Below are 57,671 nucleotides of genomic sequence, written 5' to 3'. Positions count from 1 at the left end.
TGGATTATTTGGGACAACCTCAAAAGCTTTTGCTGCATCAGATTTTTATACTTATACAGTCGTTTTGACAGATACAGCTTTTGCTTTCTTCCCTGCTTTGATTTCTTGGTCGGCTTTCCGTGTATTTGGTGGGAATCCGGTTATTGGTATTGTACTTGGCTTGATGCTGGTAAATACAGCTCTTCCAAATGCTTGGGCTGTTGCTTCTGGTGATGCCAAGCCAATCATGTTCTTTGGTTTTATTCCGGTCGTTGGTTATCAAAATTCAGTTTTGCCAGCCTTCTTCATTGGTCTACTTGGTGCGAAGCTTGAAAAATGGTTGCATAAGAAAATTCCAGATGTGCTTGATTTGCTTGTTGTGCCATTCTTGACTTTCCTTGTGATGTCAGTTCTGGGTCTCTTTATCATTGGTCCAATTTTCCATTCACTTGAAAATGTCATTCTTGCTGCAACAAAAGCTATTCTTGCTTTACCGTTTGGCTTAGCAGGTCTGATTCTTGGGGGTATTCACCAACTGATTGTGGTAACAGGTGTGCACCATATCTTCAACTTACTAGAAGCACAACTGATCGCAAATGAAGGAAAAGATGCCTTTAATGCGATTATCACAGCGGCGATGACTGCCCAAGCGGGTGCAACGCTGGCAGTTGGTGTAAAAACAAAATCTAAAAAATTAAAAGCTCTTGCGTTTCCAGCAGCTCTCTCTGCAGGTCTTGGAATCACTGAACCAGCTATTTTCGGTGTGAACTTACGTTATGGTAAACCATTCGTGCTTGGTCTTGCAGCTGGTGCTATTGGTGGTTGGTTAGCTTCTATTCTTGGACTTGCTGGTACTGGATTTGGGATTACCATTATTCCAGGTACGCTTCTCTATCTGAATGGACAAGTTCTTCAATATATCTTTATGGTACTTGTAACAACTGGTCTTGGATTTGGCTTGACTTATGCATTTGGTTATAAAGATGCTGAAGAAGAAGTTACTGAAGCTAAAGAAGTAGTCGAAGCAAATGAAGCTGCTGCGCCAGTTCTTACTGATGAAACAATCCTTTCTCCAATCGTTGGTTCAATCGTTGATTTGAAAGATGTTAATGATCCAGTGTTCTCAAGTGGTGCTATGGGACAAGGAATCGCAGTAAAACCTAGTGAAGGGGTTGTATATGCTCCTGCTGATGCAGAAGTAACGATTGCATTTGCAACTGGTCACGCTTATGGTTTGAAAACGGGAAATGGTGCTGAAATCTTGATTCACGTTGGTATTGATACTGTTTCAATGAATGGTGAAGGATTTAATCAACAGGTTGCTCAAGGGGATAAGGTCAAAGCAGGTGATGTTCTAGGAACCTTTGATGCTACTAAAATTGCAGCTGCTGGTCTCGATGATACAACCATGGTGATTGTCACAAATACAGCTGATTATGTTTCTGTCACTCCTGTTGCAGAGGGTGCGGTAACTAAGGGAGAGGCTGTCATTGAGTTGAAAGCTTAATGTAAGATAAGGCGAGCAAATGAACGTTTGTTCGCTTTTCTTTGAAAAAGAGAAGAATAACTGAAATTTGTACTCAGAAGTGACATGAATATATGCTATAATGAAGAGAGAATAAAACAAAATATAAAGAGGTTTTGAAATGACAAAATTGTATGGAAGCTTAGAGGCTGGTGGTACAAAATTTGTTTGTGCAGTTGGTGGCGACAATTTTGAAGTGGTTGAGAAAACGCAATTTCCAACGACTACACCGATTGAAACATTGGATAAAACAATTGCATTTTTCTCACGCTTTGAGAATTTGACGGGATTGGCAATTGGTTCTTTTGGACCGATTGATATTGATCCAAATTCAAAAACGTATGGTTTTATTACAACTACACCCAAGCCACACTGGGCAAATGTTGATATTGTCGGTGCTTTGCGGCGTGCATTGAATGTACCGATTTTCTTTACGACAGATGTTAATAGCTCTGCGTACGGTGAAATAGTAGCACGAAACAATGCTGGTGGTCGTATTGAAAATTTGGTTTATTATACGATTGGAACAGGTATTGGTGCTGGTGCTATTCAACGTGGTGAATTTGTTGGTGGAACGGGTCATCCTGAGATGGGGCATTATTATGTTGCGAAACACCCGATGGATGTAGAGAAAGAATTTAATGGTGTTTGTCCATTCCATAATGGTTGTTTGGAGGGATTGGCTGCCGGACCTAGCTTAGAGGCTCGTACTGGCATTCGAGGAGAAAATATAGAACTAAACAGCTCTGTCTGGGATATTCAAGCTTATTATATTGCACAAGCAGCGATTCAAGCAACAGTGACTTTCCGTCCGGATGTTGTTGTCTTTGGTGGAGGGGTCATGGCGCAACAACATATGCTGGATCGCGTTCGTGAAAAATTCACTGTTCTTTTGAATGGTTATCTGCCAGTACCTGATGTGCGTGACTATATTGTGACACCAGCTGTTGCTGGAAATGGCTCAGCAACACTTGGAAATTTTGTCTTAGCTAAAAAAGTCAGTGAAAAAGTCAAAGGATAATTAAGTGAATTGAGAGCAAGTAAAAGGATATTGAATGAACTTGCTCTTTTTTAATGAGGAGGAAAATGATTAAACCAATTGTAAAAGATCGATTATTTTTACAACAGAAAGCGCAATTAGCGACCAAAGAAGATATCGAAATTGGGCAGGATTTATTAGATACTTTAAAAGCAAATCAAGATAGGTGCGTCGGAATGGCGGCCAATATGATTGGGGCGCAAAAACGAGCGATTATTTTTATGTATGGTATGGTGCCTATTATCATGTTCAATCCTATTTTGAAAAAGAAAGTATCACCTTACCAAGTAGAAGAATCGTGTTTGTCACTTGTGGAAAGTTGCCTGGCGACGCGTTATAAGGAGATTACGGTTGAATATTTGGATCAGAATTGGCAAAAGCAAACTCTGATTTTGAAAGATTTTCCAGCACAAATTTGTCAGCATGAATTGGATCACTTGGAAGGTATTTTGATATAGAAAAACGTGTAATATATGCTATGTCGGAGAAAATCGACTAATAGTGGAGAAATGCTAGAATTTTGTAAGTTTTGTCGAATGAATCTTGATGAACAATGTTTATAGTTTAAAAAAGTGTCGAGAATGGTTTATTTGTGATGCAAAAAGTGGATTTTCTGGAAATGAAGTCTGGGGAATAGGCTTAGCTAAATGAGTGATTATCTGCGATAATGGCTTTAATAAAATAATAGTGGAATCAAAAATTTAAATTTTAAGGAGGATTTATCATGTCAAAAAGTCTTATAGATACGGTTCAATTCCGTCATGGTGCTCAGCTCTCTAGTCGTTTGGTTATGCCACCAATGCTAACCTTTAGTGGTTTGAAAGGTGGTTTTGTTTCTGATGATACCTTGCGTTATTATCATGCTCGTTCGCAGGCTGCAGGATTATTGATTGCTGAATACCATTATGTGAGTGAGTCAGGTGGACCTTGCTCTAGACCAGGTTATCCTGAACAATTAGGGATTTACTCCGATGAGCATCTAGAGGGAGCTAAAAAGATTGCGGCAGCCTTGCAGAAAAATGGCAACAAAGCTATTTTACAGATTCATCATGGTGGGCGCGAGGCTTCTGGTTGCGCTGTTAAAGGTGAGGAGGTTTTGGCACCCAGTGCTCTTGATTTTTCATTTTTGTCTTATCCAGTTCGTGAAATGACGAATGCTGAGATTGAAGGAATTATTAAAGATTTTGGACGTGCCACTAAGCGAGCTATTGAAGCTGGTTTTTCAGGAGTGGAAATTCATGGCGCAAATCATTATCTCTTGCAGCAATTTTTTTCAAGTTTCTCAAATGTACGTGAGGATAAATGGGGCGGTTCTTTAGAAAAACGCATGGCTTTTCCTCTTGCGGTCGTAAAAGAAGTGAAACGAGTAGTAGAAGAATATGCACCAAAAGATTTTATCGTAGGCTATCGGATCAGTCCTGAAGAAATTCACGGAGATGAGGTCGGTTATAGTTACAGAGAATCCCAAGCCTTGATTCGAGAAGTCATCAAATATGAGTTGGATTACATTCATCTGTCGCTCTGGGAAGGATATGCGTCAAAACCTGTTGGCTCTGATCGGACTTATGCTGAGCATTTTAAATCAATTCTAGATAATCAAACTAAGCTAATTATTGTTGGTGGTGTCTTTAGCGAGGAAGAAGCGCAGGATGCGATTGCACAGACTCCGACTGATTTGATTGCAGTTGGTCGCGGAACATTGATTGATCCATTGTTTGGGCAAAAGATAAAAGAAGGTCGTGGCAATGAAATTGTACACCAAATTAGTCCAGAACAACTAGAGCAAACCGCCTGGACATCTGGTTTGCGTGAAGCCTTTACTCGTGAGGATTCTTTAGGTTTACCAGAGTTGCCAGGGCATGATAGTATCACAGAGCTTCATACTGGAAAATATGACAGAGCTGAAAAGTAAACGTCTTATATAAAAAATAAGGATAGCTGGCTTAATTTTTGGTCAGCTATTTTATTTTAATAAAAATAGTTCTCATAGAAACTTATTGCTTGACATTCATTTGAATTGTAGTAAAATAGTTCCCATGAAAACTAATTGGTTCTCTGGAGAACTAATTGAAAGGACGTCAAAATGGAAAAACCATTATTGGAATTCAAGCGATTTGGACGAAAGACGCATCTGATGATTCAAAAAATTGCTAAAGAGCGAGGGATTGAATTTATGGCGGGTCCACAAGGGCAAGTATTGCATTTTGTGAATCACCGAGAAGATTGTGGCAAGATGACCTTTATTAAAGATATTGAGCAGGAGTTGGGAATTACCAAGTCAGTTGCTAGTAACTTAATGAAGCGAATGGTTAAAAATGGCCTGATTTATTTGGAAGTGAGTGAAGCAGATAAACGCGCTAAGATTATTCGTTTGACATCAGAATCAAAAGAGCGCATGAATAAAATTCGGGATTTCTTTGATGAGATGGATCGCTGTTTATTGACTGGCATTTCAGAAGAAGATTTGGTGACTTTTTTTCAGGTAATGGGAAAATTTTACCAGAATATTGAAAAATTAGAAAAAGGAGAAGCGAATGGTTAAATTGTTTAAACGTTTAACTGTTAAAGAAGTAGGGATGATTATCATCAGTATCTTATTTACTTGTTTGGCAGTTTACTTGGACTTAGAGGTTCCAACCTATATTTCAAAAATTACGGAACTCCTACAGATGAGAGGAACAGTTATTTCTGATTTGTGGAATCCGGGCTTGAAAATGATTGGATTGTCATTTGCTAGTTTTCTCAGTGCTGTGGTAGTTGGTTTTATTGCGGCTAGATTGGCAGCTAGCTTTACAACGAGCTTGCGCTCAGATATTTTCAATCGTGTACTGGATTATTCAGATGCTGAGATTAAGAGATTTTCTATTCCAAGTCTTTTAACGCGGACAACCAATGATCTTACGCAAATTCAGCTTATGATTACTATGGGCTTGCAAGTCGTGACTCGTGGGCCGATTATGGCGATTTGGGCGATTACAAAAATCATTGGAAAATCAGAATACTGGCTATGGGCAGTTATTGTCGCAGTTATTGTGAATATGATCATGACGACAGTTTTGATGACGTTGGCTTTTCCAAAGCAATCTGTTATTCAACGATTGACTGATAAGTTAAATAGTATTACGCGTGAAAGTCTAACAGGGCTTCGTGTTGTTCGGGCTTACAATGCTGAAAACTATCAAGATGATAAATTTGCAGGGGCAAATGATGAAGTGACTCGGTTGAATCTCTTTGTTAATCGGCTTATGGCGATTTTAACCCCGATTATGATGGGGATTTCGAGTGGTTTGACCTTGGCAATATACTGGATTGGTGCTTACTTGATTCAAGATGCAGCTTTATCAGAACGCTTGCCAATCTTTAGCGATATGGTTGTCTTTATGTCCTATGCTATGCAGGTCGTAATGGGCTTCATGCTCATGGCTGCTCTGTTTATCGTTCTTCCTCGTACCTTGGTGTCTGCGGGGCGGATTAATGAGGTACTTGATTTGCATTCAACGATTGAATCTCCAATGCAAGCAAAAACAGCTAAAGATATCAAAGGTGAAGTGGTATTTGACAATGTTTCTTTCCGCTATACTAAAAACTCTGAGGCAGTCATTGAACATGTTAGCTTTACAGCTAAAGCGGGCGAAACGGTGGCTTTCATCGGATCAACTGGTTCTGGGAAATCAACCCTAATTAGTTTAATTCCTCGTTTCTATGATGTGACAGAAGGAAGAATTTTAGTAGATGGCGTGAATGTAAAAGATTATCAGTTGGAAGATTTGCATAATAAAATTGGCTACATTCCACAAAAAGCTGTTCTCTTTTCTGGTGATATAAAGAGTAATTTAGACTTTGGACAAAGCAATGAAAGTCCATTGGATGATGAAAAAATGTGGTCTGCGTTGGACTTGGCACAAGCGAAATCATTTGTTGAAGAAAAAGAAGGTGGTCTGCACTCAGAGGTCGCACAAAGCGGAACCAATTTCTCTGGTGGTCAAAAGCAGCGGCTGGCGATTGCACGTGCACTTGCTAGGAAACCTGAAATTCTGATTTTTGACGATTCATTTTCAGCACTGGACTATAAGACAGACCGTATTTTGCGAGAAGAATTGGCGGAAAAAGTGAAAGCTACAACCAGATTGATTGTAGCTCAGCGGATTTCAACGATCATGGATGCTGATCAGATCTTGGTGTTGGATAAAGGGAAGGTTGTTGGACAAGGGACTCACAAAGAGCTACTAGAGACCAACGAAGTTTATCAAGAAATTGCTTACTCACAATTATCAAAGGAGGAATTGGAAAATGGAAAATAAAAAATCATCTTTATTTAGCCAAGTGGAACCCTATATCAAAGGATTCCAGTTTCCCTTGCTCGTTGCGTTTGTGGGAGTAATACTATCTAGTGTTATCACGGTTTATGGTCCGGTCAAATTAAAAGAAATTACCAATCTCATCACAGAAGGAATGAGAAGTCGGATTGATCTGAAGGCTATCTCTAACATTGCTCTTTTCTTAGCAGTTTTATATGTGGTGGGTGCTGTATTAAATTATATGCAATCCTTTATTATTTCGTCCGTCGTTCAGCATTTTTCAAAACGTTTACGGACAGCCATTGCGGAGAAAATTAATAAATTACCCTTGCGGTATTTTGATAGTCATTCGCAAGGGGACACTCTTTCACGAGTCACTAATGACGTGGATACTGTTGGACAATCGCTGAACCAAAGTTTAGGAACAGTGATTTCATCAAGTTTGCTTCTCATTGCTGTTCTCTTTATGATGTTTTATAACAACGTGGTTCTATCCTTTGTAACGATTGGATCGGTTTTGATTGGTTTTGTCTTTGTTGCGTTGATTATGGGCAAATCACAACGGTTTTTCCGTGCACAACAAGAGAATCTTGCTAGTGTCAATGGATATGTGGAAGAGATGTATTCTGGTCACAATGTCATTGTCAGCTACAATGCTACCGAGGAATCAAAAAAAGCCTTTCAAATGCTTAATACAAAGCTTTATAATAGTATGTGGAAGTCCCAATTTATTTCTGGGATTATGATGCCGTTAATGATATTTACAGGGAACTTCGGTTATGTTATGGTCGTATTGGTTGGAGCGAGCATGGCATTGAATGGTGATGTCACGATGGGGACGATTGTTGCCTTTATGGTATATGTACGGACTTTTTCTCAACCATTGTCCCAAATTGCACAAGGGATTACTACTCTTCAACAAGCTAGTGCTGCTATGGGGCGTGTATTTGAGTTTTTAGCAGAGCCGGAAATGGAAAACGATGAGCACAAGTCTCAACAGCTCGCAACTTTAAAGGGGGATGTTACCTTTGATAATGTATTCTTTGGCTACAATCCGGATAGAACAATTATTCATGATTTTTCTGCCAAGGCAAAAGCCGGCCAAAAGATTGCTATTGTTGGTCCGACTGGTGCTGGGAAAACGACGATTGTCAATCTGTTGATGAAATTTTATGAAATTGAGAAAGGGCGGATTACCATTGATGGTGTTGATACCAAGCATATGAAACGTTCTGAAGTGCATGATGCTTTCTCAATGGTCCTTCAAGACACTTGGTTATTTGAGGGAACGATTAAAGAAAATTTGATTTACAATCAGAAGAATATTTCTGATGAAGCGGTTGTGGCAGCGACTAAAGCTGTCGGGGTTCATCACTTTATCAAGACTTTGCCAAAAGGATACGATACAGTGTTGGATGACACAGTCAGTCTTTCTGTTGGGCAAAAGCAATTGCTGACCATCGCGCGTGCACTTCTTAAGGATGCTCCCTTACTTATCTTGGATGAAACGACTTCATCTGTTGATACGCGGACAGAAGAATTGATCCAAAAAGCGATGGATAAGTTGATGGAGGGAAGGACTTCTTTCGTCATTGCTCACCGCTTGTCGACTATTCGTAATGCTGATTTGATTTTGGTCATGCGTGATGGTAATATCATTGAACAAGGAAATCACAATCAATTGATGGAAGAAAATGGCTTCTATGCTGATCTTTACAATAGTCAATTCGATGAAGAGGCAGAGTATGCGTAAAGGAAACGACAAACGATAAATTGCAATAGAGACTCTTTCTAGTCAAACTTTGACTGGAAAGAGTTTTTGATGTGGAGGAAAATAATGGAACAAGAAATTGAAATCAGAAACAGTAAAGAAGCTCTTTCTCGAGTTAAGAAAAATGGAACAGAAGTCCAATATTTTTTATACCCAGAATTTGAAGTACATACAAACAAGATCCCACCAGGGAGTATTCAAGATTGGCATCGCCACCAACAGGTTGAAGAAGTGATTGTCGTTACTAGTGGAAAAATATCTATAGAGACAATAGAAAATGCGACATTAGAAAGAGCAGAAGTGAAACAAGGCGATGTCCTACGTGTTAAAAATAGCATTCATCGACTGGTGAATAGAAATCGCACATCAGCCTCTTTTATAGTGTTTCGATTTGTTCCTCAAGGAGTTAGCCAAGCTGATATCATAAAGAATGATAAATGCGATTGTGAAGAATTCGTTAAAAAAATATTGGGAGATTGAGTAGAATGCTCTCTCCGTAGATAGTTGTGATAGGAATTTTAACCGTTAAATTTCCTGTTTCAAGGATCATAACTTTGTCAGTCAGGTAAAAAATAGCAAAAGAAGCTGAGTACATTTTGTACCAGCTTTTTCTGCTATTATCAACTCGCTAGTCTTCAAAACCATTTTTGTCAGACAGTTCTTTAAAGAAATAACCTGATTTTTTAATGGTTCGCTTGCCTTGTTTGTCTAGGTCAACAGCAATGAGGCCATAGCGATTTTTATAGGCGTTATTCCAAGACCAGTTATCCATACAAGTCCACATATGGTATCCTAAGCAATTGGCTCCTTCGTGGATAGCTTGATGAAGGTAGCGAAGATGATTTTTGACAAATTCGATACGATACTCATCTTCAATTTGACCATTTGCGTTGATGTAACGTTCTTCACCTTCAACCCCCATACCATTTTCTGAGATATAGCAAGGAAGATTTCCATAGTTATCACGAACATTCATCATAATGTCGTAGATTCCTTTTTCATAGATTTCCCAACCGCGATAAGGGTTCATTTTTTTTCCTGGCATATCATAGTAGTCAAAGAAATCATCTGGCATAGGATTCTGCAGATCTTTATCAGCAGAGTTTTCTTTGGCTTGAACTCGACGTGGCTGGTAATAATTGACACCAAGCAAGTCAATGGTATTTTCTTTAATGGTCTTTAAATCCTCATTTGTGTGTTCTGGCACCATATTTAGTTCCTTAATAAGAGCAATCAAATCAGCAGGGTATTCGCCTTTGATGGCAGGATCTAAGAAAGAGCGATTAAAGAAAGCATCTGCAATTTGAGCAGCTTTGACGTCTTCAGGATTATTCTCATCACGCGGATAGCTTGGGGTTAAGTTGAGGATAATCCCAATTTTACCATCTTGCTTTTCATGATAGGCTCTGACAGCTAAGCTGCTGGCTAGCATTTCGTGAAAAGCTACTTGAACAGCATGTTTCATGTTGACTTCATTTGGATAATGGAAATTGTAGAGGTAACCACCTTCGACGGGAACAATGGGTTCATTGTGAGTGAACCAATATTTGACGCGGTCACCAAATAGGTCAAAGCAAGTTCTTGCAAAGTTTACATAAGCATCAACCGTTTCCCGATTAAGCCAACCGCCTTTTGCTTGTAGTGCCATTGGCATGTCAAAATGGTATAAGTTAATAAATGGTTCAATTCCATTTGTAATCAGTTCATCAATGAATGAATTGTAAAAATCTACGGCTTGTGGGTTAACAGCACCAACGCCTTCTGGGATTAGACGACTCCATTGGATAGAAGTGCGGAAAGAATTGTGTCCAGTTGCTTTCATTAGTTGCACATCTTCTTTGTAATACTGATAATTATAGGAAGCTTTATCAGGTCCAATATGGTTGAAAAATTTTTCAGGTTCTTTGTTGTACCAATAGTCCCAGATATTCTCTCCTTTTCCATCACCGTCAAATCGACCTTCTGTTTGCGGCCCACTGGAAGCAGTTCCCCAGAAAAAGCCTTTTGGAAATGTTAAAAATGTCATATATTTTCTCCTTTTAAAAAATCTTTACAACACAATTCTATACCTTTTGTAGAAAAAGTCAATCTTTTTGTTAAAAAGTATAGACATTTTTTGAAGAATATAGTATAGTTAAAGTATCAAAAAAGAAAAAGAGGGATAATTGATGAACAAGTTTCTAGATCAAATCGGTGATAAGTTATTGCCATTGGCAAACAAGCTCGCGGCCAATCGTTATTTGACTGTTTTGCGGGATGCCTTTATGCTCTCCTTTCCATTAACGATGTTTGGCTCAATTGTAGTCGTATTTAACAATTTGCCGTTTTTCAATGATGCAACGAAAGCTACTTTGTCTAATCTATTTGGCAGTGGACAAAATGCAACGATGTCAATTATGACAGTTTTTGTAACGTTTGGTATTGGCTATTATTTGTCTAAGAGTTATGAAGTTGAAGGGATTTTTGGTGGAGCTATTTCCTTTTCTAGTTTCCTTCTTTTGACACCGTTTTACACGATGACGGATAAAGGAGCAAAGGTTTCAGGGGTTCTTAGTTTAGATCGTTTAGGAGCTAAAGGGATGTTTCTCGGGATGCTTGTTGCATTCTTAGCAGCAGAAATCTATTGCTGGGCGACGAAAAAAGGTTGGCAGATTAAAATGCCAGATAGCGTTCCGCCTGCAGTAGCCAAATCATTTGCGGCTTTAGTTCCTGCCATGTTAACTCTAGTGGTGTTCCTGTTTGTCAATGCTGGTTTGACAGGATTTTTCAATGCAAATCTTCATGATATTATTTACAAGGTTATTCAAATACCATTGGTTGGATTGGGGCGCAGTATCTGGGCAACTTTGCTTGCAATCTTCTTTGTGCAATTTTTATGGTTCTTTGGGCTTCATGGACAAACTCTTGTCAATTCTGTCATGGATCCTATTTGGAATACCTTGATGTTGGACAATTTGGAAGCTTATCAAGCCGGCAAGCATTTACCGCATATCATTTCAAAATCGTTTATGGAAACATTTACTGTAGGACTTGGTGGTTCAGGTATGACTTTAGCAGTTGTCATCATTATGGCTTTTGTTCTGAAAAAGAAAATGTATAAGGACGTAGGTCGCTTGGCATTAGGTGCTGGAATTTTTAATGTTAACGAACCAGTTATCTTTGGTTTGCCAATCGTGTTGAATGCGACTATTTTGATTCCGTGGGTCTTGGCACCAATTATTGTTACTGCATTTAACTATATTGTGATGGCCTTGGGGATTGTTCCGGCTCCAACAGGAGTGGCAGTTCCTTGGACAGTGCCCATATTCTTTAGCGGAATACTAGCAACCAATTCTATTTTAGGAGGTATTCTTCAATTGGTGGATATGGTCATTGTAGGTCTTATCTGGTATCCATTCCTTCGTATGCTGGACAAACAACCTGATTCTGTATTATAATGAGATGAAAGAGAGATTTGCGGGAGCTATCTTATGCCTAAATACGAAGAAATAACAAATATACTTCGAGATCGAATCGCAAATGGAGTCTACCCAGTAGACTCCATGTTGCCTACTCAGTTTGAATTATCAAAAGAGTTCGGTGTTAGCCGAATGACTATAAAAAAAGCTATTGAGATTCTAACTATTGAGGGATTGATTTTTTCCAAACAAGGAAATGGAACGAGAGTGTTAAATTCCTCTTTTTGGGATAAAGAAGATTCAAAATTTCGCTTGAATAATTACAATGGCTTGAGTCAAGATTTCAAAAATGATGATCGAACATTAACTAGTAAAATTGTTCAATTTACAGTTGAATTTCCAGAAGCCGAGATTGCAGAGCGCCTGCAAGTGGAGGTGACGGCGCCGGTTTATAAAATCATACGTTTGCGTCTGCTTGATGAGAGACCCTATGTGTTGGAACATACCTATATGCCGTGTGAGTTGGTGCCAGGGTTGGATGAGACTATTTTGCTTCAGTCTATTTATGCTTATTTATGGGACGAATTAAACTTAAAATTTGCCGGAAGTTATCGCCATATTACAGCTGAAAAACCAGATGAATACGATCAGACCTACTTGTCTTGTCAAGAGACGGATCCAATTTTGCAAGTAGAGCAAGTTGTTTATTTGGAAACTGGACGTCCAATTGAGTATTCAAGAAGTCGCAATCGATTTGACACGAGAGGGTATTCTCTTTTAGATGTTAAAAATATTTAAGTTATCTATAATTAAAAGGAGGCAATGATGTCGGAACCATTATTTTTACAATCTGTTATGCATGAAAAAATCTGGGGTGGAACGAAGCTACGAGATGAATTTGGCTATGAAATTCCCAGTGACAAAGTGGGCGAATACTGGGCGATTTCGGCTCATCCACACGGTGTTTCTACCATAAAGAATGGTCGTTTTGCTGGTATGGGCTTGGATAAAGTCTATGCTGAACACCGTGAGCTGTTTGGAAATAGTAACGAACCTGTCTTTCCACTTTTAACGAAAATCTTAGATGCCAATGATTGGTTGAGTGTTCAAGTTCATCCGGATGATCACTATGCTATGGAGCACGAAGGAGAATTAGGAAAAACCGAGTGCTGGTATGTGATTGCTGCAGATGAAGGAGGAGAAATCATCTATGGGCACAATGCTCAGTCGCGAGAAGAACTGCGCCAGCAGATTGAAAAGAAAGAATGGGATACGCTCTTGACAAAAGTGCCAGTCAAGGCTGGGGATTTTTTCTATGTGCCAAGTGGAACGATGCATGCGATTGGATCTGGTATTCTGATTCTAGAAACTCAACAATCTAGTGATACAACCTATCGCGTTTATGATTTTGATCGAAAAGATGCCCAAGGTAATTTGCGGGAATTGCATTTGGAAAAATCCATTGATGTACTCAATATCGGTGCGCCGGCCAATAGTCGACCAGTTACTGTGAAAGCAGATGATTTGGCCTCAACGCTGCTAGTGGCCAGTGATTTTTTTGCTGTTTATAAGTGGGAAGTATCAGGAAAAGTTACTCTTGAGAAAACGGCTCCTTATTTATTAGTGAGTGTGCTGGCAGGACAAGGGATGATGACAGTAGATGAGAAAACTTATCCAATTGCAAAAGGAACTCATTTTATCCTACCAAGCGACGTGGAGGCTTGGACTTTTGAGGGACAAGATCTTGAAATGATTGTCAGTCATCCGTAAAAAATGATATAAAAAATCAGAGGTTGGGGGAAATTCCTTGACCTCTTTTATATGAGGTAAAGCATTATGGCGTAGTTATTGTAAATGCGGGGAATTAAAATATATTTGAAGCATTGAAAGAGACATTTAGCAGTTTTTTCTATGTTTGGTCAGTTATTTGTGATAAAATAAATAGCAATAATTGTTAATAAAAGGATAGATAATATGGGGATGATAAAAAGTGAATCAGGAGTTGCACAAACTTATGCAACGAATCTAAGAAAGGCAGGTCAAGAACTAAGCGGAATTGCAGGCGTAGAACAAGATGACCAAACAACGCTTGAAGGGAATGCACGAGCACATACTGTTCTGGGGCAATCGAAGACTTTATTAAATAAAATTGTTTCAGCTGTTGATACAGCATCCCATCATCTTCATTCGGTAGTCAGTGAGTTTGAAGCTATTGATGAAGCTGGTGCAAAATCTTTTAAGGGGAAATAATATGAGTAGATGGGATGAGTTGCACCAGCAAGAGCGGCAATTGTCGTATCAGTTAGAAGAAGTGTCTCATCGTCGTTTTCGAGCAGAAAGAATTTTAGACGACATTGAGATTTATATGAGCAATAATCAGTCTTTGGAAATGGAACTTTATGAAGCTGCCTACCAAAGTAAATATGCCAATCAATTGGAGGAAACTAGCCACCAATTAAATGTTTATAAAAACAATTTTTTCAATGACTTCGATGATTGCATCACTACTCTCAAAGCTGAAGAACGTCGGCTGGAAGATAAGATGGATGTTATTTATTACGAAAAACTAAAGGAAAGTTGTAAAGAAGAGGAGAAGAAGTAGGATGAGTATCAAGATGGACTTGGGGAAATCACAAGCACAGGCAGATAGTGTGAAGAAGATGTGCCAAGCTCAAATGGCAGGCTATCAAGCCCTGCAACAATCCATTCAAGTTTTCGCAAATGATACAGAAAGTTTGAAAGGCAAAGCATATGATTCCGCAAGAGCCTACTTTTCAACGATTCTCTTACCATTGGCTCAAGGTAGTGAGCTCTATGCAGAAAGCCTGCAAAAAGCCATTGCCAAACTTCCCGAGGAGTATCAGGCTAGGGTAGATACCAAAAGCTGGGATGAAGAGGACTTACTTCGCTTGATTCGTCAGGAAGAGGAGCAGATTCATCAATTGGAGGCAATTTATGAGAGTATTTCTAGACTAGAGATTTCCAGGACAGAAAAGCAGAATCTCCGCCGGACGAATACAGATCTGATTCGTGGTCATCAAGCGAATAAACGAGTTTATGAAGTGATTTTAGAAGGTTTGCGGGTTTATGATACTTATTCTGCCACTTTATTTGAAGAGTTGGAAGAGATTGATTTACAACTCCAAAGGGGGCTAGCACAGGCAGAACGGAGCTGGGATAGTAAAAGCAAGACATTCACTCTGCCGAGTGATTTAAGTTGGAGCAAGCGCCTTTCAGCTTATGCGGCACTAAAGGATTTGACCTTAAGCAAACAAGATAAGGTCTTTCTGGAACATCTGATGACAGAATATGGTTTTGACAGCACCACAGCAAGGCAGATATTGAAGTTGAAACAGGGACTTGAACGGAAGTTTTCAAGTATTTTTGACGACTACACTCAGGAAGAAAGAGATTATCTTCTATTTAGAATTATTGGCTCCGTTTCATATAATGGAGTGAAGTGGGATGAGACAGCGGGCTATTTGAGCAGGTATTTTTACAAGGAAGTTGTGTCTAATCCAGTAACGGGTGAGAAGCAGAAGGTGCCGAAATCATTGCTGGACATCTTTCAGGAGTTAGGACTCAGTAAGGCAGAAGCTAAGCAGTTACAGTATAATCTGAGCTTACAGCATGAAATGGCTGGAGGAACACTATCTACGACAGGAGATATGGTAAAACAAGATCCTGATTATTATGAAACGGCTAAGAATTCTTACAAATTAGTTTATGGCACAACAGAAGGATTTGACAAGTTTTGGGATGAAAGGCTAAAAGCTTATTCCAATGATGGAAGGGGGAATGCAGACTTCACCCACCAATCTATCACCATGGCCACCCATCTGAATCCGACTAGTGTGCAGCTGTCTGATATTTATGGCGGCAGGAAACATGTTAAGAATTTAGCGGGCTGGGAAGGAGACACCACCTATAATGCCAACGAAAGGAAACCTAGCATTGGTGAGGATGATTACAAGGCAGACCTGGACTCTGTCAATATCATTGGTCGGATGAAAAAGGGGCAATCTTACCAAAGTGCCATGTCTTCTTACTACAGTGATGTACAAAAAGGTCATTCTGTTCGGGAGAAAGAGTTTCTGAAAAATAAGGATTGGGAAAAGGTGAAAAAGACCATCTACGACAGTTTAGTTCCAAATGGGATTAATAAAAATGCCGATTCTGTCGTTAAGGATTATATTGCGAAAAACTATCCAGATGTATCTAAGTTTTTAAGCCGTCTAGAGTCGGTGGCAGGAGGTCAATGATGAAAAAGATAATCGGGATTTTAGTTTTCCTTCTTCTTATTTTTTCGGCAGGTATTTATTACTATATGAATCAGCCCAAAAATATTTTTGATGAGATCTATCAAGAAACGGAGAGAACGTACCGAATGAATAATATTTTAGGGAAAATTGATGGCTTTAACATTAGAGCGGTTTGGCCGGCGGATAGTGACAGTTATAAGTACACTCCATTTGGTACCTATGAAATCGAAGAGGAAGGTAGCGACTATTCTAATATTAGAGTTGGATTTAATTTTAAACGAAATAGAAAAACAGTATCAATATCCTTTAGAAAAAAATTGGATTCAAAAATTAGCTTGTCACTATGGAATATGTATAGTGCTAAAGATAAATATTTAGCTAAAACTGTAGAAATTGTTATAAAAGAGAATGGTTCAAATAACTATATTGAAGACGAAACCCAAGTCAGGTCTTATCTGAACAAACACGGCATCACTGCGAAAGATTTAGATGCTTACTATGAAAAAATCGTGAATCAAAAGGTCTTAAAAGACTGGTGCTCTATTTATAAAAGCAAGTATTCGCCAAAGGATTACGGTCAAGTAACTGTGAAAACGCAGTGGGAGAAGTGGTAGTATTGCTTGGTTATTACAGCAAAATTGATGTAGACTTCACCCACCAATCTGTCACCATGGGCACCCATCTGAATCCGATTAGTGTGCAGCTGTCTGACATTTATGGTGGCAGGGAACATGTCAAGGATTTAGCAGGCTGGGAAGGAGATACCACCTATAATGCCAACGAAAGAAAACCGAGCATTGGTGAGGATGATTACAAGGCAGATCTGGACTCTGTCAATATCATTGGTCGGATGAAAAAAGGGCAATCTTATCAAAGTGCTATGTCTTCCTACTACAAGGATGTGCAAAAAGACCATTCTGTTCGGGAGAAAGAATTTCTGAAAAATAAGGATTGGAAGAGAGTGAAGAAGACCATCTACGACAGTTTAGTTCCAAATGGGATTAATAAAAATGCCGAACCTGCCATTAAGGGTTATATTGCCGAGATTTACCCAGATGTATCTAAGTTTTTAAGCCGTCTAGAGTCGGTGGCAGGAGGTCAATGATGAAAAAGACAATCAGTATTTTAGCTTGTCTTCTACTTAGTTTATCGGCAGGCATTTATTACTATATGAATCAGCCCAAAAATATTTTTGATGAGATCTATCAAGAAACGGAGAAAACGTATCGATTGAATAATATTTTTAACAAATTGACTGATGTAGAAGTACATAGCTATCAAGAATATAGCGATGATTCAAAATTTTATCCAAGTATTTTGTATAAGGATATTGCTAAAACAGGGAATTATACAAAAATAGCGATAGATTTTAGTTTTTTAAACAAAAATAATAATATTCTTATATACTTTGAAAAAGAAATTGGCCCAAATGTCCGAGTTAGAATATGGAATAAATATACTCGTCAGGATAGGACTTTAACAAAATCTGTTAAAATCGCTTTAGAAAAGGGTGATTCCGACAAATATATTGAAGACGAAACCCAAGTCAGAGCTTATCTGAAGAAATACGGTATTACTGCGAAGGATTTAGACGCTCACTATGAAAAAATCGTGAATCAAAAAGTCTTAAAAGACTGGTGCTCTATTTATAAAAGTAAGTATTCGCCAAAGGATTACGGTCAAGTAACTGTGAAAATGCAGTGGGAGAAGTGGTAAAGTGGTTTGGCTGATAAAAACATATGTAAAAAATCTATGGAATTTCTGAGGGTTTGAAACTAAAATCCTAGATTTCAATGATGAAAAAGAGACTTCTTGACAGTAATCTTTGACAATATTTCCCATTCCTCCAGAAAGTGAAGATATGATAGATATTGAATATTTGTTATGCAAAAATCAATATCACCAGAGTGGGGGACACTCTATTAATTACTTATTTGAAGGAGTGAAGTTTAGAAATCGGTAGCTATACTATTTTACATTTAAAAGGAGAAAAAATGCTTGGTTTATTTATTGTTTTACCTCTAATATTATTGTTGATAGCAATCCCAATCATTGTTACTACTAAAACGATAAATGGTCTTACATCAGCAAAAAAACTAAACACAGATTTAGTAAAAAAATCAAATACAGATACTAATGACATATTAATCCTTACCTTCGGACCATTGTTGACAATTTTTGTTGGGAATCAAATATTTAAGATTAGTGACAATCCTTGGACTGAAGTAAATGTGAATGACGCTCTACACGCTCCAATTTGGCCAGATGCTATTCCGACTTTTGTTACATTAATTCTGCTGAGTCTTGTTGGGTACTTTGTTTTAAATTTTATTCCTTTCAAAAAACTACCGCCTCTAGTCCTGGCCAGTTGTATAGGACTGCTTTATCTTGGAATCGCCCTTTCTTTTATCTGGTCTATTCAAATGTTTACAATTATCACTAATGTTACTTCTAACTCACTGGGTTTACCAGCCTATGTTCTCATGTGTCTTATGCCTTGGAATTATGCTCTTATTTGTCTGCGCGTTATCGCTCAGACGATTCATTCATGGAATCAGCAGCAACATCAGGTTACTTATCAGAAGCCTTGGCGAACAAAATTAGCTGGCTTCTTATCAAAAAGCTATCATCTTCCAGTTATGGCTCTGCTGTTACTCCTACCTATCTTAGGGGTTGCCCTTATGATTCTGACTTTATTTGGTCAAGAGCCCGCTGCTTTAATTAAAATGTGGATTAATACTAGTGATTGGACGCTGTCACAAAAAATATCACCGCCTAGTGTAACTTATGATGAACATTATCTGTGTACTGTAGGTGCTTCAGGACATCGAAAAATCGTGAAACCACTTCGTATGGGTGTTCGGCACGGACATCGGATTATGGTTAACCGCCAGCTCCTCGTTGCTAATGCTTTTGAGCAAGTTCTAGAAGAAAAAATGCCTAAAACCCACCGTCTCATCAGAGATTTTTATGACCGTTACGGCTATCCTATTTCGCGGCACATTAAGAAAGCTTGGCAGGCAGATTTGATTTATTTTCTTATGAAACCACTGGAATGGTTTTTCTTACTAGTGCTCTATCTTGTTGATAGACATCCAGAGAATCGTATTGCCTTGCAATACTTCATTAAACCAAATCAAGAAGTAAAATAGTATGAGTCGAAAAAGTTCGCCAAGTAAAAAACAGAAGTTTCACGGAGTGTGCTTGCTTTTTCAAATCTAAAACCTTATAACATAGTTCTCCATTAATTTACTTATTTTTATACGTAATTGCAAAGCGATCCCAACGGTATAATCCTTATATTTTTGCAGGAATTGTCAGTTATATTAAAAATTGATGTCATTTTCAGAAAACGTTGATAGTGTTTCAGAAAAACGTTATAATGGCTGATATTGAAAAATTTAGGAGAAAAAAATGTTTTCCAAGTTGAAGAATATTTTTATCGGGCGCCCTTTGAAATCAAGCAATGAGGGAGAAGAAGAAAACCTATTAACAAAGTTGCAAGCTCTAGCTATGTTATCAAGTGATGCTTTATCTTCGATTGCTTATGGTCCTGAACAAGTTGTTTTAGTGTTGGTATCTGTATCTGCTGGTGCGATTTGGTGGTCGCTACCAATTGGCATTGTGGTGCTGATTTTATTGGCTAGTTTGACTATTTCATATCGTCAGGTGATTCATGCCTATCCACAAGGTGGTGGGGCTTATATGGTTACAACGGAAAATCTTTCACCAAAAGCTGGTCTGATTTCAGGTGGTAGTTTGCTGGTTGATTATATGTTGACAGTAGCGGTATCCGTTTCGTCTGGGGCAGATGCGATTACGTCAGCAATTCCTGCTTTGCATCCTTATAATTTGCATATTTCTATTATTTTAGTGCTGGTTTTAATGTTGATGAATCTACGTGGTTTGCGGGAATCTGCAGTTTCTCTTATGATTCCAGTGTATTTGTTTATCGCAAGTACTGTTTTCTTGATTGGCTTTGGCTTATTGCAATTATTGCTGGGAAATTTATCCTATCATGCAACGGCTCCTATCGGAAAATCCATCTCAGGTGTTAGCTTAGTGCTTCTGTTACGTGCTTTTACGAGCGGTTCAGCCTCTTTGACAGGTGTGGAAGCTATTTCAAATTCTGTCCCATTTTTCAAAACACCAAAAGCTGAAAATGCGGCAAAAACTTTGGCAATTATGGCAGCGATTCTTGGATTTATGTTTGCTGGCATTACCTTTTTAAATTATTGGATTGGAATTGTTCCGATAAAGGGCGTTACGACGCTTGCTCAAATGGCGCAGGCTATTTTAGGAAATTCACCTCTTGGACAGCTTCTTTTTTATGTTTTCCAATTGTCAACAGCTCTCATTCTTGCTGTGGCGGCTAATACAGGCTTTTCGGCCTTTCCTATGCTATCTTACAATATGGCAAAAAATAAATATATGCCACATATGTATATGGAGAAGGGCGCTCGCCTTGGCTACTCAAATGGGATTTTGACCTTGGCTATTGGTGCAATTTTTCTGTTGTTGATTTTCAACGGGAATACTGAGCGGCTCATTCCACTTTATACGATTGGTGTATTTGTACCTTTTGCGCTTTCTCAAACAGGAATGGTCCTACATTGGCGCAAACAGCATGGAAAACATTTCTTAAAATATTCTGTAACAAATATTCTGGGTGCAGCGATTTGTTACACAATTGTGGCGATTTTGTTGCTTTTCCGTTTGCGAGATATCTGGCCATTCTTCCCAATTATTATTATTTTGCTTTGGATTTTCTTAACAATCAAAAATCATTATAATAAAGTCGCTAAGCAACTGCGCTTGAATAAAGAAGTCGAACGAGTGAACTATGCAGGCAATCTGGTTTTAGTCCTTGTTGGGAATGTTACGCGTGTTAGTGCCGGTGCGATGAATTATGCCTGTAGTATTGGTGATGAAGTGATCGCTATGCACGTATCTACTAAAGAAACACAAGAAAAAGATGAAGAAGTAGCAAGTGAATTTAAACACTATTTTTCAGATATCCAATTTGTCAATGTAGAAACAAGTTACCGTAATATCATCAGACCAACAGTACAGTATGTGACAAAAGTCGCTCGTAATGCACAGAAGAAAGGTTATACTGTGACGGTATTAGTGCCACAGTTCATTCCAAATCATAGCTGGCAAAATATGCTACATAATCAAATGAGTCTGAAATTGAAATATTTTCTCAGATGGCATGAAAATGTTGTTGTAGCTAGCTATTCTTATCACTTAAAAGAATAAGAATATAAAACGGCGGTGTCAAATGGAACTGCCGTTTTTATCTTTTAATTTTCTTGAAAGATGTAGCAAAAAATGCTATAATGAAAAGAGCGTTTTAAATAAAAATTATGACAAGTAAGGAAGAAAATGGCGAATATTTTAAGAACAATTATCGAAAACGATAAAGGTGAGTTAAGAAGACTAGAAAAAATGGCAAAGAGAGTCATAGCTTATGAAGACGAAATGGCTGCTTTGTCAGATGAAGCTTTGAAAGCAAAGACAGATGAATTCAAGCAACGGTATCAAAATGGCGAGTCATTAGATGATTTGCTTTACGAGGCCTTTGCCGTTGTCCGTGAAGGGGCAAAGCGCGTGTTGGGCCTCTTCCCATACCCCGTACAGATTATGGGAGGAATTGTCTTACACCATGGAGATGTACCAGAAATGCGTACTGGAGAAGGAAAAACTTTGACAGCGACCATGCCGGTTTATCTGAATGCATTATCTGGTGAAGGTGTCCATGTTGTTACGGTCAATGAATACTTGACAGAACGTGATGCAACTGAAATGGGTGAATTGTACTCTTGGTTGGGACTTTCTGTTGGTATTAACCTTGCCGCAAAGTCATCAGCAGAAAAGAAAGAAGCCTATGCTTGCGATATTACCTATTCAACGAATGCAGAGATTGGGTTTGATTATTTGCGCGACAATATGGTAGTGCGTGCTGAAAATATGGTGCAACGCCCACTTAACTATGCTTTGGTTGATGAAGTGGACTCTATTTTGATTGATGAAGCTCGTACACCTTTAATTGTGTCTGGACCAACTTCGTCTGATACAAATCAGCTTTATCATATGGCGGATAGCTTTGTAAAATCATTAAACAAAGATGATTATATTATTGATGTTCAGTCTAAAACTATTGGACTTTCTGATTCGGGGATTGATAAGGCAGAAAGTTATTTCAAACTAGAAAACCTGTATGACATTGAAAATGTAGCACTGACTCACTTTGTTGACAATGCTCTTCGTGCAAATTATATTATGCTGTTGGACATTGACTATGTGGTTAGTGAAGAACAGGAAATTTTGATTGTTGACCAATTTACAGGTCGGACAATGGAAGGTCGCCGCTATTCTGATGGACTCCACCAAGCAATTGAAGCTAAAGAAGGTGTACCAATTCAAGATGAAACGAAGACCTCAGCTTCTATCACTTACCAAAATCTGTTCCGTATGTATAAGAAATTGTCGGGGATGACGGGAACGGCCAAGACAGAAGAAGAAGAATTCCGCGAAACTTATAACATTCGAGTGATTCCGATTCCTACCAACCGTCCGGTGGCTCGTATTGATCACCCAGACCTTCTTTATCCAAGTATTGAATCAAAATTTAAAGCAGTTGTCCAAGATGTGAAAGCTCGTCATGAAAAAGGGCAACCTGTACTTGTGGGGACAGTTGCTGTTGAAACGAGTGATTATATTTCTAAAAAATTAGTCGAAGCTGGAGTTCCTCATGAAGTATTGAATGCGAAAAATCACTATAAAGAAGCGCAAATCATTATGAATGCTGGTCAGCGAGGTGCTGTAACGATTGCAACCAATATGGCTGGTCGTGGTACGGATATTAAACTTGGTGAAGGCGTTCGCGAGTTAGGTGGGCTTTGTGTCATTGGTACAGAACGTCATGAAAGTCGCCGTATCGATAATCAGCTTCGTGGTCGTTCCGGACGTCAGGGAGATCCAGGGGAGTCGCAATTTTATCTGTCACTTGAAGATGAGCTCATGCGTCGTTTTGGTTCAGAGCGGATTAAAGCAGTTATGGAACGCTTCAAAATGAGTGAAGAAGAGTCGGTTATCAAATCCAAAATGTTTACTCGTCAAGTGGAAGGAGCCCAAAAGCGTGTTGAAGGGAACAATTACGATACACGTAAACAAGTCCTTCAATATGATGATGTCATGCGTGAGCAACGTGAGATTATCTATGCACAACGTTATGATGTCATTACGGCTGATCGTGATTTAGCACCGGAAATTCACGCTATGATGAAGCGGACTATTAATCGCTTTGTAGATGGCAATAGTCGTGCCGAACAGCAAGAAAAAATCGAAGCTATTGTGAATTTTGCTAAATATAATCTGGTGCCCGAAGATTCTATCAACATATCAGACTTAATCGATTTATCAGATGATGAAATAAAGGAAAACTTGTATCAACGAGCACTGGAAGTATATGACAATCAGGTCGCAAAATTGCGAGATGAAGAATCAATCAGAGAATTCCAAAAAGTTTTGATTCTGCGTGTAGTGGACAATAAATGGACTGACCATATTGATGCTTTAGATCAATTACGTAATGCTGTTGGACTCCGAGGTTATGCACAAAACAATCCGGTTGTTGAATATCAAGCAGAAAGTTTCCGCATGTTTAATGATATGATTGGTTCGATTGAGTTTGATGTTACACGGTTGATGATGAAAGCTCAAATTCATGAGCAAGAGCGTCCACGGACAGAACACCATATCAGTACAACGGCAACACGTAATATTGCAGCACAAAAATCTGGCTTACCTAGTGATATCGATTTGACAAAAGTGAAGCGCAATGACTTATGTCCATGTGGTTCTGGTAAGAAGTTTAAAAATTGTCATGGGCGCCATAGATAAGTAGTGTATAGGGGGAGATTATGACATTTAAAGCAACTAGTCAGCCAATTGATGTAGCAAAAGTTCGCAATATATCAAAATTAGAAGGAGATGCTTTAGCCAAGAAAGAAGCACGAGATCGGGAACTAGACGCAATTATTCGCGGAGAAGATGATCGAATTCTGTTGGTTATTGGCCCATGTTCTTCTGATAATGAAGCAGCTGTTCTAGAATATGCAAAACGTTTATCTACCCTTCAAGAAGAGGTAAAAGACCGTATTTTTATGGTGATGCGTGTGTATACGGCAAAACCTCGTACCAATGGTGACGGCTATAAAGGCTTGATTCATCAACCAAATGCGAAAGCAGCCCCAAGTTTAATCAATGGCATTAAAGCAGTGCGCAATTTGCATTATCGTGTTATTACAGAAACGGGAATGACGACAGCTGATGAAATGCTGTATCCGGAAAATCTTCCGTTAGTAGATGATTTGATTTCTTATATGGCTGTTGGGGCACGTTCTGTGGAAGATCAGCAACACCGTTTTGTAGCTAGTGGAGCTGACGTTGCGACTGGTTTAAAAAACCCCACTTCTGGAAATCTTAATGTTATGTTTAATGGGATTTATGCAGCCCAAAACAAACAAAGTTTCTTGTTTGCTGGTAAGGAAGTAGAGACTTCAGGCAATCCCTTAGCGCATGCTATTCTGCGCGGTGGTCTTGATGAATACGGAAAGAACATTCCAAATTATTACTATGATAATTTACTAGATACGATTGCTCAATATGAAAAAATGGGCTTAGAAAATCCTTTTATCATCATTGATACCAACCATGATAATTCTGGAAAACAGTATTTAGAACAGGTGCGGATTGTCCGTCAAACTTTAATCAATCGTGATTGGAATGAGAAAATCAAAAAAGTTGTACGCGGCTTTATGATTGAGTCTTACTTAGAAGATGGCCGTCAAAATGAGCCTGAAGTGTTTGGAAAATCCATTACAGACCCTTGTTTGGGTTGGGATAATACAGTCAGATTAGTCAAGGAAATTTATACTACCCTATCTAAAAATGAAAAATAAAAAGGATGGAGTTGAGACTAGTCTCAACTCTTTTTAAAAAGATGATTAAAGGACATGGTATTGATATAGAGGAAATTTCTTCTATTCAAAAAGTTTATGAAAAAAATGCTCGCTTTGCCAAGAAAGTTTTGACAGCCGCAGAATTTGACCGATTTGAAAAGCTGACTGGTAAGCGAAAAATGGAATATTTGGCGGGGCGTTGGTCTGCTAAAGAGGCGTTTTCTAAAGCATGGGGAACTGGCATTGGTTGTGTCACTTTTCAGGATTTAGAAATTTTAAATAATGAAAAAGGAGCGCCTATTTTCACCAAATCCCCTTTTTCTGGCAAGGTCTGGGTATCGATCAGCCATGCAGGTAATATTGTTACAGCTAGTGTGATTTTGGAGGAATATCATGAAAACGAGTAATCATCGACCTACTAAGGCAATTGTGGATTTAGCGGCTATCCATTTTAATATAAAACAAATTGCGGCACATATACCAGATGATGTTGAAAAATGGGCCGTTGTTAAAGCAGATGCCTATGGTCACGGTGCAGTTGCTGTTACGCAATCTATCGAGCCAATTGTGGATGGTTTTTGTGTTTCCAATATTGATGAAGCCTTGGAACTGAGAGAAGCTGGTATTTCAAAAAAAATTCTGGTTCTGGGAGTATCAACTATCCAGTCTGTTCCATTGGCAATGAAATACAAGATTACTTATACGGTTGCTAGTTTAGAATGGATTGATTTGTTGTTACAATCAAATATAGATGTAACTGGATTGGTTGTTCATATAAAAATCGACTCTGGAATGGGTCGGATTGGTTTTCGAAATAGCCAAGACGCTCAAGAAGCGATTCATCGTTTGAAAAAAGTAGGTGCTCAGGTCGAAGGAATTTTCACCCATTTTGCGACAGCTGATGAGGCAGATACGCAAAAATTTGAGGCACAGTTAGCACGTTTTAAAGAAATTCTAGAGCGATTAGATATTGTTCCCCCGATTGTTCATGCTAGCAATTCTGCGACGACTCTTTGGCATGCAGATACTGTTATGAAAGCAGTTCGTTTGGGTGATATAATCTATGGCCTCAATCCCAGCGGCCGTACCTTGGAGCTTCCTTATGAAATGAAACCGGCTCTTTCTCTAATTTCAGAACTGGTTCATGTGAAGCAATTAGAAGCAGGGGCAGATATTGGTTACGGAGCTACTTACACTAGCGATAGCCCACAGTTCATTGGGACGATTCCATTAGGCTATGCTGACGGTTGGACGCGAGATATGCAAGGTTTTAATGTTCTAATTGATGGGAAAGCTTGTCCCGTTGTTGGACGTGTGTCTATGGATCAGATTACCGTTCGTTTGCCTCGATTTTATCCTATTGGTACGTCAGTTGTTTTCATCGGAAAAAGCGGGGAAGAGGTTATTTCTGCAACAGATGTGGCAGAAAAACGTGGAACGATTAATTATGAAGTGGTCTGTTTGCTTAGTGACCGTGTACCTAGAATCTATAAAAAGTGAGTTAACATTTAAAAGCAGTCGGAAACACTCCAAAGATTTGTCAGAGGGGATCTGTTTTAGTCTGCTTTTATAAATTTTTGAGAAACAGAACTGAAGGGGAATTATGAATTTACACCAACCTTTAACGGTTCTGCCAGGTGTAGGACCAAAATCTGCCGAAAAATTGAGTAAACTTGGTATTGAGAACCTGCAGGATTTGCTGCTCTATTTTCCATTTCGTTATGAAGACTTTAAAAGTAAAAATGTGTTAGAATTGGAAGATGGTGAAAGGGCAGTTGTTTCAGGAGTGGTCGTTACACCGGCTAACGTGCAGTATTATGGTTATAAGCGTAATCGCCTGCGTTTTACTATCAAGCAAGGTGAAGTGGTCCTTGCCGTCAACTTTTTTAATCAGCCTTATCTAGCAGATAAGGTAGCACTTGGTTCAACTATTGCTATTTTTGGCAAATGGGATAAGGCCAAGGCTGGTTTGACTGGAATGAAAATTTTAGCACAAGTAGAAGATGATTTGCAGCCAGTCTATCGGGTGGCTCAGGGGATTAGTCAAGCGAGTTTAGTAAAGACTATTAAAATAGCTTTTGACCAAGGCCTAGACCTTCTATTGGAAGAAAATCTGCCTCAAATTCTGCTAGATCATTATCAACTATTGGGACGTAGCCAAGCTGTGCGCGCGATGCATTTTCCAAAAGATTTGGCAGAATACAAGCAAGCTGTACGGCGGGTTAAATTTGAAGAACTTTTTTACTTTCAAATGCAATTGCAGGTTTTAAAGAGGGAAAGCAAGGATGTGAGTCACGGATTTGCTATCCCGTGGCGAGATGATTTATTAGAGAAGAAGTTGTCATTGCTCCCTTTTGAGCTAACGGATGCCCAGAAACGGAGTCTCGATGACATTCTACAGGATATGCAAGCCCCGATCCACATGAACCGACTTTTACAGGGAGACGTTGGTAGTGGAAAGACAGTGGTTGCGTGTCTAGCTATGTATGCCGCTTATTCAGCTGGGGTGCAGTCTGCTCTTATGGTACCGACTGAAATTTTGGCTGAACAGCACTTTGCTAGCCTCACTCAGCTTTTTCCTGAGTTACGGATAATTCTGTTGACAGGAGGAATGAAATTAGTAGAACGAAAGCAGGCATTAGATGCTATTAAAACTGGACAGGTGGATATGATTGTTGGAACCCATGCCCTGATTCAAGAAGGAGTTTCCTATCATCGTTTGGGCCTAGTAATTATTGATGAGCAGCATCGTTTTGGAGTGGAGCAGAGACGGGTTCTGCGGGAAAAGGGGGATAATCCTGATGTTCTCATGATGACTGCAACACCGATTCCGAGGACACTTACGATCACTGCCTTTGGCGATATGGATGTGTCGGTTATTGATCAAATGCCAGTGGGGCGTAAGCCGATTATCACTCGCTGGGTCAAGCACGAGCAGCTGAATGTGGTTCTCAATTGGTTGGAGAAAGAGCTGCAAGTAGGTGCTCAGGTATATGTCATCTCTCCTTTGATTGAGGAGTCAGAAGCGCTGGATCTAAAAAATGCTATTGCTTTGGAAGAGGAATTAAAGATTTATTTCGGTGACAAAGCACAAGTGTCTCTGCTACATGGTAAAATGAAGAACGATGAAAAAGATGCCATTATGCAGGGCTTTAAGAGAGGAAAAATAGATATTCTGGTATCTACAACAGTCATTGAAGTCGGTGTTAATGTGCCAAATGCTACGGTTATGCTAATCATGGATGCGGATCGTTTTGGGCTCAGTCAGCTCCACCAATTGCGCGGGCGGGTAGGACGTGGAGACAAGCAATCTTATGCGGTTCTCGTGGCTAATCCCAAGACTGAATCTGGTAAGAAGCGCATGAAAATCATGACAGAAACGACTAACGGTTTCGTCTTAGCTGAGGAAGACCTGAAAATGCGTGGTTCTGGTGAAATCTTTGGCACTCGGCAGTCTGGTTTACCAGAATTTCAGGTGGCGGATATTGTAGAGGATTATCCGATTTTAGAGGAAGCCAAAAAAGTTGCTAGCCAAATTGTATCTATTCCTGATTGGCGAACGCATGCAGATTGGCATATTGTAGCACTTTATTTGGATAAGCAGGGTTATTTGGACTGACTTTAGTCAGCATGATGGATACATCAAAAAAGGTGAGAGATAGGACTAAAATTTTTTAGTCCTATCTCTCACCTAAAAACTCTACTAAACTTGAAAAGTGAATAGCCTTGAGACCCTGTTTCGCAAGTTCTACCAATAACTAAAAGTCAATTAGCTATTGTGTCATTGGTTTATTGCAACGTATATTTTCAAATTGAGGCGTTTTGCAATAGCCTCTTTAGAATTAAGTTTTCTGAAAGAAATCTATAAGCCTGTTTTAAGTTTTTCAGGCTATACTAAATTCATCAAAAAGAAAGAGGTAAGTCCAATGACAGTAAACATTAAAGTGAATTATAACAAAACATTCAAAAATACAGGAAAGGAATTAGAAATATATGGTAGATAACTAAAAAACAAGCGAGTTAAAAAACTTTTTTTCATAAATCTCCTAAACATAAAATCTCCTAAAAAGCTTCGAAATAATCGAGGCTTTTTATCTATATAAGAACTCTAGCCTTCTATGTAGTTTTTTAATGTCTGCCCTTGAAGTCCAGCATTAAGGGCGATGAGAAGTTTGATACGAGCTTTAGGAGCATTTAATTCTTTAACAAACATAATCCCTGCTTCATGAAGGGTCACACCGCCTCCTTCATAAGCATAAACTGGCTCTGCAATGCCATTGAAGCAACGAGATACCAATGCAATTGGGAGACCACAAGCAGTCATATGACTGAGCTTTTGTGCCACTTCTTGTGGTAGATTCCCAGCTCCGAAGGCTTCAATGATGAGACCGTCTATTTTCTTCAAATCTAACATATCCAGCAATTCGGTTGTCATTCCAGCATAGGTGGGGATAATAGGAATCAAGCCAGTAATCTTATTCAAATGAAAATGCACGCGTGGTTCGGCAGTTTTAAAATAGAGGATTTCCTTTTTCATAATTAATCCAAGTGGACCATGAGTTGGCGTTTGAAAGGTACTGACATTTGTTGTATGTGTTTTTGTTACGTATTTAGCAGAATGGATTTCATCATTCATAACTACTAGAACACCCTTTCCGCGTGCTTTTTCATCACTTGCAACACGAAGTGCAGACAAATAATTGTAAACTCCGTCACTCCCGAGTTCATTAGAGCTTCGCATGGCACCAGTCAAAACAACAGGAATATTTGGAAGTTCCATCGTATCCAAAAAATATGCCGTTTCTTCTAGAGTATCGGTTCCGTGAGTAATCACAACACCGTCAAAATGCTTTCCATCTGCCTTGATTCTTTTGTACAATTGTAGCATGTGCTGCGGTGTCATGTGAGGACTAGGAATATTGAATATATCAAGAGCAGTCACTTGAACGCCTTCTAGAGGAACTGCGATATGGTTCATGGGATTATGTTCATTTGTGACGACTTTTCCAGTGGTGTCAGCTTGCATGGAAATAGTACCGCCAGTATGTAAAACTAGAATTCTTTTGGTCATAAGTGAGCTTCTCCTGAATCTATGCTATAATTATTGTATCATAAAAGAAAGAGATGAGAAATGAATGGAAATCAAAGCAGTCTTTTTTGATATTGACGGGACATTAGTAAATGATAGTCGGACGGTCTTGAAATCCACAGAACAAGCGATCCATAGTTTAAAACAGCAAGGTATTTTAGTTGGTTTAGCAACAGGAAGAGGCCCCTTTTTTGTCCAATCCTTTATGGAACAGTTGGATTTAGATTTTGCAGTGACCTATAATGGACAATATATTTTTTCAAAAGAGAAAGTCATTTCTGCCAAGCCAATAGATAAAACGAGCTTACGTCATTTGATTCAATATGCGCATCAGCATAAAATAGAAATTTCATTTGGGACAAAATCAGGAATGGTTGGTTCAAAAATCATGAGCTTTGGCATGAGCAAGTTTTCTCAATGGACTAGCCGTTTTGTTCCGAAAAAGATGACACATTTGGTCAATAAAGGTTTCAATCATGTAATCAGTAAGGCGCTCCCTCAACAACAGAATGATTTATTTAAATCTATTCAAGAGCTGATTTATCAAGTGTTAATATTGGCGACTCCGAGAGAAACACAATCTATAGAAGCCGATTTTCCAAATTTAAAATTCACTCGCAGCAGTCCTTTTGCAGCTGACATTATCAATCAGGGTATGTCCAAGCTAGAGGGGATTAAGCTGGTTGGAAAGGAATATGGCTTTGATATCAATCAAGTCATGGCTTTTGGTGATTCTGATAATGATGTTGAAATGTTAGCGGGGGTTGGGATGTCCATCGCTATGGGAAATGGAACTAGTCGCGTGAAAGAAGTTGCGAAACACACTACTAGCAGTAATAGTCAGGACGGAATTCATAAGGCTTTGGAGCATTTTGGTATTCTGGCGAGTGAAAAAGTCTTTATCAGTAGCGACCACCACTTTAATAAGGTTAAAGAATTTCATGGGATAATGGATGAATGCACGCAGGAAGAGCCCATTCTGTGGACAACAGAGGGTGCTCGTCATCGTGCAGGCTTCAAGGTAGAAGAGCTAGTGGAATTTTTACGTGCAGCCAGTCCGTCAGAAGAAATTTTCAATCAGTCTGTTCAATCTTTGCATAAAGCGATAGATAAAGCTTCCGATAAGGTTAAACAGAAGAGTAACGCAGAGATGTCTCTCGTTGGACAAGTAGATGCACTGATTGATATGCTATATTTTACTTATGGTAGTTTTGTTTTAATGGGAGTAGATCCTGAGCGTTTATTTGAAATTGTACACCAAGCGAATATGGGGAAACTCTTCCCAGATGGTAAAGCGCACTTTGACCCAGTTACTCATAAAATTTTAAAACCAGATGATTGGGAAAAAAATTATGCACCGGAACCTGCTATCAAAAAAGAGCTCGAACGTCAGATTCAAGCTTATCAACGAAATTGTGAAAAAAATGAAGAATAAAAAAGAGGAGAGACTGGTTTATGCCAATCTCTCTTTATCTTTGTATTATAATGTTTTTTCCTTATCACGAACAACAAGTAAGTCAACTTTTGCATGACGCAAGATGTATTCAGATGAGGAACCAACCAGTAACCGTTCAAAGGCATTGAGCCCGGTAGCACCGACCATGATGAGATCAACTTTTTGTTCTTCTGGAATATCAGTGGCAAGAAGGGTTTTCGGATTTCCCATTTCAACAACTGTGACAACATTTCCCACACCAGCTTCTTTGGCTTTTTCAGCATATTGATCCATGAGTTTTTTTGCGTCTTCTTGTAATTCTTCATAGACTTCTGCATCAAATGTAGAAACGCTTTGCAATGCACGTGTATCAATAACATGTGCAATTGTTAGACGTGAATTATTTCTTAGCGCCACATTTACCCCTTTTTCAAAGGCAAGTTCGGCTTCGTGAGAACCATCAACAGCAACCATAATGTTTTGATATCTTTGTAGCATAGGAATACCTCCATTCTTTCTTTAGTTATATTGTAACCCTTTACATGAAAAAAGTAAAGTATTTTCAAGCAGACTTTACAAGAAGTTTTTGAGATTTTTTAGAAAAATTGCGTTATAATAAATTGATTCTTTTGAAATGAGGAAAAAAATTGATGAAAGAATTTAATAAATCGACAAAGTTAGAACATGTAGCTTATGATATCCGAGGTCCTGTCTTAGAAGAAGCCATGCGGATGCGTGCAAATGGTGAGAAAATCCTTCGCTTGAACACAGGAAACCCTGCTGAGTTTGGTTTTACGGCACCAGATGAAGTGATTCATGATTTGATTATGAATGCACGGGATAGCGAGGGCTATTCAGACTCGAAAGGGATTTTTTCTGCTCGGAAAGCTATTATGCAATATTGCCAGTTAAAGAATATTCCAAATGTTGATATTGACGATGTCTACCTTGGAAATGGAGTCAGCGAGCTGATTGTCATGTCTATGCAAGGTTTGCTAGACAATGGTGATGAGGTGCTGGTACCTATGCCGGATTATCCTCTCTGGACTGCTGCTGTGAGTTTAGCAGGAGGGAATGCTGTTCACTATCTTTGTGATGAAGCTGCTGATTGGTACCCAGATATTGATGACATTAGATCGAAAATTACTTCTAATACAAAAGCTATTGTCGTTATCAACCCAAACAATCCGACAGGAGCTCTATATCCTAAGGAAGTTTTAGAAGAGCTGGTTGACGTTGCACGGCAAAATAATTTGATTATTTTTGCGGATGAGATTTATGATCGTTTAGTAATGGACGGTGAAAAGCATATAGCTATCGCAAGTTTAGCTCCTGATCTTTTCTGTGTTAGTATGAACGGTTTGTCTAAATCGCACCGTATTGCAGGCTTTCGTGTAGGATGGATGGTGCTATCTGGACCAAAATATCATGTAAAAGATTACATCGAAGGGCTAAATATGCTGTCAAATATGCGTCTGTGTTCAAATGTCCTATCTCAGCACGTGGTACAAACATCGCTTGGCGGTTATCAATCAGTAGATGAGTTACTACTTCCCGGTGGAAGAATTTATGAGCAACGGAATTTTATTTATAAAGCTATTAATGAAATCCCAGGTCTATCTGCAGTAAAACCTAAAGCAGGGCTTTACATTTTCCCTAAAATTGATAGAGAAATGTATCAAGTAGATGATGACGAACAATTCGTGTTGGATTTCTTAAAGCAAGAAAAGATTTTACTGGTGCATGGACGAGGCTTTAATTGGAAAGATCCTGATCATTTCCGGATTGTTTACCTGCCTCGTGTAGATGAGTTAGCACAAATTCAAGAGAAGATGACTCGTTTCTTAAAACAATATCGACGATGATAAATGGCAGCCCTTTGGCTGCTTTTTGTATCAGGCGTAGGTATCTTCGTTTTTATAGAAGTAACAAAGTATAATTGTACCTCAATAAACAATTTTCAGATAATTGTTGAAGATTAAAGCGCTTTATGGTATAATCAATAAGATTATATGCGAGGTAAATTATGGCAAACTTATTAGCAAAAACAAGAAAAATAACATCTATTTTGCGTCGTTCAGATGAGCGGTTGCAGGATGAACTACCTTATAATGCAATTACCCAACAATTAGCTGAAATTATGGATTGCAATGCTTGTATTGTAAATAGCAAGGGTCGTCTTTTGGGGTATTTCATGCGCTACAAGACAAACAATGATCGTGTGGAAGCATTTTATCAAACGAAAATCTTCCCAGAAGAGTATGTTCGCACCGCAAATTTGATGTATGATACTGAGGCCAATCTTCCAGTCAATCATGATTTATCTATTTTTCCTATTGAGGCAAAAGATGAATTTCCAGATGGCTTGACGACAATTTCACCGATTCATGTTTCTGGGATTCGTTTAGGGACATTGATTGTTTGGCGCAATGATAAAGAATTTGACGATGATGATTTGATCTTGGTTGAAATTGCAAGTACAGTGGTTGGTATTCAGCTACTCAACTTCCAACGAGAAGAAGATGAAAAAAATATTCGACGTCGAACAGCTGTAACTATGGCTGTAAATACTTTGTCTTATTCAGAATTACGAGCTGTTTCTGCTATTTTAGGTGAATTAAGCGGCAATGAAGGGCAGCTAACAGCTTCAGTGATTGCAGATCGTATTGGCATTACGCGCTCAGTGATTGTCAATGCTCTACGTAAACTAGAAAGTGCAGGCATTATCGAAAGTCGTTCTCTAGGAATGAAAGGAACCTATCTTAAAGTTCTTATCCCTGATATCTTTGAAGAGATTAAAAAGCGAGATTACTGATGACAAAAGCGTTAATTTCAATTGACTATACAGTGGACTTTGTAGCAGATAATGGGAAATTGACGGCAGGTGCACCAGCTCAGGCAATTTCCGAAACCATTGCCCAAGTGACCGAGGCGGCTTTTGAGCGAGGAGATTATATCTTTTTTGCAATTGATGCCCATGACGAAGGAGATACTTTCCACCCAGAAAGTAAACTCTTTCCACCACACAATATCAAAGGAACTAGTGGACGTAATCTTTATGGCTCATTAGCTGATTTTTATAAGAGACATCAAGCGGACTCTCGAGTCTTTTGGATGGACAAGCGCCATTATTCTGCCTTTTCTGGCACAGATTTGGATATACGTCTGCGAGAAAGAAAAGTAGACACGGTGATTCTGACAGGAGTCTTGACGGATATTTGCGTCCTGCATACGGCAATCGATGCCTACAATTTGGGGTATCAAATTGAGGTGGTAGAACCTGCAGTAGCTTCTCTTTCTGAAGAAAATCATCAATTTGCTCTCAACCACTTGCAAAATGTTTTAGGTTCGACTATAATAGATAACAATTTAAAAGTAAAAAAGCAGTAAAGTAGGCTTGTTAACTTGCACAGAGAGTGCTGAAAGCTGAGAGCAGCGCCAAGGAGACAAAATCCGAAGAACGTACTGTCAATGATAGAGTGGTTTTTCTATACGGTTCGTAGTAGTGGATAACATTGTCTAAACCCATTATATCGTTGTAAATAATTTGTGTGAATCAAAACACAAACGCCTGCTCACGTTACGAGCCTGAGGTTGCAATGCAATGAATAACAGTGGTACCACGGCTTTCGTCTGTTTATACAGATGGAAGCCGTTTTTCCATAGTTCTTAGTGCTAAAGCACTAAGAACTATGGGTGGAGATTTCTATATGTAATTTGCGAGCAATTAGTGATTGAATTGAAATGAATGTAGAAAGAGGTAGTGAATATGAAAGAAGTTTTTATTGGGAACTACGGGTTAGAACAAGTTGGTCGGGAAATGACTGCGACTGGATGGGTTGCAAATATTCGAAACCATGGGAAATTAGCTTTTATAGAGTTACGTGATCGAGAAGGCTTGCTTCAAGTTTTTGTAGCAGGTGCTAGTCCGGCTTTTGCTGAAATTGACCGTTTGCACAAGGAAGACGTTATCTCTGTCACAGGAAAAGTTGTCAAACGAGAAGGGCGCTTTGTCAATAAAGCTATTAAGTCAGGACAAGTGGAGCTGAGAGCGGAGAAGATTGAGGCCATTTCTAGCAGCAAAGCACTGCCTTTTGAGCTGGACCAGCATGCCCATACCGGTGAAGACCTGCGTCAGAAATACCGCTACCTGGACTTGCGTCGTGAGAAGATGACACATAACCTCAAACTTCGTCATCAGGTCACATCAACCATTCGGGAATATTTGAATGGTTTGGACTTTTTGGAAGTTGAGACGCCTTACTTGACTAAGTCAACACCTGAAGGAGCTAGAGATTTCTTGGTTCCTAGTCGGGTCTTTAAAAACCAATTCTACGCGCTGCCGCAGAGCCCACAGATGCTAAAACAACTGCTGATGGGAGCTGGCCTCGAGCGCTATTATCAGATTGTTCGTTGTTTCCGTGACGAAGACCTGCGGGGCGATCGTCAGCCAGAGTTTACTCAGGTGGACTTAGAGTTGAGTTTTGCAAGCGAAGAAGAAATCCAAGCTCTGGTTGAAGCTATGCTCAAGGCTGTTGTCAAGAAAACTCATGGTTTAGAGTTGACAGAAGATTTTCCAACTATCAGCTATGAAGAAGCTATGAACCGCTTTGGTTCTGATAAGCCAGATACACGCTTTGGTTTAGAGCTGAAGAGTTTGACGAATTTGTGCCAGTCCAATGATTCGCTTCTCATCAAGAAAGCTTTGGATAACCAAGAGGAAGTGATGGGAATCTGTGTGCCAGATGCGGCTAGTGCTTTTAGCAAGAAACAGCTCAGTCATTTTTATCAAGAAATGAAGGAATTCGGCTGCAGTCGTTTTGCCAGTCTCAAGGTTGAAAATGGTCAATTGGTTGGAGATTTGGCTAGCACTTTTGAGGCTGAAAGTCAGGATTTGCTAGCATGTTTTGATGCTAAGGAGAGAGATCTCATCCTGCTAGTTATGGCCAAGAAGCGTCGGGCTCAGGAAGCTTTGGGCCATCTGCGTATAGAAGTCGCAAAAGCTTTGGATTTGATTGACCCAAGTCTGCTGCATTTCCTCTGGGTTGTGGATTGGCCGCTGCTGGAGTGGAATGAAGACCAAAATCGCTATCAAGCCATGCACCATCCTTTCACACAGGGGATCTTTGAAGATGGACAGGAGCCAAGTCAATTCCGCAGCCAGGCTTATGATATCGTCTTGAATGGCTATGAGATTGGCGGAGGAAGCCTTCGTATTCACGACCGGAAAGCTCAGGAGGCCATGTTTGAGCTATTGGGCATGAGCCGAGAAGACTATGAGCGGGACTTTGGTTTCTTCCTAGAAGCTTTGGAGTACGGCTTCCCACCGCATGGCGGCTTGGCTCTGGGCTTAGATCGCTTGGTTATGATTTTGGCTGGGGAAGAAAATATCCGCCAAGTCATCGCCTTTCCGAAGAATGGTACTGGCTTTGATCCGATGCTGGAAAGTCCAAGTTTGGTTGACCAGAGACAGCTCAAAGATCTGCATTTGGAATTGAAGAACGAAGCTTATTTATGATAAAATAAGAAGACGATTATTTTCCAGTTATGCTGAAAAATAAAAGAAGAGAAAGGAAACAGAGATGAAAATTACTCAAGAGGAAGTAACGCATGTTGCTAACTTGTCAAAACTCGCTTTTTCTCCAGAAGAAACAGCAGAGTTTGCGACAACTCTGTCAAAAATTGTCGACATGGTCGAATTGCTTAATGAAGTGGATACGGAGGGTGTGCCTTTCACTTCCAATGTGGCAGCTAACATCAACTATATGCGAGAAGATGTGGCTCAGCCAGGCTGGAACCGGGACGAGCTTTTCCAAAATGCACCTGAAAAAGAGCGGGGCTACATCAAAGTGCCTGCCATCCTAGATGACGGAGGAGATGCCTAATGACTTTTAATCACAAGACCATTGAAGAACTGCACGACTTGCTGGTCAAGAAAGAAATTTCTGCGGTAGAGTTAACTCAGGCAACTGTGGCAGACATCAAAGAACGCGAGACGGCTGTGGACAGTTTCATTACTATCAGCGAAGAGGAGGCATTGGCCCAGGCTGCGGCTCTGGACGCTAAGGGTATTGATGCCGACAATCTTATGAGCGGAATTCCGCTGGCAGTTAAGGACAATATCTCAACCAAGGGAATTTTGACGACGGCTGCATCTAAAATGCTCTACAACTACAAGCCGATTTTCGATGCGACTAGCGTAGAGAAGCTTTACGGCAAGGACATGATTATCGTTGGGAAAACTAACATGGACGAGTTTGCCATGGGTGGCTCCAGCGAAAACTCTTACTTTAAGACGACAAAAAATGCATGGGATAGCAGTAAGGTTCCTGGTGGATCATCTGGTGGTTCAGCGACAGCTGTTGCCTCTGGTCAGGTTCGTCTGTCGCTGGGATCAGATACAGGTGGCTCCATTCGCCAGCCAGCTTCCTTTAACGGTGTAGTTGGCCTCAAGCCAACCTACGGACGGGTTTCCCGCTTCGGTCTTATTGCTTTTGGTTCTTCTTTAGACCAGATTGGACCTTTCTCTCAGACGGTTAAGGAAAATGCTCAGCTTCTGAATGTTATTTCTGGTAATGATCCTAAGGATTCTACATCATCACAAGAAGCAGTGCCAGACTTTACCAGTAAGATTGGTCAAGACATCAAGGGGATGAAGATTGCTCTGCCTAAGGAATACATGGGTGAGGGAATTGACAGCAAGGTCAAGGAAACGATACTGGTAGCAGCGAAGCACTTGGAAAGTCTAGGAGCTATCGTTGAAGAAGTCAGCCTACCTCACAGCAAGTACGGCGTGGCAGTCTACTATATTATTGCTTCCTCTGAAGCCAGCTCTAACCTGCAGCGTTTTGACGGCATTCGCTATGGCTACCGTGCAGAAGGCATTGAAAACCTAGAAGATGTCTATGTCAAATCTCGCAGCGAAGGTTTTGGTGAAGAGGTGAAACGCCGGATCATGCTGGGTACTTTCAGTCTATCATCAGGTTACTACGATGCTTACTTCAAGAAAGCTGGTCAGGTTCGGACCTTGATTATGCAGGATTTTGCTAAGGTTTTTGAAACATATGACTTGATCTTAGGCCCAACTGCACCAACTGTGGCTTATGACTTGGGTAGTCAAAACCAGGATCCAGTGGCCATGTATCTAGCTGACCTTTTGACTATTCCAGTCAATCTGGCTGGCCTACCGGGCATTTCAATCCCAGCTGGTTTTGCAGATGGTCTTCCTGTCGGCTTGCAGCTGATTGGTAACCACTTCGATGAAGCGACCATTTATCAGGTCGCCGCAGCATTTGAAGCGACGACTGACTACCACAAACAGCGGCCAGTTATCTTTGGAGGTGAAAAATAATGAACTTTGAAACAGTTATCGGACTGGAAGTCCATGTTGAATTGAAGACCAATTCAAAAATTTTCTCACCGGCTCCAGCTCACTTCGGTGAAGATCCAAATGCTAATACCAATATCATCGACTGGTCCTTCCCAGGTGTCCTGCCTGTTATGAACAAGGGTGTCATTGACTATGGTATCAAGGCTGCTCTGGCCTTGAATATGGATATTCACCAGAAGATGCACTTTGACCGCAAGAATTACTTCTATCCGGACAATCCAAAAGCCTATCAAATTTCTCAGTTTGATGAGCCAATTGGCTACAATGGCTGGATTGAAATTGAGCTAGAAGATGGCACGACCAAGAAAATCCGTATTGAGCGGGCCCACTTGGAAGAAGATGCTGGAAAGAATACCCACGGTAGTGATGGCTACTCTTATGTGGACCTCAACCGCCAAGGAGTGCCACTGATTGAGATTGTATCCGAAGCAGATATGCGCAGTCCAGAAGAAGCTTATGCCTATCTGACTGCTCTCAAGGAAATCATCCAGTACACGGGCATTTCTGATGTCAAGATGGAAGAGGGCTCCATGCGGGTCGACGCCAATATTTCCATTCGTCCTTACGGTCAGGAAGAGTTCGGTACCAAAACTGAGCTGAAAAACCTCAACTCCTTCAACTTTGTTCGCAAGGGTCTAGCCTTTGAGGAAAAACGTCAAGCTGAAATCCTACGTAGCGGTGGCCAAATCCGTCAGGAAACTCGTCGTTATGACGAAGCAACTGGCGAAACCCTGCTCATGCGGGTTAAGGAAGGTTCAGCGGACTACCGTTACTTCCCAGAGCCTGATCTGCCTATCTTTGAGATTGAGGATGCTTGGATTGAGCAAGTACGTAGCAGTCTGCCAGCCTTTCCAAAAGAACGCCGAGCCAAGTATGTGGGCGATTACGGTCTGTCTGACTACGATGCCAAGCAGCTGACAGCGACGAAGGCTGTGTCAGATTTCTTTGAAGCAGCTGTTGCCGCAGGAGGTGATGCTAAGGCTGTCTCTAATTGGCTCCAAGGAGAAGTAGCGCAATACCTCAATGCCGAAGGTAAGACCATCTCTGAGATTGATCTGACACCTGAGAACTTGACTGAGATGATTGCTCTGATTGCAGACGGAACGATTTCCTCTAAGATTGCTAAGAAGGTCTTTGTCCATCTAGCTAAAAATGGTGGCTCTGCTAAAGAGTATGTGCAGAAAGCAGGCCTGATTCAAATTTCAGACCCTGCCCAGCTTCTGCCAATTATCCAAGAAGTATTTGCCAACAATGAAAAAGCCCTCAATGACTATAAAGGCGGCAACAAGAATGCGGCCAAGTCCCTAATCGGCCAGCTGATGAAGGCCACCAAGGGCCAAGCCAACCCACAAGTAGCACAAAAACTGCTCAATGAAGAGTTGGAGAAATTATAGAAACAAGTAAAAACCAGTCGTTAGGCTGGTTTTTTTGTATACTGTTTTTTGAAAATGTAGCTAAACTTTTGACAAGATTTCTGAAAGGGTTTACAATAAAATTAACAAATTATAAAGCGAGGTATTTTTATGGCAAAAATGAATGCTGCGCGTTGGTATGGCGCCAAAGATGTCCGCATTGAAGAAGTGGATGTACCGGAAGTCAAACCGCATCAGGTCAAGATTGCGGTTAAGTTCACAGGAATCTGTGGAACTGATTTGCATGAATATCTGGATGGACCTATTTTTATTCCGACAGAAACAGAGCATGTCTACTCTGGGCAGAAGGCTCCTGTAACCTTGGGACATGAGTTTGCTGGAGAAATTGTTGAGGTTGGCAGTGCCGTGACACGGGTTAAGGTTGGTGACCGAGTGACAGTTGAGCCGATTTTAGCCGAGCATAATCTTATCGGGGATTACAATCTGGATCCCAATCTAAACTTTGTCGGCTTGGCGGCAGATGGTGGTTTTGCCAAATACTGTGTTTTGGATGGGGAGCTTGTTCATAAAGTTCCAGACAGCCTTAGCTATGAGCAGGCAGCCTTGACAGAACCTGCTGCTGTGGCTGTTTATGCAGTCCGTCAGTCAGCTCTTAAGGCAGGTGATACCGCAGTCGTTTTTGGTTTAGGACCAATCGGGCTCTTGATTGTTGAAGCTTTGCGAGCAGCTGGTGCCTCTAAGATTTATGCTGTTGAATTATCTCCAGAGCGCCAAGCAAAGGCAGAGGAGCTTGGGGCGATTGTTGTGCGACCAGAAGAAGGCGAGGATGCAGTAGCTGCTGTTCAGCGCTTGACTGGTGGTGGGACAGATGTATCTTATGAAGTAACTGGGGTACCAGTTGTGTTGGGACAAGCTTTGGCTGCTGTCCACAAGGCTGGAGAATGTATGGTGGTTTCTATCTGGGAACGTGAAGCCAGTATCAATCCCAATGAATTTGCGATTCAAGAAAAATCGCTCAAGGGAATTATCGCCTATCGGCATATTTTTCCTAAAGTGCTGGAGCTTATGGAGCAGGGGTATTTCTCTGCTGACAAGCTTGTGACCAAGAAGATTAAGCTAGAGGATATTGTGCAGGAAGGTTTTATCGAACTGACCCAGGACAAGGCACAGATTAAAATTTTGGTGTCACCAGAATAAATATTTTCTTGATGATGAGATAAGAATCAGTCAAACTTGGCTGATTTTTCTTTATGTTTTATGTTATAATCATACGATGAAAGGGAGAAGTAGAATGTCAAAAATAGCCAAAGGAACACTGTTAACATTAGTGGCAGGGATTGCATGGGGATTGTCTGGAACGAGTGGGCAATACTTAATGGTACATGGATTTCCTGTTTTAGTTTTAACGAATATTCGACTTTTAATTGCAGGAGTTCTCTTGGTATTGTATATGCTACTAACCAATCAGAAAAAACTATTTGAAATGCTAAAAGATCGGGAAGCGATGATGTCATTAGTGCTTTTTGCTTTATTAGGACTTTTTCTCAATCAATTTGCTTATTTAAAATCTATTTATGAAAGCAATGCAGGCACAGCTACTGTTCTGCAATATGTCTGTCCAGTTGGAATTCTTGCTTATACTTGTCTCAAAGATTGGGTTGCACCTACTATAACAGAAGTGTTGTCTATGATATTAGCTATTGGAGGTCCTTTTTTGATTGCCACTCATGGACAGCTCGATCACTTATCTGTAACGCCAGCAGGGCTTTTCTGGGGATTATTTGCCGCCTTCACTTACGCTTTATATATTTTAATTCCAATTCAATTGATAAAAAGGTGGGGCAGTATTCCGGTGATTGGAGTGGGGATGACATTAGCAGGCCTTGCTCTAACACCATTTAGTGGTATCTTACATTTTCATTGGCAATTGTCAATGGAAGTATACCTAGCTTTGGTGGGCATTATCTTAGTGGGAACAATCCTCGCTTATACGCTATTTCTCAAAGGAACCAGTTTAGTTGGACCTGTTCAATCTAGCCTTTTAGCGGCGGTTGAGCCGATATCGGCGGTATTTTTTGCTTTTCTCCTTATGCATGAGCAATTTTATTTATTAGATTTTATCGGTATGTTTATGATTTTATCAGCGGTAGTCTTAATTTCTATAAAAGATTTAATTTTAGAAAAAAGAAAAGGAATATTATAAAAGACAGAGCGAATTGCATTGCTCTGTCTTTCATTTTGAAAATAATTGCCAAAAGAAGTCGATAATGTATGTCAAACCGTAAGTATAGATGACAAGTGTGATAGGCTTGCACAAGACGATAATGATCATATATTTTTTAAAAGTCATTTTCGTAAGGGCGGCTAGCATACAAAGAAAATCTGCTGGACTGATGGGCCAAATCATCATAAAGATAAAAAAACGTTCAAAACGATTGCCTTCATCTAGCCAACCAATGTATTTGTCATAAGTACGCTTGCTAACGACAGATTGGACAAAAGCAGGTCCGTAGGTACGTGCTAGGTAAAAAATAATAGCACAGCCGATGACAATTCCAACATAGTTATAAATGGTACCAATGATATGACCATAAATAAAAACACCAGCAACCGAAGTCAACGCTCCGGGAATAACAGGGACAACTGTCTGTAGGATTTGCAGGAAAATAAAAAGTGGTGGTCCCCAAATACCAGCTTGTTTAATAAAAGCTGATAAGGTTTCTTTGGATTGTAAAATACCAGCATAATAAGCCCAGATACAGAAAATCACTGTTCCAAGTGCTCCGACTATAGAAGACCAGTTAATAAATTTTTGCAAAAAAGGAGAGACGGCGGTCATTTTCTTGCTCGTAGTTGCCATAAATTCCTCCGAGTTCAATGTGTTACTCTTACTATAACATTTTTAAACAATTTTTGGCAAATTGTATATAAAATAGATAAAAAAATCTAAGATGCGAAAACTTTCTTTTTATGTTAAAATAGGTAGAAGTATAATGTTTGGAGAGAAATGTGGCGATTGAAAATTACATGCCTGATTTTGCAATTGAGGCAGTTTATGATTTGACAGTTGAAAGCTTAAAAAAACACGGCATCAAAGCAGTTTTGGTAGACCTAGACAATACCCTCATTGCGTGGAATAATCCAGATGGAACACCAGAAATGAAGCAATGGCTTCATGATGTGCGAGATGCAGGAATTCGAATCATTGTGGTGTCCAATAATACTAAGAAACGAGTCAAACGAGCGGTTGAAAAGTTTGAGATTGATTATGTTTGTTGGTCTATGAAGCCTTTTACTTGGGGGATTGATCGTGCGTTGAAGGAATACCATTTTGAGAAAAACGAAGTGGTCATGGTGGGTGATCAGCTTATGACGGATATTCGAGCTGCTCACAGAGCTGGAATTCGTTCGATTTTGGTCAAGCCACTGGTTGAACATGATTCGTTTAAAACCCAGATAAACCGAGCGCGTGAGCGGCGTGTGCTAAAAAAAATGACGAAAAAGTACGGACCGATTGTATATAAAAAAGGAATTTAAACATGGAAGATATTCTCTGTATTGGGTGTGGAGCACCGATTCAGACAAAACACAAGGACAAGATGGGCTATACTCCTCAGTCCGCTTTGGAAAAGGGACTGGAGACAGGCGAACTGTATTGCCAGCGCTGTTTTCGTCTCCGTCACTATAACGAAATTACTGATGTGCAGCTGACAGACGATGATTTTCTTAGGCTTCTCCACGAAGTTGGTGACAGTAATGCCCTTGTAGTCAATGTGGTAGATATTTTTGATTTTAATGGTTCAATCATTCCGGGTTTACCACGCTTTGTGGCCGGCAATGATGTGCTACTAGTTGGAAATAAAAAAGATATCCTTCCTAAGTCGGTTAAGACGAACAAGGTTACCCAATGGCTGACAGAGCGAGCTCACGAGGAAGGCCTACGCCCTATTGATGTAGTTCTGACTTCAGCTCAAAACAAACAAGCTATTAAAGAGCTGATGGAAAAGATTGAGCAGTATCGGAAAGGCCGAGATGTCTATGTGGTCGGTGTAACTAATGTTGGTAAGTCAACGCTAATCAATGCCATTATTCAGGAAATCACTGGTGACAAGGATATTATCACTACTTCCCGTTTTCCTGGTACTACTTTGGATAAGATTGAGATTCCGCTGGCTGATGGTAGTCATATCTATGATACACCAGGGATTATCCACCGATATCAAATGGCTCATTATTTGTCTGCCAAACATCTCAAATATGTCAGTCCGAAAAAGGAGATTAAACCCAAAACTTACCAACTCAATCCGGAGCAAACCCTCTTTTTAGGTGGATTGGGGCGTTTTGACTTTGTATCGGGTGACAAGCAAGGTTTTACAGCTTATTTTGACAATGAACTAAAGCTGCATCGCACCAAGCTTGCAGGAGCAGGAGAGTTTTATAATAAGCATGTAGGTTCTTTGCTAACACCACCCTCTAAACAAGAATTACCAACTTTTCCCAAGTTGGTCAAACATGAACTGAAAATTGAAACCAAAATAGATGTGGTTTTTTCAGGTTTAGGTTGGATTCGTGTGGTAGGACCGGCACAGGTTGCAGCTTGGGTGCCAGAGGGAGTAGCAGTGGTGACCCGCAAAGCCATTATCTAAGAGGAAATGGCTGTTAGAAAAGTAAAGAGAATACAAACGAATAAGAAACAAAAGAGGAATCTATGTCATTAACATCTAAACAGCGATCTTTTTTAAATAGTCAAGCTCACAGTCTCAAACCAATCATTCAGATTGGTAAAAATGGACTTAACGATCAAATCAAAACAAGTGTCCGTCAAGCTCTAGATGCTAGAGAATTGATTAAAGTGACTCTTCTGCAAAATACAGATGAGAACATTCATGAAGTTGCAGAAATTCTCGAAGAAGAAATCGGCGTGGACACTGTTCAAAAAATTGGTCGTATTTTGATTTTGTACAAGCAGTCCAGCAAAAAGGAAAACCGCAAAATTTCAGTAAAGGTAAAAGAAATTTAGAGGAAGTAGTCTATGGCAATTGAATTACTGACTCCTTTCACTAAAGTGAAGTTGGAACCAGAAATAAAAGCAAAAAAAAGAAAGCAAGTTGGGATTTTAGGTGGAAACTTTAATCCAGTCCATAATGCTCATTTGGTCGTAGCTGATCAAGTTCGTCAGCAACTATGTTTAGAGCAGGTTCTGCTGATGCCTGAGTATGAGCCACCGCATGTTGATAAGAAATTGACGATTGATGAGAAACATCGACTGAAAATGTTGGAGTTAGCGATTGAAGGCATCGAAGGTTTAGGAATTGAAACTATTGAACTCGAGAGAAAAGGCATTAGTTATACCTATGATACGATGAAGCTCTTGACAGAAAAGCATCCAGATACAGATTATTATTTCATTATCGGAGCGGACATGGTCGACTATCTTCCCAAATGGTATCGAATTGACGAATTGGTTGATTTGGTTCAATTTGTTGGTGTTCAACGCCCTAGGTATAAAGCAGGAACGTCCTATCCTGTTATTTGGGTAGATGTGCCGTTGATGGATATTTCTTCTAGCATGGTTCGGGACTTTCTGAATCAAGGACGAGTGCCGAATTTTCTTCTACCTAAGCCGGTTTTAGACTATATTGAGAAAGAAGGACTTTACAATGGGATATGAAGCCTACGTGGGAATTACTCGTGATCAGCTTTTAGTCAAAATGCAGCAGCTTCTACCAGAGAAACGGTTAAAACATTGCTTGGGAGTTGAGCAAACAGCGATTGAATTAGCTGAACGTTTCGGAGTTGATCGCGAAAAAGCCGGATTGGCAGGCCTCCTTCATGATTATGCCAAAAAGCTCTCTGATGAAGAGTTCCTAACTCTGATTGCTAAGTATGATTTGGATCCAAAACTGAAAGATTGGGGAAATAATGTTTGGCATGGTTTGGTCGGTGTTTACAAAATTCGAGAAGATTTAGGACTGAGTGATCCAGAAATTTTGCGCTCGATTGAGATTCATACTGTAGGCTCTGCCCAAATGTCCGATTTGGATAAAGTCGTTTATGTAGCAGACTATATTGAGCCCAATCGGGATTTCCCAGGGGTGGAAGAGGCGCGTGAAATTGCTCGTATTTCGCTTAATCGAGCCGTGGCTTATGAAACAGCGCATACAGTGGAATATCTGGCTCATCAGGGCTTGTCTATCTTTCCTCGAACTTTGGAGACCTATAATGCTTATGTTGGCTTTATGAAAGATAACAAATGAAAACAGCTCTGTTAGTGATTGATATTCAGACAGCCTTGATAGAGGCTAAACCTTATGCGGTTGATAAATGTTTGTCTATTTGGCAAAAAGTAATTGCCACTTGTCGTGAGAAAAATATTGAAGTGATTTACGTTCGCCATAATGACGGCGAATTAATGACAGGAAGTCGTGGTTGGGAAATTTACGGAAGTATTGCTCCAGAAACTGGTGAGCAAGTCATTGATAAGCGTTACAATAGTGCTTTTAAGGAGACTCATTTACAATCTTATCTGACTAATCATGATATTGAGCATTTGATTATTGTTGGTATGGCGACGAATTACTGCATTGATACAACTATTAAGGTAGCGTTTGAATTTGGCTATGATTTGTCAGTTGTCAAAAATGGCACGACTACCTTTGATGACAGAAAAATTGCAGCAAAACAATTGATACAGCATTATGAAAACATTTGGGACAGACGTTTTGCCCAAGTGGCTGATTTGGAAGAAATTTTAAAAGAGGATTAAATGAAAGAACAAAAAATACTAGAATTGGTCGTAAAAGCAGCAGATGAGAAACGAGCGGAAGATATCATCGTGTTAGATTTGCAAGGATTGACGACGATGACTGATTATTTTGTCATTGCTAGCTCTATGAATAGTCGTCAACTAGAAGCTATTGCAGAAAATATCCGTGAAAAAGTCACAGAAGTAGGGCTGTCAGCTAGCCATGTAGAAGGGGATGCTGCTGGAGGCTGGGTGCTGTTGGATTTAGGTGGAGTCGTTGTTCATATTTTTTCTGAAGAAATGCGGGAACACTACAATCTTGAAAAACTTTGGCATGAAGCACCGATGGTTGACGTGTCAAAATATTTTGCTTAAGAATAACCTTGCCCAAATGGCAAGGTTTTTGAAACGAAGAATATCAAAGGATAAAGGTGAGCACAGCGAGCCTTCGAGGCGATTTTGTTGTGGGGATAAGATCAGTAGAAATGATTTGATTGATTTCGAAAAAAATGAGGCTTTGGGCGCAATTTTTACTCATGAAACAGAAGGTTTGTTTGATGTCTGCGCCATTATAGAAAGGTATAAAAATGAGCAATAATTACGAAAAGTTTGCATTTGTTTATGATGCAATCATGGATGATTCCCTTTATGATAAATGGACTGACTTTTCGCTCCGCTATTTTCCAAAAGATAAGAAAAAGCTTTTAGAGTTAGCTTGTGGAACAGGGATTCAATCCGTTCGTTTTGCTAAAGTTGGCTTTTATGTGACCGGACTTGATTTGAGTGAGGATATGCTTGAAATCGCAAGAAAACGGGCTAAAGAAGCTGATGAAGTTATCGAATTCAAACAAGGCAATATGCTTGATTTGTCGCAAGCAGGAAAATACGATTTGGTGACTTGTTACTCAGATTCTATCTGTTATATGGCTGATGAAGTTGAGGTTGGTGATGTCTTTAAACAAGTTTACGACTGTTTGAATGAGGACGGAGTATTCATCTTTGACGTGCACTCAACCTATCAGACAGATACTGTTTTTCCTGGTTATTCTTACCATGAAAATGCAGAAGAATTTGCCATGGTTTGGGATACCTATGCTGATGAGGCACCGCATTCTGTTGTGCATGAATTGACTTTCTTCCTGCAAGACGAGGATGGACGCTTCACACGTTACGACGAAGTCCACGAAGAACGCACTTATGATATTTTGACCTATGATATTTTGTTAGAGCAAGCAGGTTTTAAAAATGTCAAGGTATATGCAGATTTTGAAGACGAAACGCCAATAGAAACAAGCAAGCGTTGGTTTTTTGTAGCGGAGAAATGAGATGACTGTTACTGGTATTATTGCTGAATTTAATCCTTTTCATAATGGGCATAAGTATTTGCTGTCGCAGGCTGAGGGGGTTAAGATTGTTGCCATGTCGGGGAATTTTGTCCAACGTGGTGAGCCTGCGATTGTGGATAAGTGGACACGATCGGAAATGGCTCTGCGAAATGGCGCTGATTTAGTGGTTGAATTGCCATTTTTGGTGGCTGTTCAGTCAGCGGATTACTTTGCACAAGGTGCGGTGGATATTTTAGAGCGTTTAGGTGTGGATAAGTTGGCTTTTGGGACGGAAGAAAATCTGGATTATCAGTACTTTTCACAAATTTATGGGGATAATCAACAGAAAATGGTGAATTACTTGCAAAGTTTGCCAGCTGATTTATCGTATCCACAGAAGACACAAAAAATGTGGAAAAAATTTGCCGGTGTGGCCTTCACTGGAAATACACCAAATCATATTTTAGGGCTTTCTTATGCCAAAGCTTGCGCTGGAAAAAATATTCAATTGACACCAATCATACGTCAGGGAGCAGGCTACCATTCGCAGGCAGAAAATGAAAAATATGCTTCGGCTACTGCTCTAAGAAAGCGAATGAATTGTTCAGGTTTTCTAGCAAAATTTATCCCAGATCATGAACTTCTGATTCGGTCTCCTAAAGTAACCTGGTCAGCACTCTATCCTTTTTTGCGTTACCAGATGATTAGTCATCCTGATCTGACTACTTTTTATCAGGTTAATCAGGAACTTGCGGTGCGCTTGCGGGAAGCAGCAAAAACCAGTTATACCACAGAAGAGTTGGTTGAACAAGTGACTACCAAGCGATATACGAAAGCACGAATCAGACGGATTTTGACCTATATTTTGGTTGGTGCAAGAGATGAGCTTTTGCCTAGTGGGATTCACGTATTAGGTTTTACTCAAGCAGGTCAAGAACATCTTAAAAAGATGAAAAAGAAAATCGAAGTCATCAGCCGCATTGGTCAAGAACCATGGGATTCCTTAACGCAGCAAGCTGATCGTATTTACCAACTAGGAAATGTAAAGCTAGAGGAACAGAATTTTGGAAGAATCCCGATTATGGTAGATTGATGAAAAATTGTTTTAGAAACTAGCATCTTGTCACTAATTTACTAGTGAAATTCAAGTTGACTTGTGTTATAATAAAAAAGATTGAAAAAGTGAAAATCTAAAGGAGAATATCCAATGGGACGTAAATGGGCCAATATTGTAGCAAAAAAAACAGCAAAAGATGGAGCAAACTCAAAAGTTTATGCTAAATTTGGTGTTGAAATCTACGTAGCAGCTAAAAAAGGAGAACCAGATCCAGAATCAAATTCAGCTTTGAAATTTGTTATTGAACGTGCTAAACAAGCGCAAGTGCCGAAGCATGTTATTGATAAAGCGTTAGATAAGGCAAAAGGAAATACAGACGAAACCTTTACTGAAGGACGTTATGAGGGATTTGGTCCAAATGGTTCAATGCTCATCGTTGATACCTTAACGTCAAATGTCAATCGTACCGCAGCAAATGTTCGTTCTGCCTTTGGTAAAAATGGTGGGAATATGGGAGCGAGTGGCTCAGTGTCTTATATGTTTGATAATAAAGGTGTGATTGTATTCGCAGGAGACGATGCGGATAGTGTGTTTGAACAACTGCTAGAAGCTGATGTTGATGTGGATGATGTAGAAGCAGAAGATGGTACTATCACCGTTTATACAGCACCAACAGATTTGCACAAAGCCTTGACTGCTCTCCGCGAATCTGGTGTGGAGGAATTTCAAGTTACCGAATTGGAAATGATTCCGCAATCTGATGTGACTTTATCAGGTGAAGACTTAGAAACATTTGAAAAATTGTATGCTGTTTTGGAAGATGACGAAGATGTCCAAAAAATTTATACAAATGTAGAAGGATTTTAATAGACCTAAAAGTGAGGTAGGTTTCGAAATGGAACTTATCTCATTTTTTATGTTTTTTTCATTGGAAATTTCAAATGATTTGCAAAAATTGGTTTACCTAGTACTATATCTATGGTAAAATAGATAAAGATTATTTTAAGGAGAATATTTATGAAAAAGATTTTTAAATATCTGTTAATTGCTGGTATAGCATTAACTCTTGTGGCTTGTAGTGCTGGTAAAACGAGTGGGAAGAACACTGCTGGAAATAATGATGTCGATCTTAAAGTAAAAAATGGAATGTACGTGTTGCCACGCGATGAGTCTTCAGATTCAAAATACCTTGCATTAAATATCGAAATTAAAAATAAGAGCAATAAAACTCTAAATCTTACAACAAGAGATATCAATCTCTACAATTCAGATGATGAAAAGGTTAAACCAATTCAGGTTTATGATTCAAGTAATAAATTTCAAACGTTTGCTTTTGAAAGTATTTCGAAAAAGAAGAGTGCTAGTGGTTATGTTGTTTTTGAAGTAAAACCGAAGGAAAAATACAAACTTCATTACTCTCCTTTAGATTTTGGAACTGGCCAAAAAGGTTCCAAAGATATTGAACTGAAAGTGGATGCTTCTAAATACCCTGATAATGTTGATAAAGTAACGGATCTTGCAAAGGAATATATAGAGAAAGTATTTTTGAGTGGAAATGCTTCGGGAAAAGCTTCAAAGTTAAGTACTTCTCAAGATTCTGATCAAGCAGCTATTACCTTGTTAGCAAAAAAAGACGATAAAAATGCTGATTTTACTTTAGGTGGTGATCTAGAAAAGGATCGTAATGAATTTGTGAAAAAATTCATCGATAAGCTTGGTAAAAGCTTTACTTACTATAAACCAACCGAAGCTGAATTACGAACTTTTGTAGAAGCTTATGCTAAGGTTAATGCTAAACGAGCTAAAATATCATACAAAGTAAAAACTTTCTTGCCAGAGACTGCAGTTGTTTATGTTCGTCCAGAAACAATTGGACTTAAAAATTTACGAACTTATGATTTAATTTCTAAATTTGTTGATGAGCACAAAGGTGAGTATACGGAGTATAACGATGCATATAAAGCTGCTGAAAAATATATTTTAGAAAACGCGCCAAGCCAATTTGAAAGTTTGCCATTAGTTACAAATAATTCAGTTAGTCGTGATGGTTACGAAGTAAAATTGGTTAAAAAAGGCAATAAGTGGACTGTAGATACTTCAAGCGATACGGCTTATGAATCGTTGATGCGTATATTTAGAGGAAATACTTATTAAAATGCTATTGTTAGTGTATAATGTATAATATTATGAGAACAGCCTAGTTTCAAAGATTTGAATTGGGCTGTTTTTTGAATCGTTATCTATAAACATTCCCATGTTTAAAATCAAATAATAGTCAAGAAGAAAAATATTTGATATGATAGGATTTATCTTAATGAAAGAGGTTATGTAGGAATATGAAAAAAGTATTGAAATACTCTTCTTTAGTAGCTCTTGGACTTTTAACAGCAGGAATGTTAGCAGCGTGCTCTAATTCAAAGTCAGCTACTTCATCTGGGAAAACGGAAGTCAAAGTTGCAACGAATGCTTCACCAAAGCCATTTAACTATGAAGAAAATGGGAAACTAACTGGCTATGAGATTGAAGTTATTCGTGCCATTTTTAAAGGTTCTAATAAATACAAGGTCAAATTTGAAACGATAGAGTGGTCTGGTATTTTCGCTGGTCTAGATAGCGATCGCTACCAAATGGCAGTGAACAATATCAGCTATACAAAAGAACGTGCAGGTAAGTACTTGTATGCAGCTCCGACTGCTAAAAATCCAAATGTCTTAGTAGTGAAAAAATCTGATAAAACTATTCAATCATTGGATGATATTGGTGGTAAGAAAACAGAAGTAGTGCAAGGGACAACGACTGCCGCACAATTAGAAAAATACAATCAAGCACATGCTAACAATCCAACAAAAATTAGCTACACAAAAGCGGATTTTCAACAAATTATGAACCATTTAAACGATGGAAAGTTTGATTATAAGATTTTTGATAAAATCGGTGTTGAAACAGTTATTAAAAATCAAAAACTGGATAACCTAAAAGTGATTGATTTACCAAGCAATCAACAACCTTATGTTTATCCACTTTTAGCAAAGGGGCAAAATGAATTGAAAACATTTGTCAATAAGCGCATTCAAGACTTGTACAAAGATGGGACTCTGGAAAAATTATCTCAAAAATTCTTTGGTGGTAGTTACTTGCCAGCAGAAGCAGATGTGAAATAAGAAACTTAAAACCAGCTAGATGCTAAATGCCAGCTGGTTTTTTAATAAATTTAGTTATAGCTTAAAACTATAACCCTTGTTATGAAATAACAATTTGTCAATCAGGTAAATATGTGCGATACTATTTTCATAAGATTTTTAAAGGAGAATGAAAATGAAATTGAAAAAATGGTTTGGAATAACAGTTCTAGCAGCGACAGCAGTAATTGGTTTAGCAGCTTGTGGTTCGGGAAATAAAAACGCTGATGCTAAGACAGTTAAAATTGGTGTGATGACAAAAAGTGATTCGGAAGAAAAACGTTGGAACAAGATTCAAGAGTTGTTGAAAAAAGATAACATCAAGTTGCAATTTACAGAATTTACGGATTACTCTCAGCCGAATAAAGCAGTTGCTGATGGTGAAGTGGATATCAATGCTTTCCAACACTACTATTTTTTGAACAACTGGAATAAGGAAAACAAGCAAAACTTAGTCGCAGCAGCTGAAACTTATATTGCCCCAATTCGCCTCTATTCTGGTACAAAAAATGGGAAAAATAAATATACGAAGGTAAGTCAAATTCCAAATGGTGCAGAAATCGCAGTTCCAAATGATGCAACAAATGAAAGTCGAGCACTCAATCTATTGCAATCTGCAGGTCTGATTAAATTAGACAAATCTGGGAATGAATTGGCAACTGTGGCAAATATCAAAGAAAATCCAAAGAAATTGAAAATTACAGAATTGGATGCCAGTCAAACAGCACGTTCATTGACATCTGTAGATGCAGCTGTTGTCAATAATACTTTTGTTACTGAAGCAAAAATTGATTTTAAAAAAGCTCTGTTTGTTGAACCAAAAGATAAAAACTCAAAACAATGGTTTAATATCATTGCAGCTAAAAAAGATTGGGAAAAATCTCCAAAAGCAGATGCCATTAAGAAAATTATCAAAGCCTATCATACAGATGAAGTCAAAAAAGTAGTTGACGAAACATCAGATGGACTAGATCAACCAGTTTGGTAAGATTCACCCTATTTATCTGTATTTCAGTTTGACAAAACTCAGTTGGAATCGCCGACTGAGTTTTGTCGCCATAACTATGAGGAAAAAAGATGACATTTTCAAGTGAAGAAGAACAAATTAAAAGATTTGAAGAGGATATGGTGGCACAAGACTATATTGCCGTTTTACGGGCATTGATTTCTAAAAAATCAATCTTTGCCCAACAGGTTGGTCTACAAGAAGTTGCTGCTTATCTAAAAGAAATCTTTATAAAAGCCGGTGCAGAGGTGGAATTAGATGAAAGCTATACAGCGCCATTTGTGATAGCAAAATTTAAAAGTCAGAATCCAACAGCTAAGACAATTATTTTTTACAACCACTATGATACAGTTCCGGCAGATAGTGATCAAATTTGGACAGATGATCCGTTCACTCTATCTATTCGGGATGGTGGCATGTATGGCCGTGGAGTCGATGATGACAAAGGGCATATTATTGCACGTTTGACGGCTGTTCAAAAATACCTACAAACGCATGATGACTTGCCTGTTACTGTCATTTTTATCATGGAAGGTGCGGAGGAATCAGCTTCGGTTGATTTGGAGAAATATCTAGAGAAACACAAATCTCTTCTACACGGAGCAGACCTGTTGGTTTGGGAGCAAGGCATTAAAAATTCTTTAGGTCAACTTGAAATTTCTGGTGGAAATAAGGGAATTGTCACGTTTGATATCAAGGTTAAAAGTGCAGAAGTGGACATTCACTCCAGTTTTGGTGGCGTGATTGATTCAGCTTCTTGGTACTTGATTAATGCCCTTACTAGTTTGAGAAATAAGGATGGACGCATTAAAGTAGAGGGACTTTATGAACAAGTAATAACACCCAATCAACGAGAATTGGCTTTGGTGGAGAGATACGCTCAGCGCAGTCCAGAAGAAGTAGAAGCCATTTACGGTTTGAAATTACCTTTATTACAAGCGGAGAAAAAAGATTTTTTAAATCGAATCTTCTTTGACCCCTCTTTTAATATTGAAGGAATTACTTCTGGTTACCAAGGACAAGGGGTCAAGACAATCCTTCCTGCAGAAGCCTCAGCAAAAGTAGAAGTTCGTTTAGTTCCAGGACTAGAACCTCATAGAGTATTAGAATTAATCCGAAAACAACTCGATAAAAATGGTTTTGATAAGGTAGAATTAGTCTATACTTTGGGCGAAATGAGTTATCGTAGTGATATGAGTGCGCCACCGATTTTAAAGGTTATTGAACTGGCTAAGAAATTCTATAAAAAAGGAGTTTCTGTCTTGCCGACCACAGCCGGTACAGGTCCGATGCATACAGTATTTGAAGCTCTTGAAGTACCGATGGTCGCTTTTGGACTTGGTAATGCAAATAGTCGAGACCATGGTGGTGATGAGAATGTACGCATTGCAGATTATTACACCCATATTGAATTAGTAGAGGAGCTGATTGTAAGTTATGAGTAAAGAAATGATTCAGTTAGAGCATATTGACGTAACTTTTCAACAAAAGAAACGTCAGATTCAAGCAGTTAAAGATGTGACCATTCATATTCGGGAAGGAGACATTTATGGAATTGTTGGCTATTCTGGAGCTGGGAAATCAACCTTGGTGCGTGTGATTAACCTTTTGCAGGTACCCACAAGTGGAAAAATTATTGTAGATGGGGATGTTCTTTTTGACAAGAAAGTAACCTTAACAGCAGAACAATTGCGCCGTAAACGTCAAGATATTGGCATGATTTTCCAACATTTTAATTTGATGAGTCAATTAACAGCGGAAGAAAATGTTGCGTTTGCGTTGAAACATTCTAGTTTGTCAAAAGAAGAGAAGAAAGAGAAAGTACACACGTTGTTGGAGCTCGTTGGCTTAGCAGATCGCGCTGAAAATTATCCCTCTCAGCTTTCTGGAGGGCAAAAACAACGGGTTGCAATTGCACGTGCTCTTGCCAATGATCCCAAAATCTTAATTTCGGATGAATCAACCTCTGCACTTGATCCCAAAACGACCAAACAAATCTTAGCATTGTTACAAGATTTGAATCAAAAGCTCGGATTAACGATTGTTTTGATTACTCATGAGATGCAAATTGTCAAAGATATCGCTAATCGTGTTGCAGTCATGCAGAATGGACGACTGATTGAAGAAGGATCTGTCTTGGATATTTTTTCTAACCCTCAGCAAGACTTAACCAAAGATTTTATCTCGACTGCAACAGGAATTGATGACGCTATGGATAAGATTGAACAGCAAGAGATTGTAAAGTATTTGGCTTCAAATAGCCTTTTGGTGCAAATGAAATATGGGGGAACATCTACAGATGAACCCTTGCTGAATGAGATTTACAAACATCATCAGGTTACTGCCAACATACTTTATGGAAATATTGAAATTTTAGGTGGAACGCCTGTTGGAGAGCTGGTTGTTGTTTTATCTGGTGAAAAGAAAAATCTAGCAACAGCTAAAACAGCTATTCGTGAAGCTGGTGTTCAATTAACGGTATTGAAGGGAGAAGCATAAATGGAAAACTTTATTCAAACATATTTGCCAAATGTTTATCGAATGGGGTGGAGTGGTCAGGCAGGATGGGGAACGGCTATTTACTTGACATTATATATGACAGTCGCTTCTTTTATTATTGGTGGATTATTAGGGTTAATTGCTGGGCTTTTTCTTGTTTTGACTGCTCCGGGAGGAGTCTTGGAAAATAAAGTAATTTTTTGGGTTTTAGATAAAATCACGTCAATCTTTCGCGCAATTCCATTTATTATTTTGTTAGCCGTCCTTTCTCCGTTTTCCCATTTGATTGTAGGAACTAGCATTGGACCAAATGCAGCTATCGTACCACTTTCTTTTGCTGTATTTGCTTTCTTTGCTCGTCAAGTTCAGGTTGTTCTCGCCGAATTAGACAATGGTGTTATTGAGGCTGCCCAGGCAAGTGGAGCGACTTTCAGCGATCTAGTAGGTGTCTATCTACGCGAAGGTCTGCCAGATTTGATTCGTGTGACGACCGTGACTCTTATTTCACTTGTAGGTGAAACTGCGATGGCCGGTGCTGTCGGAGCCGGCGGGATTGGCAATGTTGCTATTGCTTATGGTTTCAATCGTTATAACAATGATGTCACTATTTTAGCAACAGTGATTATCATTATTCTTATCTTTACTATCCAGTTTGCTGGTGATTTTTTGACTAGAAAATTAAGACATAAATAGGATAGATGAGAAGATTCTTTGAGCTAACTATATGCAAGTATGATGAGAAAATTCTATAAGCATAAGTATATTGTCCCGAAAGTTGTATAAGAAAATATTTAAAGGATTTAGTTCTGTATTGGACAGGATTAAATTCTTTTTCTACCATTTACAAAAGATATCAACATTTTCAATAAAAATTATTTTTATGACAGTGATAAATCAAGGCTATTATTACTTTTTTCTTATTGTTTGTGATAGATCCAAAGGCGTACACAAAAACGATACCTTGCTTTATGAATAAGGTGTTAGACTGAATGTGCATAAAAACTTTAGACGATTTTGTGTCGAATCGTACTCATAAAAATAGTACAGTCTTGAATGGCTGATTTCAGTTTATTAAGATATTGGAATCGGTTCTTTCAATCCTTGTATTTAACTCTTGGGGGCAGTAGACATGTTTCTAAGATATTTATTTCTATTTTCAAGTAGCTAACTTCATTTTAGAACTTTCGGTTCGTTTTAAAACTTTTAGCGTTAGAAAAAAAGATGAAAAAAGGTATTGACAAGAAGAGTAGTAGGTGATATACTAAGATAGTTGTCGCTTGAATGGCGATAAAGACCTTTGAAAACTGAACAAGACGAACCAATGTGCAGGCG

At 39.3% G+C, this 57,671-nt stretch carries 53 protein-coding genes and 1 pseudogene (1 of these 54 running past the window's edge); 50 read left to right on the top strand and 4 right to left on the bottom strand.

All coding sequences use genetic code 11. The annotated features are described in order from the left end of the window. The 8 genes from PCY10_RS09300 to PCY10_RS09265 form a co-directional block, all read left to right on the top strand. A protein-coding gene (locus tag PCY10_RS09300) for a sucrose-specific PTS transporter subunit IIBC (RefSeq protein WP_021003163.1) crosses the window boundary here: on the top strand, positions 1-1,486 show its 3' portion. It extends 413 nt beyond the left edge of the window; 1,486 of the gene's 1,899 nt are visible here — the last part of the coding sequence; the start codon falls outside the window, past its left edge; its stop codon occupies positions 1,484-1,486. 139 nt (positions 1,487-1,625) lie between these two features. Beyond that, positions 1,626-2,525: a fructokinase ScrK gene (scrK, locus tag PCY10_RS09295; protein WP_003074417.1), complete on the top strand. Its 900-nt coding sequence runs from the start codon at positions 1,626-1,628 to the stop codon at positions 2,523-2,525. A 65-nt stretch (positions 2,526-2,590) separates the two neighbouring features. Beyond that, positions 2,591-3,001 carry a peptide deformylase gene (locus PCY10_RS09290; RefSeq protein WP_112384773.1) on the top strand — a complete coding sequence of 137 codons (411 nt, stop codon included), beginning with the start codon at positions 2,591-2,593 and terminating at the stop codon, positions 2,999-3,001. Positions 3,002-3,267: 266 nt separating this feature from the next. After that, the gene (locus PCY10_RS09285; RefSeq protein WP_112384772.1) at positions 3,268-4,455 is read left to right on the top strand and encodes an NADH-dependent flavin oxidoreductase; all 1,188 of its coding nucleotides are present in this window, start codon (positions 3,268-3,270) and stop codon (positions 4,453-4,455) included. A 171-nt stretch (positions 4,456-4,626) separates the two neighbouring features. After that, the gene (locus tag PCY10_RS09280) at positions 4,627-5,085 is read left to right on the top strand and encodes a MarR family winged helix-turn-helix transcriptional regulator (RefSeq protein ID WP_003074423.1); all 459 of its coding nucleotides are present in this window, start codon (positions 4,627-4,629) and stop codon (positions 5,083-5,085) included. Beyond that, complete coding sequence (locus tag PCY10_RS09275; protein ID WP_112384771.1) at positions 5,078-6,844, top strand: ABC transporter ATP-binding protein; 1,767 nt, start codon at positions 5,078-5,080, stop codon at positions 6,842-6,844. Before PCY10_RS09280 ends, PCY10_RS09275 begins: the two co-directional genes overlap by 8 nt. Beyond that, positions 6,834-8,594, top strand: a complete 1,761-nt coding sequence (locus PCY10_RS09270) for an ABC transporter ATP-binding protein (RefSeq protein ID WP_301559009.1) — start codon at positions 6,834-6,836, stop codon at positions 8,592-8,594. Before PCY10_RS09275 ends, PCY10_RS09270 begins: the two co-directional genes overlap by 11 nt. 84 nt (positions 8,595-8,678) lie before the next feature. After that, positions 8,679-9,092 (top strand): cupin domain-containing protein, encoded by a 414-nt coding sequence (locus tag PCY10_RS09265; RefSeq protein WP_003075980.1) that lies wholly within the window; start codon positions 8,679-8,681, stop codon positions 9,090-9,092. A 148-nt stretch (positions 9,093-9,240) separates the two neighbouring features. Here PCY10_RS09265 and PCY10_RS09260 read toward each other — a convergent pair whose 3' ends face one another. Further along, a complete protein-coding gene (locus PCY10_RS09260; RefSeq protein WP_021003159.1) occupies positions 9,241-10,638 on the bottom strand; it encodes a glycoside hydrolase family 1 protein in 1,398 nt (465 codons plus the stop codon). Between the two features lie 142 nt (positions 10,639-10,780). Here PCY10_RS09260 and celB point away from each other — a divergent pair, with 142 nt between their 5' ends. From celB to recG, 16 genes and pseudogenes are all read left to right on the top strand, one after another. Next, entirely contained in the window at positions 10,781-12,049 is a 1,269-nt protein-coding gene (gene celB, locus PCY10_RS09255) for a PTS cellobiose transporter subunit IIC (protein ID WP_020999086.1), read from the top strand. 33 nt (positions 12,050-12,082) lie between these two features. Next, entirely contained in the window at positions 12,083-12,808 is a 726-nt protein-coding gene (locus PCY10_RS09250; RefSeq protein ID WP_003076141.1) for a GntR family transcriptional regulator, read from the top strand. Between the two features lie 27 nt (positions 12,809-12,835). Next, the gene (manA, locus tag PCY10_RS09245; protein WP_021003158.1) at positions 12,836-13,780 is read left to right on the top strand and encodes a mannose-6-phosphate isomerase, class I; all 945 of its coding nucleotides are present in this window, start codon (positions 12,836-12,838) and stop codon (positions 13,778-13,780) included. 204 nt (positions 13,781-13,984) lie between these two features. Next, the gene (locus PCY10_RS09240; RefSeq protein ID WP_021003157.1) at positions 13,985-14,260 is read left to right on the top strand and encodes a TIGR04197 family type VII secretion effector; all 276 of its coding nucleotides are present in this window, start codon (positions 13,985-13,987) and stop codon (positions 14,258-14,260) included. Position 14,261: 1 nt separating this feature from the next. Then, a complete protein-coding gene (locus PCY10_RS09235; protein WP_020999084.1) occupies positions 14,262-14,612 on the top strand; it encodes a DUF3958 family protein in 351 nt (116 codons plus the stop codon). 1 nt (position 14,613) lies between these two features. After that, the gene (locus tag PCY10_RS09230) at positions 14,614-16,272 is read left to right on the top strand and encodes a T7SS effector LXG polymorphic toxin (protein ID WP_021003156.1); all 1,659 of its coding nucleotides are present in this window, start codon (positions 14,614-14,616) and stop codon (positions 16,270-16,272) included. Next, complete coding sequence (gene tipC1, locus PCY10_RS09225) at positions 16,272-16,886, top strand: T7SS immunity protein TipC1 (RefSeq protein ID WP_003075919.1); 615 nt, start codon at positions 16,272-16,274, stop codon at positions 16,884-16,886. The genes PCY10_RS09230 and tipC1 overlap by 1 nt, the downstream gene beginning before the upstream one ends. A gap of 32 nt (positions 16,887-16,918) precedes the next feature. Next, positions 16,919-17,377: pseudogene (locus PCY10_RS09220) on the top strand (hypothetical protein); the annotation flags it as partial. Next, a complete protein-coding gene (gene tipC2 / locus PCY10_RS09215) occupies positions 17,377-17,988 on the top strand; it encodes a T7SS immunity protein TipC2 (protein WP_021003154.1) in 612 nt (203 codons plus the stop codon). The pseudogene PCY10_RS09220 and the gene tipC2, both read left to right, overlap by 1 nt. Before the next feature lie 278 nt (positions 17,989-18,266). Beyond that, positions 18,267-19,424, top strand: a complete 1,158-nt coding sequence (locus tag PCY10_RS09210) for a DUF6688 family protein (RefSeq protein ID WP_021003153.1) — start codon at positions 18,267-18,269, stop codon at positions 19,422-19,424. Between the two features lie 262 nt (positions 19,425-19,686). Beyond that, on the top strand, positions 19,687-21,534 hold the full coding sequence (locus tag PCY10_RS09205; protein WP_021003152.1) for an APC family permease: 1,848 nt from the start codon (positions 19,687-19,689) through the stop codon (positions 21,532-21,534). A 126-nt stretch (positions 21,535-21,660) separates the two neighbouring features. Continuing rightward, positions 21,661-24,180, top strand: a complete 2,520-nt coding sequence (gene secA, locus PCY10_RS09200; RefSeq protein WP_021003151.1) for a preprotein translocase subunit SecA — start codon at positions 21,661-21,663, stop codon at positions 24,178-24,180. Positions 24,181-24,200: 20 nt separating this feature from the next. Next, positions 24,201-25,241 carry a 3-deoxy-7-phosphoheptulonate synthase gene (locus PCY10_RS09195; protein ID WP_021003150.1) on the top strand — a complete coding sequence of 347 codons (1,041 nt, stop codon included), beginning with the start codon at positions 24,201-24,203 and terminating at the stop codon, positions 25,239-25,241. 41 nt (positions 25,242-25,282) lie between these two features. Next, positions 25,283-25,648 carry a holo-ACP synthase gene (gene acpS / locus PCY10_RS09190; protein WP_009569309.1) on the top strand — a complete coding sequence of 122 codons (366 nt, stop codon included), beginning with the start codon at positions 25,283-25,285 and terminating at the stop codon, positions 25,646-25,648. After that, positions 25,635-26,741: an alanine racemase gene (gene alr / locus PCY10_RS09185; RefSeq protein ID WP_021003149.1), complete on the top strand. Its 1,107-nt coding sequence runs from the start codon at positions 25,635-25,637 to the stop codon at positions 26,739-26,741. The genes acpS and alr overlap by 14 nt, the downstream gene beginning before the upstream one ends. Positions 26,742-26,844: 103 nt before the next feature. Next, positions 26,845-28,860 carry an ATP-dependent DNA helicase RecG gene (gene recG, locus PCY10_RS09180; RefSeq protein WP_021003148.1) on the top strand — a complete coding sequence of 672 codons (2,016 nt, stop codon included), beginning with the start codon at positions 26,845-26,847 and terminating at the stop codon, positions 28,858-28,860. Positions 28,861-29,349: 489 nt separating this feature from the next. Here recG and PCY10_RS09175 read toward each other — a convergent pair whose 3' ends face one another. Continuing rightward, complete coding sequence (locus PCY10_RS09175) at positions 29,350-30,312, bottom strand: asparaginase (RefSeq protein WP_021003147.1); 963 nt, start codon at positions 30,310-30,312, stop codon at positions 29,350-29,352. A gap of 64 nt (positions 30,313-30,376) precedes the next feature. Here PCY10_RS09175 and PCY10_RS09170 point away from each other — a divergent pair, with 64 nt between their 5' ends. Then, complete coding sequence (locus tag PCY10_RS09170) at positions 30,377-31,765, top strand: Cof-type HAD-IIB family hydrolase (RefSeq protein ID WP_301559008.1); 1,389 nt, start codon at positions 30,377-30,379, stop codon at positions 31,763-31,765. 45 nt (positions 31,766-31,810) lie between these two features. Here PCY10_RS09170 and PCY10_RS09165 read toward each other — a convergent pair whose 3' ends face one another. Beyond that, positions 31,811-32,263: a universal stress protein gene (locus tag PCY10_RS09165; RefSeq protein WP_003028799.1), complete on the bottom strand. Its 453-nt coding sequence runs from the start codon at positions 32,261-32,263 to the stop codon at positions 31,811-31,813. Positions 32,264-32,415: 152 nt separating this feature from the next. Between PCY10_RS09165 and PCY10_RS09160 the strand changes: the two genes are divergently transcribed. The 9 genes from PCY10_RS09160 to PCY10_RS09120 all read left to right on the top strand — a co-directional run bounded on the left by PCY10_RS09160 (position 32,416) and on the right by PCY10_RS09120 (position 42,731). After that, complete coding sequence (locus tag PCY10_RS09160) at positions 32,416-33,630, top strand: pyridoxal phosphate-dependent aminotransferase (protein ID WP_003074453.1); 1,215 nt, start codon at positions 32,416-32,418, stop codon at positions 33,628-33,630. A gap of 161 nt (positions 33,631-33,791) precedes the next feature. Beyond that, entirely contained in the window at positions 33,792-34,580 is a 789-nt protein-coding gene (gene codY / locus PCY10_RS09155; RefSeq protein ID WP_003074456.1) for a GTP-sensing pleiotropic transcriptional regulator CodY, read from the top strand. Then, positions 34,580-35,155: a cysteine hydrolase family protein gene (locus PCY10_RS09150; RefSeq protein ID WP_009569301.1), complete on the top strand. Its 576-nt coding sequence runs from the start codon at positions 34,580-34,582 to the stop codon at positions 35,153-35,155. Before codY ends, PCY10_RS09150 begins: the two co-directional genes overlap by 1 nt. 379 nt (positions 35,156-35,534) lie before the next feature. Then, a complete protein-coding gene (aspS, locus tag PCY10_RS09145) occupies positions 35,535-37,283 on the top strand; it encodes an aspartate--tRNA ligase (protein ID WP_021003145.1) in 1,749 nt (582 codons plus the stop codon). Positions 37,284-37,347: 64 nt separating this feature from the next. Next, positions 37,348-37,650: an Asp-tRNA(Asn)/Glu-tRNA(Gln) amidotransferase subunit GatC gene (gatC, locus tag PCY10_RS09140; RefSeq protein ID WP_021003144.1), complete on the top strand. Its 303-nt coding sequence runs from the start codon at positions 37,348-37,350 to the stop codon at positions 37,648-37,650. Then, complete coding sequence (gene gatA / locus PCY10_RS09135; protein ID WP_021003143.1) at positions 37,650-39,116, top strand: Asp-tRNA(Asn)/Glu-tRNA(Gln) amidotransferase subunit GatA; 1,467 nt, start codon at positions 37,650-37,652, stop codon at positions 39,114-39,116. Before gatC ends, gatA begins: the two co-directional genes overlap by 1 nt. Then, positions 39,116-40,549 carry an Asp-tRNA(Asn)/Glu-tRNA(Gln) amidotransferase subunit GatB gene (gatB, locus tag PCY10_RS09130; RefSeq protein WP_021003142.1) on the top strand — a complete coding sequence of 478 codons (1,434 nt, stop codon included), beginning with the start codon at positions 39,116-39,118 and terminating at the stop codon, positions 40,547-40,549. Before gatA ends, gatB begins: the two co-directional genes overlap by 1 nt. Positions 40,550-40,678: 129 nt before the next feature. Then, positions 40,679-41,725: a 2,3-butanediol dehydrogenase gene (locus PCY10_RS09125; RefSeq protein ID WP_021003141.1), complete on the top strand. Its 1,047-nt coding sequence runs from the start codon at positions 40,679-40,681 to the stop codon at positions 41,723-41,725. 94 nt (positions 41,726-41,819) lie between these two features. Next, entirely contained in the window at positions 41,820-42,731 is a 912-nt protein-coding gene (locus tag PCY10_RS09120) for a DMT family transporter (RefSeq protein ID WP_021003140.1), read from the top strand. A gap of 30 nt (positions 42,732-42,761) precedes the next feature. Here PCY10_RS09120 and PCY10_RS09115 read toward each other — a convergent pair whose 3' ends face one another. After that, positions 42,762-43,388 (bottom strand): TVP38/TMEM64 family protein, encoded by a 627-nt coding sequence (locus PCY10_RS09115; RefSeq protein WP_020999069.1) that lies wholly within the window; start codon positions 43,386-43,388, stop codon positions 42,762-42,764. 149 nt (positions 43,389-43,537) lie between these two features. Here PCY10_RS09115 and PCY10_RS09110 point away from each other — a divergent pair, with 149 nt between their 5' ends. The 16 genes from PCY10_RS09110 to PCY10_RS09035 all read left to right on the top strand — a co-directional run bounded on the left by PCY10_RS09110 (position 43,538) and on the right by PCY10_RS09035 (position 57,032). After that, on the top strand, positions 43,538-44,065 hold the full coding sequence (locus PCY10_RS09110; protein ID WP_021003139.1) for a YqeG family HAD IIIA-type phosphatase: 528 nt from the start codon (positions 43,538-43,540) through the stop codon (positions 44,063-44,065). A 2-nt stretch (positions 44,066-44,067) separates the two neighbouring features. Further along, positions 44,068-45,174 (top strand): ribosome biogenesis GTPase YqeH, encoded by a 1,107-nt coding sequence (gene yqeH / locus PCY10_RS09105; RefSeq protein ID WP_021003138.1) that lies wholly within the window; start codon positions 44,068-44,070, stop codon positions 45,172-45,174. 62 nt (positions 45,175-45,236) lie between these two features. Continuing rightward, positions 45,237-45,548 (top strand): ribosome assembly RNA-binding protein YhbY, encoded by a 312-nt coding sequence (gene yhbY / locus PCY10_RS09100; RefSeq protein WP_003074477.1) that lies wholly within the window; start codon positions 45,237-45,239, stop codon positions 45,546-45,548. Between the two features lie 12 nt (positions 45,549-45,560). Further along, entirely contained in the window at positions 45,561-46,199 is a 639-nt protein-coding gene (locus tag PCY10_RS09095) for a nicotinate-nucleotide adenylyltransferase (RefSeq protein WP_003074479.1), read from the top strand. Further along, the gene (gene yqeK / locus PCY10_RS09090) at positions 46,189-46,785 is read left to right on the top strand and encodes a bis(5'-nucleosyl)-tetraphosphatase (symmetrical) YqeK (RefSeq protein WP_021003136.1); all 597 of its coding nucleotides are present in this window, start codon (positions 46,189-46,191) and stop codon (positions 46,783-46,785) included. The genes PCY10_RS09095 and yqeK overlap by 11 nt, the downstream gene beginning before the upstream one ends. After that, the gene (locus PCY10_RS09085) at positions 46,782-47,294 is read left to right on the top strand and encodes a cysteine hydrolase family protein (RefSeq protein ID WP_021003135.1); all 513 of its coding nucleotides are present in this window, start codon (positions 46,782-46,784) and stop codon (positions 47,292-47,294) included. The genes yqeK and PCY10_RS09085 overlap by 4 nt, the downstream gene beginning before the upstream one ends. Further along, positions 47,295-47,648 carry a ribosome silencing factor gene (gene rsfS / locus PCY10_RS09080; RefSeq protein WP_021003134.1) on the top strand — a complete coding sequence of 118 codons (354 nt, stop codon included), beginning with the start codon at positions 47,295-47,297 and terminating at the stop codon, positions 47,646-47,648. Between the two features lie 212 nt (positions 47,649-47,860). Next, the gene (locus PCY10_RS09075; RefSeq protein ID WP_021003133.1) at positions 47,861-48,598 is read left to right on the top strand and encodes a class I SAM-dependent methyltransferase; all 738 of its coding nucleotides are present in this window, start codon (positions 47,861-47,863) and stop codon (positions 48,596-48,598) included. Between the two features lies 1 nt (position 48,599). After that, positions 48,600-49,691, top strand: coding sequence for a nucleotidyltransferase (locus PCY10_RS09070; RefSeq protein WP_021003132.1), 1,092 nt, complete (start codon positions 48,600-48,602; stop codon positions 49,689-49,691). A 114-nt stretch (positions 49,692-49,805) separates the two neighbouring features. Further along, the gene (locus PCY10_RS09065) at positions 49,806-50,522 is read left to right on the top strand and encodes a YebC/PmpR family DNA-binding transcriptional regulator (RefSeq protein ID WP_021003131.1); all 717 of its coding nucleotides are present in this window, start codon (positions 49,806-49,808) and stop codon (positions 50,520-50,522) included. Between the two features lie 150 nt (positions 50,523-50,672). Beyond that, positions 50,673-51,809 (top strand): DUF5105 domain-containing protein, encoded by a 1,137-nt coding sequence (locus tag PCY10_RS09060; protein ID WP_021003130.1) that lies wholly within the window; start codon positions 50,673-50,675, stop codon positions 51,807-51,809. A gap of 182 nt (positions 51,810-51,991) precedes the next feature. Further along, entirely contained in the window at positions 51,992-52,816 is an 825-nt protein-coding gene (locus PCY10_RS09055) for an amino acid ABC transporter substrate-binding protein (protein ID WP_009569284.1), read from the top strand. A 154-nt stretch (positions 52,817-52,970) separates the two neighbouring features. Continuing rightward, positions 52,971-53,822: a MetQ/NlpA family ABC transporter substrate-binding protein gene (locus PCY10_RS09050; RefSeq protein WP_021003129.1), complete on the top strand. Its 852-nt coding sequence runs from the start codon at positions 52,971-52,973 to the stop codon at positions 53,820-53,822. Between the two features lie 89 nt (positions 53,823-53,911). Continuing rightward, positions 53,912-55,285, top strand: a complete 1,374-nt coding sequence (locus tag PCY10_RS09045) for a M20/M25/M40 family metallo-hydrolase (RefSeq protein WP_021003128.1) — start codon at positions 53,912-53,914, stop codon at positions 55,283-55,285. Further along, a complete protein-coding gene (locus PCY10_RS09040; RefSeq protein WP_021003127.1) occupies positions 55,278-56,339 on the top strand; it encodes a methionine ABC transporter ATP-binding protein in 1,062 nt (353 codons plus the stop codon). Before PCY10_RS09045 ends, PCY10_RS09040 begins: the two co-directional genes overlap by 8 nt. Continuing rightward, positions 56,340-57,032, top strand: a complete 693-nt coding sequence (locus PCY10_RS09035) for a methionine ABC transporter permease (protein ID WP_020999059.1) — start codon at positions 56,340-56,342, stop codon at positions 57,030-57,032. It abuts the gene before it with no gap. Positions 57,033-57,671: the final 639 nt, after the last annotated feature.

The sequence above is a fragment of the Streptococcus sp. SI1 genome, assembly GCF_030439945.1.
GTDB lineage: Bacteria > Bacillota > Bacilli > Lactobacillales > Streptococcaceae > Streptococcus > Streptococcus intermedius.
The sequence above is the reverse complement of the archived record's forward strand: the minus strand, read 5'-3'. Positions and strand labels throughout refer to the sequence as shown.

Bases quoted from the DNA above. Each gene is read 5' to 3' on its own strand.
- alr (WP_021003149.1), top strand. From the start codon at position 25,635: ATGAAAACGAGTAATCATCGACCTACTAAGGCAATTGTGGATTTAGCG.
- PCY10_RS09240 (WP_021003157.1), top strand. From the start codon at position 13,985: ATGGGGATGATAAAAAGTGAATCAGGAGTTGCACAAACTTATGCAACG.
- gatA (WP_021003143.1), top strand. From the start codon at position 37,650: ATGACTTTTAATCACAAGACCATTGAAGAACTGCACGACTTGCTGGTC.
- yhbY (WP_003074477.1), top strand. From the start codon at position 45,237: ATGTCATTAACATCTAAACAGCGATCTTTTTTAAATAGTCAAGCTCAC.
- gatC (WP_021003144.1), top strand. From the start codon at position 37,348: ATGAAAATTACTCAAGAGGAAGTAACGCATGTTGCTAACTTGTCAAAA.
- PCY10_RS09160 (WP_003074453.1), top strand. From the start codon at position 32,416: ATGAAAGAATTTAATAAATCGACAAAGTTAGAACATGTAGCTTATGAT.
- PCY10_RS09095 (WP_003074479.1), top strand. From the start codon at position 45,561: ATGGCAATTGAATTACTGACTCCTTTCACTAAAGTGAAGTTGGAACCA.
- PCY10_RS09175 (WP_021003147.1), bottom strand. From the start codon at position 30,312: ATGACCAAAAGAATTCTAGTTTTACATACTGGCGGTACTATTTCCATG.
- PCY10_RS09230 (WP_021003156.1), top strand. From the start codon at position 14,614: ATGAGTATCAAGATGGACTTGGGGAAATCACAAGCACAGGCAGATAGT.
- PCY10_RS09210 (WP_021003153.1), top strand. From the start codon at position 18,267: ATGCTTGGTTTATTTATTGTTTTACCTCTAATATTATTGTTGATAGCA.
- PCY10_RS09285 (WP_112384772.1), top strand. From the start codon at position 3,268: ATGTCAAAAAGTCTTATAGATACGGTTCAATTCCGTCATGGTGCTCAG.
- PCY10_RS09070 (WP_021003132.1), top strand. From the start codon at position 48,600: ATGACTGTTACTGGTATTATTGCTGAATTTAATCCTTTTCATAATGGG.
- PCY10_RS09150 (WP_009569301.1), top strand. From the start codon at position 34,580: ATGACAAAAGCGTTAATTTCAATTGACTATACAGTGGACTTTGTAGCA.
- PCY10_RS09055 (WP_009569284.1), top strand. From the start codon at position 51,992: ATGAAAAAAGTATTGAAATACTCTTCTTTAGTAGCTCTTGGACTTTTA.
- secA (WP_021003151.1), top strand. From the start codon at position 21,661: ATGGCGAATATTTTAAGAACAATTATCGAAAACGATAAAGGTGAGTTA.
- aspS (WP_021003145.1), top strand. From the start codon at position 35,535: ATGAAAGAAGTTTTTATTGGGAACTACGGGTTAGAACAAGTTGGTCGG.
- celB (WP_020999086.1), top strand. From the start codon at position 10,781: ATGAACAAGTTTCTAGATCAAATCGGTGATAAGTTATTGCCATTGGCA.
- PCY10_RS09280 (WP_003074423.1), top strand. From the start codon at position 4,627: ATGGAAAAACCATTATTGGAATTCAAGCGATTTGGACGAAAGACGCAT.
- PCY10_RS09260 (WP_021003159.1), bottom strand. From the start codon at position 10,638: ATGACATTTTTAACATTTCCAAAAGGCTTTTTCTGGGGAACTGCTTCC.
- rsfS (WP_021003134.1), top strand. From the start codon at position 47,295: ATGAAAGAACAAAAAATACTAGAATTGGTCGTAAAAGCAGCAGATGAG.
- yqeH (WP_021003138.1), top strand. From the start codon at position 44,068: ATGGAAGATATTCTCTGTATTGGGTGTGGAGCACCGATTCAGACAAAA.
- PCY10_RS09205 (WP_021003152.1), top strand. From the start codon at position 19,687: ATGTTTTCCAAGTTGAAGAATATTTTTATCGGGCGCCCTTTGAAATCA.
- PCY10_RS09195 (WP_021003150.1), top strand. From the start codon at position 24,201: ATGACATTTAAAGCAACTAGTCAGCCAATTGATGTAGCAAAAGTTCGC.
- PCY10_RS09170 (WP_301559008.1), top strand. From the start codon at position 30,377: ATGGAAATCAAAGCAGTCTTTTTTGATATTGACGGGACATTAGTAAAT.
- yqeK (WP_021003136.1), top strand. From the start codon at position 46,189: ATGGGATATGAAGCCTACGTGGGAATTACTCGTGATCAGCTTTTAGTC.
- PCY10_RS09270 (WP_301559009.1), top strand. From the start codon at position 6,834: ATGGAAAATAAAAAATCATCTTTATTTAGCCAAGTGGAACCCTATATC.
- tipC2 (WP_021003154.1), top strand. From the start codon at position 17,377: ATGAAAAAGACAATCAGTATTTTAGCTTGTCTTCTACTTAGTTTATCG.
- PCY10_RS09050 (WP_021003129.1), top strand. From the start codon at position 52,971: ATGAAATTGAAAAAATGGTTTGGAATAACAGTTCTAGCAGCGACAGCA.
- PCY10_RS09235 (WP_020999084.1), top strand. From the start codon at position 14,262: ATGAGTAGATGGGATGAGTTGCACCAGCAAGAGCGGCAATTGTCGTAT.
- PCY10_RS09290 (WP_112384773.1), top strand. From the start codon at position 2,591: ATGATTAAACCAATTGTAAAAGATCGATTATTTTTACAACAGAAAGCG.
- PCY10_RS09035 (WP_020999059.1), top strand. From the start codon at position 56,340: ATGGAAAACTTTATTCAAACATATTTGCCAAATGTTTATCGAATGGGG.
- recG (WP_021003148.1), top strand. From the start codon at position 26,845: ATGAATTTACACCAACCTTTAACGGTTCTGCCAGGTGTAGGACCAAAA.
- PCY10_RS09045 (WP_021003128.1), top strand. From the start codon at position 53,912: ATGACATTTTCAAGTGAAGAAGAACAAATTAAAAGATTTGAAGAGGAT.
- tipC1 (WP_003075919.1), top strand. From the start codon at position 16,272: ATGAAAAAGATAATCGGGATTTTAGTTTTCCTTCTTCTTATTTTTTCG.
- scrK (WP_003074417.1), top strand. From the start codon at position 1,626: ATGACAAAATTGTATGGAAGCTTAGAGGCTGGTGGTACAAAATTTGTT.
- PCY10_RS09065 (WP_021003131.1), top strand. From the start codon at position 49,806: ATGGGACGTAAATGGGCCAATATTGTAGCAAAAAAAACAGCAAAAGAT.
- manA (WP_021003158.1), top strand. From the start codon at position 12,836: ATGTCGGAACCATTATTTTTACAATCTGTTATGCATGAAAAAATCTGG.
- PCY10_RS09115 (WP_020999069.1), bottom strand. From the start codon at position 43,388: ATGGCAACTACGAGCAAGAAAATGACCGCCGTCTCTCCTTTTTTGCAA.
- PCY10_RS09075 (WP_021003133.1), top strand. From the start codon at position 47,861: ATGAGCAATAATTACGAAAAGTTTGCATTTGTTTATGATGCAATCATG.
- PCY10_RS09085 (WP_021003135.1), top strand. From the start codon at position 46,782: ATGAAAACAGCTCTGTTAGTGATTGATATTCAGACAGCCTTGATAGAG.
- PCY10_RS09040 (WP_021003127.1), top strand. From the start codon at position 55,278: ATGAGTAAAGAAATGATTCAGTTAGAGCATATTGACGTAACTTTTCAA.
- PCY10_RS09060 (WP_021003130.1), top strand. From the start codon at position 50,673: ATGAAAAAGATTTTTAAATATCTGTTAATTGCTGGTATAGCATTAACT.
- PCY10_RS09120 (WP_021003140.1), top strand. From the start codon at position 41,820: ATGTCAAAAATAGCCAAAGGAACACTGTTAACATTAGTGGCAGGGATT.
- gatB (WP_021003142.1), top strand. From the start codon at position 39,116: ATGAACTTTGAAACAGTTATCGGACTGGAAGTCCATGTTGAATTGAAG.
- PCY10_RS09125 (WP_021003141.1), top strand. From the start codon at position 40,679: ATGGCAAAAATGAATGCTGCGCGTTGGTATGGCGCCAAAGATGTCCGC.
- PCY10_RS09275 (WP_112384771.1), top strand. From the start codon at position 5,078: ATGGTTAAATTGTTTAAACGTTTAACTGTTAAAGAAGTAGGGATGATT.
- codY (WP_003074456.1), top strand. From the start codon at position 33,792: ATGGCAAACTTATTAGCAAAAACAAGAAAAATAACATCTATTTTGCGT.
- PCY10_RS09165 (WP_003028799.1), bottom strand. From the start codon at position 32,263: ATGCTACAAAGATATCAAAACATTATGGTTGCTGTTGATGGTTCTCAC.
- PCY10_RS09265 (WP_003075980.1), top strand. From the start codon at position 8,679: ATGGAACAAGAAATTGAAATCAGAAACAGTAAAGAAGCTCTTTCTCGA.
- acpS (WP_009569309.1), top strand. From the start codon at position 25,283: ATGATTAAAGGACATGGTATTGATATAGAGGAAATTTCTTCTATTCAA.
- PCY10_RS09250 (WP_003076141.1), top strand. From the start codon at position 12,083: ATGCCTAAATACGAAGAAATAACAAATATACTTCGAGATCGAATCGCA.